The following is a 54,351-nucleotide window of genomic DNA, read 5'->3' as shown; positions in this document are numbered from 1 at the left end:
CTCGAGGGTCTGCGCGACGTAGGCGTCGACGTCGGACTCCTTCGAGACGTCGGCGATCACGGTCAGCGACTCGGTGCCCTCGGGCAGCGCCTCGACGGTCGCGGCGAGACCCTGCTCGGACACGTCGACGAGGGCGAGCTTCGCGCCCTCCGCGGCGAGGCGGACGGCGGCGGCGCGGCCGAGTCCGGAGCCTCCTCCGGTGATGAGGACGACGCGGTCGGTGAAGCGGGTGCTGCTGATATCCATAGCTCTACGATATACCTAGCGCTGCTCGGGAATCTGGGTGCCGCCTCCGTGGATCCCCGTGCCTGGCAACCGCCGCAGAGACCGTCCCGCGCGGCGGCCGCCTCGGGTAGACCGGAAGGACCGACACGACCGGACCGGGACGACCGGACCGGCCGACACGACCGGACCGACACGACCAGGGGGACTCGTGAAGACCGTGAGAAGAACGCTGACCACCGGTGCCGCGCTCGCGCTGAGCGGGCTGGCGCTCGCCGCCTGCACCGCCCCTGCCGAGAGCGGCGCCGAGGCGTCGCCGACCGTCTCGGAGGCGCCCGCCGCCTCGCCGACGGGTTCTGCGAGCCCGGGCGACCGTCCGATCGGCCCGGTGCGGCTGCCCGAGGGCGCGACCGCCGCCGTCGAGTGGATCGACGAGATCGGCGCCGTGGAGCCGCAGACCGTCCGCCTCACCGGCGAGCCGCTGCACGTGACGGTCTCGGTCGTCTGCGACACCGCCGACGCCGAGGTCACCGTCGAGGTCGAGGGCCTGATGACCACCGGCTCCAGCTGCGTCTACGACCCGGGAATCACCCGGACGACCGGCGACGGCGGCGGTAACGGCGGCACGATGCACATCGCCGTCGACCAGGACGCCCTCATCACCGTGACCACCGACCCCGCCGACGCCCACTGGTCGGGCGCCGTCTCGACGGGCCCGCGCACGGTCCCGCTCGGCTAGCGCCCGCCGCCCCCGTTCCGCGTCCACTCGCAGCCCGGACCCTCCACGAGTGGACACGAACAGGGCGCTGCGAGGGTCGCGGGCCCCGTTCAGCGTCCACTCGGCGCGCGCGTTTCACGAGCCGACGCGAACGGGGGCCTGCGAGCGCCGCAAGCCCCGTTCAGCGTCGACTTGCAGCGAGGGCGCTGCGTGAACGGACATGAACCGGGGTCTGCACAGGTCGCGGGCCCCGTTCAGTGTCCCGTCGGCGAGGGCGCTGCGTGAACGGACGCGAACCGGGGCCTGCGAGCGCCGCAAGCCCCGTCCAGCGTCCACTCGCAGCGAGGGCGCTGCGTGAACGGACGCGAGCCGGGGTGCGCGAGCGTCGTGGAGCCCGCTGGGCGTCCGCTCGCGGGGGTCAGCCCAGGGGGACGCCCAGCGCGGCCATGAACGGGACGGCGTCGACCGCCTCGCCGTCGACGCGGGTCTCGAAGTGCAGGTGGCAGCCGGTCGAGGCGCCGGTCGAGCCGCGGGTCGCGATGACCTCGCCCGCGGTGACGGAGTCCCCGACGTCGACGAGCAGATCGGTGTTGTGCGCGTAGCCGGTCTCGATGCCGCCGCCGTTGTCGAGCAGGATCCAGTTGCCGTAGCTGCCGGAGTAGGCCGCCTCCTCGACGGTGCCGCTCGCGGCCGCGAGGACCGGGGTGCCGCAGGCGCCGGCGAGGTCGGTGCCCTTGTGGAAGAGGTTCACGCCGGAGACGGGCTGGTCGGGGCGGGGCCCGTAGCTGCTGCTGATGCGGCCCGAGATCGGGAGCACCCAGGCGCCCGAGACGCCGGCGGCGGCGGCCGTCGACTCGCCGGCGCCCGCGGTGATCGCGTCGAGCGAGGCGGCGGGCACGAGGACCTCGGGCTTGGCCTCGGCGGCGAAGGCGTCGCGGGTGACGCTCTGCTGCACGACGCCCGCGGCCACGAAGCTCTGCGGACGGGCGGCGGCGACGGCGTTCGCGGTGTCGGTCGCGACGGCGGACTCCGGGGTGTCCCCGACCGCGAAGGCGGGCATCGTCGAGGTGACGGCCAGGCCGACCACGAAGGTCATCGCGGCGAAGGCGGACACGCGGCGCTTCGAGGGGCGGCGCGAGGCGGGCCGGGCGGCGGCGGCACTGCGGGGAGCGGTGCTGCGGCGCGGCGCGGTGCGCTCGGACTCGCGCTGCTCGCGCAGCTGCCGGCGGGTGGGGAGGGCCTGCGCGGTCGAGGCGGAGACGGGCGCCGGAGCGTGGTCGGAGTGGTGCATGCAGTCGTGTGTTTCCGGGTCGTTCGCCGCGGGGGAACGGGGGCGCGGCAGGGCGGGTCGGGGGAACGGGGTGCTCAGCAGAGCTCAGCAGGTGGTGCTCAGGGGGTTGACAGCCGGGGCTCAGGGGGCCACGCGGCGACCCTCCAGAGTACCCGGGGCGCTCCGGAACGCCACTGGGAAGATGCCGAGCGTCGCACGGTATCGGAGGGCGCGCGTCAGGACAGGGCGTCCGCGCAGGAGCGGAGCAGCGCGTGCAGCTCCCGGATCCGCACCCCGTCGAGGCCCGCCAGCATCCGCTGCTCGACCCCCCGGACCGCCGCGCTCGCCTCGCCCAGCAGCGCCTCGCCGGCCGCCGTGAGCCGGGTCGGCAGCGCCCGCCCGCTCGGCGCGGTCTCCGCGCGGATCAGGTGGCCGTCGCGCTCCATCGACTGCAGCAGCACGTGCATCGACTGCCGGGTGACGAACGCGCCGCGCGCCAGCTCGGAGCTGGAGAGCCCCGGCCGGTGCGCCAGCAGCTCGAGGCAGGAGTAGGCGGTGACCGTGATCCCGAGCGGCCGCAGCGCCGCCTCCATCGCGGTGCGCAGGGCGGTCGACGCCTCCTTGAGCACGTAGCCGACGGAGGTGTCCAGCTCGATGCCGGTTGCCGGGTCCGACTCTTGACTCATGTCAGTAGTCTGACATACAGTCCGTGTCAGGCAACTGACATCGTGTCCGAGGCCGACGATCCCCTCCGACCCGAAAGGCGCCACCCATGCCCATCACCGGCCCCGACTTCCTCTCCCTCCAGGTCCGCGACCTCGACCGCTCCGCCGAGTTCTACGAGTCCCGCCTCGGCCTCTCCCGCCGCCCCGGCCCGCCGCACGCCGTCGTCTTCGACACCGCGCCGATCCCCTTCGCCGTCCGGGACCTGATCCCCGGCACCGAGCTCCCCGCCGAGCCCGGCCGCGGAGTCGCCCTCTGGCTGCACGCCACCGAGGTCGCGGCCCTGCACGCCGACCTCGCCGCCGCCGGCGTCCCCATCGCGTCGCCGCCGGTCGAGGGCCCCTTCGGCCTCACCTTCACCTTCGCCGACCCCGACGGCTACCTGATCACCCTCCACGACCGCGCCTGACCCACCGGTCACTGCACGTCCGCTCTCGTGCGACTGGAGCGCCTAGATGTCCCACAGCCTGTGGGACTTCTGCATCGACGCCTCGCGCCGCCCTGCGTGACGGCGACCCCGTTCGCGGCATCCTCGAGAGATGCCTCCCCCCACCCCGTGCCTCGGTGCCGACGAGCAGTCCGTCCGATCCTCGACTGCTGACGTCGTGACGGCGTTGCGGGATGTGCTGGGCGCGAAGCTCGTGGCCTACCTCGGCTCGGTCGATGAGACCCGGGTCGTGCGTCAGTGGGCGGAGGGCGAGCGGGTGCCGTCGAGCGACATCGTCGCCCGCCTCAGGCTCGTGTACAAGGTGGCCGGCATGCTCTCGGAGCGCGAGCAGCCCCGATTGGTGCAGGCGTGGTTCCAGGGAATGAACTCGCAGCTCGACGACGTGTCGCCTGCCAGGCTCGTGCGTGAGGCGGTACTCGGTGAGGCGGGTCCGCGAATCCTGGCCGCCGCTCGCTCCTTCGTCGCCGAGTAGAGAAGCTGCGAAGCGCAGGTGGAAGCGCTCGCGACTAGGCGTCCGCGCCCGCCGGCTGCCAGAGCTGGAGGCGGTTGCCCTCGGGGTCGCGCAGGTCGGCGAAGCGGCCGTTCGGGTAGGTCTGTGGGTCGACCTCGACGGTGATGTCCGCGGCGCGGAGCTGGGCGACGAGCGCGTCGAGGGAGCGCACGCGGAGGTTCAGGGTCCAGCCCGCGGGACCGAGGTGCTCGGAGCCGGTCGGCATCGGAGCGAGGACCGTGCTGCCGGCGTCCTGGCGCCACGACGGGGCGCCGTACTCGGCCGGCACCTCGTCGATGCCGAGGTGCTCGGCGTACCAGCGCGCCAGCGACTCCGGGTCGCGCGCGGCGAAGAAGAAGCCGCCGATGCCCGTGACCCTCTCGCGGGACACGCTCAGTACCGCCCGGAGGTGAAGACGAGCAGGGCGATCAGGCCGCCGAGCGTCGCGGCGACCCCGGAGCCCAGGCGCCACCACATCCAGCGGTCGCGCTTGGGGCCGCGCATCGGGCGCCGCAGCGCCTTCCGGCCCTGGTAGCCGCCGGGGTTCGGAGTGAAGACCATGCCTCCAGCCTGCCTCACGCCGTGCGCGAGGTCACGGCCTCACGCGCTCCACTCGCTGTCGTCCCGCCAGGGCGCGAGGTCGACCTCGTTGCCCTCCGGGTCGGCGAGGGTCCACCAGTGCGGCGCGTTCTCGTCGGTCACGACGCGGCCGCCGGCGGCGAGGGCCGCGGCGAGGCGCGCGTCGACGACGTCGCGGGGGACGTAGAGGTCGACGTGGATCGAGTTGCGCTCGGGGCGCGGTGCGTCGATCCGCTGGATCCAGACGTTCGGGCCGAGGGCGCGCGGGTCGGCGAGATCGGCGTCCTCGACGGGGGAGTAGCCGAGCACGGCCCGCCAGAAGGCGCGGACCGCGGCGACGTCGACGGCGTCGATCGCGATCTGCAGGCTCTGCACCGCGGACGGCTCCGCGGTGAGGCCGAGCTCGCGGGCGGCGGCGGAGATCCCGCGGGCGAGATCCAGGTCGCGCTCGCTGATGTCGCCGACGTCGTGGCTGATCAGGCGCACGCCGACGCCGCCGTAGCGCAGATCGACGTCGGGGTGGTGGCCGGCCCGCTCGGCGAGGTCGGCGATCGCGGCGACCAGGGCGGCACCCGCCGCGAACGAGCCGGTGCGGAAGTACGCGCGGGCGCCGTCGCCGACGACCCGCCAGTCGGCGGTGCCGGGGGCGGCTCGGAAGTCACGCGGGGAGAGGGCGTCGCTCATGCCGCAGTTGTACTCCTCCGCGGCCCTCCTGCCCAGGGGCGCCGCCGGCCCTCTGCACGCCCGGGCCCCTCCGCAAGCCCGGGCCCCCTCGGTGCCCGCTCGCTACGGTGGACCCACGGCCGACCGGGCCGACGAGTGTGAGGAGCGACCGCATGGCGCAGCAGAAGAAGTCGGACGCGAAGAAGTCGTCGCAGAAGAGCGACGACAAGGCCGCGCAGAAGCGCGCGAAGAAGGCCCTGGCGAAGGCCGAGAAGTCGGTCCGTGCGGCGCACGACGCCGTGCGCGACTCCAGCAAGAAGCTGCGCAAGAAGGCCCGCAAGCTCGCCGAGCAGACCGAGAAGCTCAAGCGCCAGCAGGAGAAGGCGGCGAAGAAGGCGGCCCAGGCCGAGAAGCGCAGCACTCCCTCGGCCCCGAAGCACGTCGTCGAGCGCGAGCACGTCGCCGTCGGCGCGGCGGACCCCTCGGTCACCCCCGACTTCACGCTGCCGCTGCCGAGCGCGGCGCACGCGGAGCAGGACGCGGACCAGGAGCAGGCGCAGGACGCGGACCAGGACGAGACCCAGGACGAGACCCCGTCCGCACCCGACGCCGACCCCGAGCACGTGCCGGACCTCACGCCGCCGCTGCCGCACTCCGCAAGCTGAGCCGCGCCGCCGAGCGCAGCCGCGGAGCCCGTCCCGCAGCCCCTACCCTGAAAATCCACACAGGGTAGCCCGGCGCGCCGCTCGGGGAGGTGAACAGCCGGTGAACCTCTCGGCGAGCACCCCCCGAGCGGCCCGCGCGGGAGGGAGGATCTCCTCCGTGGATCCCTTCATCCTTCTCGCGCTCGTGGTCGTCACTGCCCTGGCGTTCGATTTCACCAACGGCTTCCACGACACGGCGAACGCGATGGCGACGTCCATCGCGACCGGCGCGTTGAAGCCGAAGGTGGCCGTCACCCTCTCCGCCGTCCTCAACCTGGTCGGCGCCTTCCTCAGCATCGAGGTGGCGCTCACCGTCACCAACGCGGTCGTGAAGATCCAGGACTCGACGGGGGCGCCCGACCCGGCGCTGCTCGAGGGCGGCGGATCGGCGCTCCTGCTGATCGTGCTCGCCGGCCTCATCGGCGGCATCATCTGGAACCTCCTCACCTGGCTCCTCGGCCTCCCCTCCAGCTCCTCGCACGCCCTCTTCGGCGGCCTGATCGGCTCGGCGCTCGCCGGCCTCGGCCTCAACGGCGTGAACTGGGCGGGCGACGGCTCGAAGCTCGACGGCGTCGTCGGCAAGGTGATCCTGCCCGCGCTGATGTCGCCGGTGCTCGCCGGCGCGGTCGCCGCCGTCGGCACCTGGCTGGTCTTCCGCGTGATCGGCAACCTCGCCGACCGCCGCATCCACCGCGGCTTCCGGATCGGCCAGATCGGCAGCGCCTCGCTCGTCTCGCTCGCGCACGGCACCAACGACGCGCAGAAGACGATGGGCGTCATCACGCTCGCGCTGATCGCGGCCGGCGGCTGGAGCGACACCGAGTCGGTGCCGTTCTGGGTGAAGCTCAGCTGCGCGCTCGCCATCTCGCTCGGCACCTACATCGGCGGCTGGCGCATCATCCGCACCGTCGGCAAGGGCCTCGTCGAGATCGACACCCCGCAGGGCATGGCCGCCGAGAGCGCATCCGCCGCGGTCATCCTCGCCTCCAGCCACCTCGGCTTCGCCCTCTCGACCACGCACGTCGCGACCGGCTCGATCCTCGGCTCCGGCGTCGGCCGGCCCGGCGCGCAGGTCCGCTGGCGCGTCGCGCTCCGGATGGTGATCGCCTGGGTGATCACGCTCCCTGCCGCCGCCCTGATGGGCGCCGTGATGTGGTGGATCGGCCACCTGGTCGGCGGGGCCGCGGGCGGGATCCTGATGGCCGCCGTCCTCGTCGCCGTCGCGACCTTCATCTACCTCCGCTCGCGCCGCGACAGCATCGGCGCGCACAACGTCAACGACGAGTGGTCCGACGCGGGCACCGCGCCGAAGCAGACCGCCGACGCCCTGCGCTGACCCGCGCGCCCACCGCACCTCTCCGACTCGAAAGGACCGAACCGTGCTCTCCCTCTTCCTCGGTGCCGCCGGCCAGGTGGCGATCGTCGCCCTGCTCCTCGGCGCCGGCCTGCCCGTGCTCTTCGCCGTCGGCGTCCGCTCGTTCGCCCTCGCCGGCGCCTCGCCCGACACCGGCGCCGACACTGCGCCGACCTCCGGGGGCCTCCCCGCTCCGCTGCTGCGCGCGCTCGGCGTGCTCTGCTTCGTCCTCGTGGTGGGCGCCGTTGCCGTCGGCCTCAGCGTCATCATCGCGACCGGCCTCGGCCAGGCCGTGAGCTTCGAGCACGTCGTCCCGACCTTCGTCCCCAAGGGCTGAGCATGGCGGCCACCGATCCGGTGCCGTCCGACCCCGGGCAGCCCGATCCGGTGCAGCCCGTTCCCTCGGACGGCGTCGTCGCGCGCGTCGTCGGCTGGCTGCGGGCGGGCTACCCCGCCGGCGTGCCCGAGACGGACTACCTGCCGCTGCTCGGCATCCTGCAGCGCAGCCTCACCCGCGACGAGCTCGAGGAGGTCGTCCGGCGGCTGCTCGCCGACGCCGTGCGCGCCGACGCGGCCGGCGAGGAGTTCTCGGCCGCGAGGATGCGCCAGCGGATCGAGGAGACGCTGCTCGGCCCCGCGCTGCCCGAGGACCTCGTGCGCGTCTCGGCCCGGCTCGCCACGGCCGGCTGGCCGCTCGCCCGCCCGGAGGAGCTCGACGAGCCGGTGCCCGCGATCTCGGAGCGCGCCGGACTCGTGACGCGCGTCGTCCGCTGGCTCCGCGCCGGCTACCCCGCGGGGCTGCCCGAGCAGGACTTCGTGCCGCTGCTCGCGCTGCTGCGCCGCCGGCTCTCGGACGAGGAGGTCGCCGAGGTGGCGTCGCGGCTGGCCGCGGAGGGCGGCCTGGCGACGAGCCGGGTGGACGTCGGCACCGCGATCGCCGGGGTCACCTCGGAGCTGCCCTCGGACGCGGACATCGAGCGGGTGCGCCTGTCGCTGGCCGAGCACGGCTGGCCGGAGGGCTTCGCGAGCTGAGCGCCCGGGCCGCACGCAGGCCGCGCGCCGCCGTCACTCCAGCAGCACGCGCTCCGGATACCGGTCGTGGCTGAAGCAGAGGGTCAGCCCGGCGGCCTCGAGGCGCTGCAGCTCGAGTGAGGTGCGGTGGTGCTCGGCCATGTCGTCGCTGATCAGGCGGGGGAGGGGCCGCAGCCGGTCCGACCAGGTGAGGAACTCCCGTCCCCAGGCCGCGTCGCCGGCGATCAGCACGCGGTCCTCGACCAGCGCGCCGAGGTGGCCGCGCGCGTGCCCCGGCAGCGGGACGACGACGAAGAGCCCGTCGCCGAAGAGGTCGAAGCCCGAGACGCCGCTCGGCGCCGTCGCGACCGGCTGGTCGTCGACGACCGTCGCCTCCGCGGTCCACGGCGGGATCAGCGCGGCGAAGACGCCGTCGGTGAGGCGGCTGCGCTCGATCGTCTCGAGCTGCCCGCGCGAGAGCACGAGCTGCGCGTCCGGGAACCAGCGCAGACCCCCGACGTGGTCGGGGTGCAGGTGCGAGAGCACGACCACGTCGATGTCGGCCGGGGAGAGCCCGATGCCCGCGAGCCGGCGGTCGATCGTGTCCTCGGGGCCCACGCGGGCCGGGAGGATCCTCCGGTACAGCGCGCCGACGGCGCCGGTGCCGCGCAGCGTCGGCGGGTAGCCGGTGTCGACGAGCACGCGCCGCCCGCTCGGGTGCGTGTAGAGGAAGACGGCGGAGGGGAAGGTGCGCCGCGGCAGGCGCCCGCCGCGGAAGACGCGCGACAGCGGGAAGCTCGTCTCCCCGCAGGCGAAGACCTGCAGCGTCGGTCCGCGCTCAGCCACGACTGCCCCGGTAGTGCTCGCCGACCGCCCGCAGGCCCTCCGCGAGCGGCACGCGCGGCGCGTAGCCGAGCTCGGCGCGCGCCCGCGAGATGTCGAGCGTCTGGGCGTAGGCGAGGGTCGCGACCGTGTAGCGGGTGAACGGCGGCTCCGCACGGCCCGGGAGCGCCGCGTACACGCGCTCGAGGACGACCGCGAGCGCGCTGAGCACCCGCAGGTCGACCGTGAGGTAGCGCGGCTCCTCGCCCATCGCCGCGAAGAACCGGTCGAGCAGGTCGCCGAGCGGGGCCGGCTCGCCGTTGGTGATGTTGTAGACGCCGCCGGTCGCGACCGGGGCGTCCGCGGCGAGCCGGAGCGCCAGCGCCGCGTTCTCGACGCAGGTGATGTCGACGGGGTTCCGGCCGCCGTCGAAGAGCGGGATGCCGCGGCGCCGGCTCGCGGCGACGAAGCGGGGGATCAGGCTCGGATCGCCGACGCCGATCAGGCCGCGCGGGCGCAGGATCACCAGCTCCGGGATCCGCCCCGCCGCGTGCGCCTCCTGCAGCAGCCGCTCGGCGGCGATCTTGCTCCGGATGTAGAGGCTCATCCGGCTGCTCGTGTCGACCTCCTCCTCGCGGATGCCGAGCCGGTGGCGCCGGGCCGAGTAGAGGCTGGGCGAGGAGACGAAGACGAACCGGCGGATCCCGCAGCGCTCGGCGAGGTCGATCATCGCCGCCGTGCCCGCGACGTTCGCCGCGTGGAACTCGCTCCAGCGGCCCCAGGGGCTCGAGAGGGCGGCGGAGTGCACGAGCACGTCGGCCCGGACGTCGCGCGCGGACAGCTCGGCGAGGTCGGCCTCGATCGTCTCGGCGCCGAGGGCCGCCAGTCGGGCGAGGGCGCCGACGTTCCGTCCGGTCGCGATCACCTCGTCGCCGGCCGCCAGGAACTCGGCGACCGCGTGGCCGCCGAGGAAGCCGGTCGCCCCGGTGATCAGGACGCGGCGGGCGGACGGGTGACGGGCGGACGGGTGGCGGGCCTCAGCGGACATCGACGACCTCCGCGACGCCCGCGCGGCCCCAGCGCTTCCGGCCCCAGTACCAGAGCAGGATGCCGAGGTAGCCGAGCGCCTTGCCCTTCCGGATCGACATCCGCACGATCGCCCTGCGGTCCAGCCGTGCCTGCCCGCGCGGGATCACGCGGCAGACCTTGAGGTGCAGCTCCAGGTCCTCGTCGGTGTCGTCGATGCTCGAGCGCGGGAACCCGTCGACCTCGAGGTAGAGGGCGGCGTCGATCGCGAGGTTCGAGCCGGCCGCCATGAACATCCGGTAGCGCTGGCCCGGCCGGCGGTAGACGACGCCGGGGGCGTGCTCGAGCAGGCGGATCATCGCGGTGCCGATCACGCCGTCCCACCAGCGGTAGACCGGCTCGTCGGTGCGCGGCACGAGGCGGCCGCCGATGAAGCGCGCGCCGTCGGCGACGTCCGCCTTCAGCCGGGCCACCCAGTCCGGGGCCGGCAGGCAGTCCGCGTCGGTGCGCGCGACGGTCGCGGCGCCGTGCGCGATCGCGTGGCGGAAGCCGGTGTCGGAGGCGGCGCCGGTGCCCTTCTGCGCCTCGTCGATCACGAGGACCGGCCGGTCGGGGCGCCGGGCCCGGAACGCGTCGATCACCGCGCGGGAGCCGTCGGTGCTGCCGTTGTCGACGAGCAGGAGGGTGAAGCCCGGGTCCGTCTGATCGGCGAGGGCCTCGAGGGCGCCGCCGAGCAGCTTCTCCTCGTCGTAGAAGGGCACGACCACCCAGAACGCGCTCGCGTCGGCACCGGTCATCGCGGACCCCCCTTCCGTCCCGCCGGAGCCTAGCGCGAGCACGGGGCGTCCCCGGAGCGCTATACAGGACCGTGGCCGATGCGCTCCCGTCCCTGCTGCCCGTCCGTGTCCTCGGCACCGGCGAGGCCCTGCCCGCGCGGATCGTCACGACCGCCGAGGTCGCCGCGCTCTGCGGGATCGACCCGGAGGAGGCGGCGCGCCGCTCCGGAGTGCTGACCCGGCACTGGCTCGCCGACGACGAGGACCCGCTCGAGCTCGGCCTGCTCGCCGCCCGGCGGGCGCTCGACGCGGCGGGGATCGACGCGGGCGACGTCGACGTCGTGCTGAACGCCTCCGGCACCCAGCTGCAGGCGATCCCCGACGGCGGTGCGCTGATCGCCGCAGGCCTCGGCCTCGAGGATGTCTCGGCCTACAGCCTCAACGCCACCTGCCTCTCCTTCCTGTTCGCCCTGCAGGAGGCCGGCTTCCTGCTCGCGACCGGCCGCGCCGAGCGGGTGCTCGTCGTCTCGACCGAGGGCGGCAGCCGCGGCATCGACGTCCGCCAGCCCGAGAGCGCGCTGCTCTTCGGCGACGCGGCGGCCGCCGTCGTCCTCGGCCGAGCCGAGCGCCCGGGCCAGGGCATCGTCGCCTCGCGCTTCGAGACCCGGCCGAGCGGGGTGCGGCACGCCGAGATCCGCGGCTTCGGCTCGCGCATCCGGATCGAGGAGGCGGCCGGCCGGCTCGACGACTTCCGCTTCGACATGCACGGCGGCGCGCTGCTCGTGGACGCGCTGCGGCACTTCCCGGCCTTCCTCGAGCGGGTCCGCCCCGGCCTCGGCACGGGCCTGCCCGGCATCGACCGGGTCGTCCCGCACCAGACCAGCAAGGCGGGCCTGGACGGCATGGCCCGGCTCTGGGGCCGCGAGCGGATGGTGCGCACCCTGCCCGAGGTCGGCAACACGATCGGCGCCGCGATCCCGCTCGCGCTGCACCGCGCCCGCGTGCAGGAGGGCGAGTCGGTGCTCCTCGTCGGCACCGGCGCGGGCACGCACTACGGCGCGGTGATCCTGCAGGCCTGAGGCCCAGGGATCGGGCTCGGGCTCGGGCTCGGCGCCGTCACCAGGTGGTGACGGTCGTGCGGGTGATCACCCACTCCTCGCCGACCGCCACCAGGCGGCTGGTCAGCTGCAGCCGCCAGGTCGCGTGCAGCGAGCCGATCGTCGCTTCCGTCAGCGTGCGCGAGACGAGCACCGGATGCGCGGCGCTGCCGGAGACCGCGCTCTCGACGTGGTCGATCGCGTGGTACTCCTTCGCGCCCTCGTCGATGTCGTCGATCCAGTCGAGCTTGGACTGCACGAGCCCGGTCGGGTGCTCGATCACGAAGCGGGGGTCGAGCAGCTCGTCGAGCACGGGCAGGTCGACCAGCACCATCGCGTCGAACAGGTCGTCGTGCACGGCGCGGAGCTCGGCAGCGCGCTCGCCCGCGCTCACGGCGTCCGCCGCATCGACGGCGGCGCGGTCGTCGCGCGGCGCACCAGCTGCGTCGGCAGCTGCACGTGCAGCGAGGGCGGGGTGCCGCCCGCCATCAGCGTGATCAGCATCTCGGCCGCCGTCGCGCCGAGCGTCTGCATCGGCTGGCGGATCGTCGTGAGCGGCGGATCGAAGCGCGCCGCCTCCGGCACGTCGTCGAAGCCGACGACGGAGAGGTCGCGCGGCACGGCGAGCCCGAGGTGCGCCGCCGTCTCGATGATCGCCAGGGCCGAGACGTCGTTCGCCGCGAAGACGGCCGTCGGCCGGTCGGGCAGCGAGAGCATCGTCGAGGCGGGCAGCCGCGCCGCGTCGTGGTGGTAGCTGCCCACCCGGAGCAGGCGCTCGTCGAAGGCGATGCCCGCCTCCGACAGCCCCGCGCGGTAGCCGGCCTCGCGCAGCCGGGCGGAGCGGAGATCGACGCGGCCCGCGACGAAGCCGATGCGCCGGTGGCCGAGGGTGATCAGGTGCCGCACGGCCTGGAGCGCGCCGCCGAAGCTGTCGGACTCGACGGTCGGCAGGTCGGCCCGGCCGGTGTGCGGGTCGACGGCGACGAGCGGGATGTCGGACGGGGCGCTGACCACCGACGGGGTGACCATGATCGCGCCGTCGATCAGCGTGCCGCTGAGCCGGCTGAGCGAGCGCCGCTCCCAGCCCTCCTGCTCGCCCTCGTGCGAGCCGCTGTAGGCGAGCAGGTCGAAGCGCGAGCGGCGGAGGACCGAGCCGACGCCCTTGAGGATCTCGGCGCTGAACGGCTCGAAGCCGGCCACGAGCACGCCGATCACCCCGGTGCGCCGCGAGCGCATGCTGCTCGCGACGAGGCTCGACTCGTAGCCGAGCTCGCGCACGATCTCGAGCACCCGGTTCGCCGTCGCGGGCGCGATGCCGTAGCGGCCGTTCACCGCCTTCGACACGGTCGCGACCGAGACGCCGGCGGCGGCGGCGACGTCGTGGATGGTCGGGCGGAGAGTCATGGGCTCGACCATAGACCCCGGCGGACCGCGGATGAGAGCGCGATCCCGCTCGCGGTGATCGACTTCGAAAATGGTTTCGAAAACGTTTGCCGTCGCGCGGCCGCCGTCTGACACTGATCCAGCCCGTCCCCGGACGGGTGCACCCTCGGCGCCGCTCTCCCTGGCGGCGCCTCTCAGCGAAGAGAACGGTTCGAACGATGAAGTTCAAGAGAATCGCAGTGGCCACTGTGGCCCTGCTCGGCGCGGCGGCGGCCCTCAGCGGCTGCTCCGCCCAGGACTCCGGATCCTCCGACGGCACCGTCGCGATGACCCTGTGGCAGAACTCCACCACCGGCCCCGGCCAGGAGTTCTGGGAGAAGACCATCGCCGACTTCGAGGCCGCCAACCCGGGCGTCACCATCGAGTCGCAGGCCATCCAGAACGAGGACCTGGACGGCAAGCTCCAGACCGCCCTCAACTCGGGCGACGCGCCCGACGTCTTCCTCCAGCGCGGCGGCGGCAAGCTCGCCGCGATGGTCGCCGGCGGTCTGGTCAAGGACCTCACCGACGGCATCTCCGACCAGGCCCGCAGCGAGATCCCCGAGGGCTCCTTCCTCGCGAACACGCTCGACGACAAGGTCTGGGCGATGCCCGTCGCCGTGCTCCCCGGCGGCCTCTTCTACAGCCAGGACCTCTTCGCCGAGGCCGGCATCACCGAGACGCCGAAGACCCTCGCCGACCTCGACTCCGCGGTCACCGCGCTCAAGGGCGCCGGCGCCCAGCCGATCGCGCTCGGCGCGAAGGACGCCTGGCCCGCCGCGCACTGGTTCTACTTCTTCGCCCTGCGCGAGTGCAGCGCCGACACCATGGCCGAGGCGGCCGACTCCAAGGACTTCTCGGACGACTGCTGGCTGAAGGCCGGCGAGGACCTGCAGTCCTTCGCCGACACCGAGCCGTTCAACGAGGGCTTCCTCACCACCGCCGCCCAGCAGGGCGCCGGATCCTCGGCCGGTCTCCTGGCCAACCACCAGGCCGGCATGGAGCTCATGGGCGCCTGGAACCCCGGCGTCATCGCCTCGCTCACCCCCGACGAGCAGCCCCTGCCCGACCTCGGCTGGTTCCCCTTCCCCGAGGTGGACGGCGGAGACGGCGCCCCCGGCTCGATCATGGGCGGCGTCGACGGCTACTCCTGCTCGGCCGGAGCGCCCGACGAGTGCGTCGACTTCCTGAACTACCTCGCCACCTCCGACGTGCAGAAGGAGTACTACGCCGCCTTCAACGCGCCGCCGGTGAACACCGTCGCGCAGGAGGCCGTCACCGAGCCCTACCTCCAGGAGATCCTCGCCGCCTACAACTCGGCGCCGTACGTCTCGCAGTGGCTCGACACCGTCTACGGCCAGAACGTCGGCAACGCGCTGAACGTCGCCGTCGTCGACCTGCTCGCCGGCAAGAGCGACCCGGAGCAGCTCGTCGAGGCCGTCAACGCCGCCGCGGCCAAGGCCTGAGCATGGCCCTCACTGCGCTCCGCGAGGACGCGCGCACCGAGGCCCCGACGGCGAAGCGCCGCCGCCGGGGCCTCGGCTGGTCCGGTCGCCTCGAGGTCGCGATCCTCGTCGGCCCGGCCCTGATCGTCTTCCTCGCCTTCGTCATCTTTCCCGTCGTCATGGCGGCGTACTACGGCTTCTTCAGCTGGCAGGGCTACGGGGTCCCCACCGACTTCGTCGGGTTCAAGAACTACCTGACGATCCTCCAGGACCCCACCTTCCACGAGGCGCTCAGCCACAACGGCGCGATCGTGGTGCTCTCGCTCGTCCTGCAGGGACCGGCCGCGATCCTGATCGCGCTGCTGCTCAACCGCAAGCTGCGCGGGCAGTCGATCATCCGCGTGCTGATCTTCGTGCCCTACGTCATCTCCGAGGTCGTCGTCGGCACCGGCTGGAGCCTGATGCTCCAGACCAGCGGCGCCGTGAACGGCTTCCTCGAGAAGGTCGGGCTCGGCGCCCTGAAGCAGGACTGGCTCTCGGACCCCTCGATCGCCATCTGGACCCTGATGCTGATCATCACGTGGAAGTACATCGGCTTCGCCGTGATCCTCTTCCTCGCCGGTCTCCAGGGCATCCCGGAGGAGCTGTCCGAGGCGGCCGCCATCGACGGCGCCTCCTACTGGCAGGTGCAGCGGCGGATCACCCTGCCGCTGCTCGCGCCGACGCTGCGGATCTGGGCGTTCCTGTCGATCATCGGCGCGCTGCAGCTGTTCGACCTCGTCTACATCATCTGGGGACAGTACGTGTCCTCCACCGCCGGCACCTCGACCATGGCGACGTACCTCGTCACCAACGGCCGCAACGCCGGCAACTTCGGCTACGGCAACGCGGTCGCCGTGGTCCTGTTCCTCGTCTCGCTGATCGTCGCGCTGCTCTACCAGCGCTTCGTGCTGCGGCGGGACACCGAAGGCGCCCTCACGGGCGACAAGCGAAAGGCCGGAGGCGAGCGATGAGCACCCTGACCGCCGTGCCCCCGGGTACGAAGCCCCCCACCGCGACCACGCCGCTCTCGCCGCGGCCGCCCAAGCCGCGCCGCCGTCCGCTGGGACGCGGCACGATCATCGCCTACGTCGTCGCGGTCGTCGTGATCGCCCTGATGCTCGCGCCGGTGGCGTACATCATCATCGGCGGGTTCCGCACGAACGCGCAGATCACCACCGACCCGTCGGGCTTCCCCTCGCCGTGGAACGTGCAGAACTACATCGACGTCATCACGGGCGGCATCTTCTGGCGCGAGGTCGGCAACTCGGCCCTCGCGGCCGGCGCCACCACCCTCGGCGTCGTCGTGCTGGGGCTGATGGCGAGCTACGTGCTCGCCCGCTACAGCTTCAGCGGCCGCGGCGTGTTCTACGCGCTCTTCGCGGCCGGCCTGATGTTCCCGATGACCGTCGCGATCACCCCGCTCTACCTGGTGATCAAGAGCCTCGGCCTGATGAACTCGCTCGCCGGAGTCGTGCTCCCGCAGATCGCCTTCGGCCTGCCGACGACGATCATCATCCTGGTGCCGTTCCTCCGGGCGATCCCGGACGAGATCCAGGAGGCCGCCTTCATCGACGGCTGCAGCCGGATCGGCTTCTTCTGGCGGATGGTCGTGCGCCTGGCGATGCCCGGCGTGATCACGACCGGCATCCTCGCGTTCATCGCGAGCTGGAACAGCTACCTGCTGCCGCTGTTCATCCTCAGCGACGAGTCGAGCTTCACCCTGCCGCTGGGCGTGCAGGCGTTCTCGTCGCAGTACTCCGTCGACACGGCGAAGGTGCTCGCCTTCGTGTCGCTGTCGATGATTCCGGCGCTGATCTTCTTCAGCGTCTTCGAGCGCCGCATCGTCGGCGGACTCACCGGTGCGGTGAAGGGATGACTGCCGTGGACGAGAACCCCACCACCGAGACGCCCGCTCCCTCCGCCCGCGTCGCCGACCTGATCGGCCGGATGACGCTGGAGGAGAAGCTGACCCAGCTGGTCGGCTACTGGGTCGACCAGGGCGGCGAGGTCGTCGCGCCGCTGGCCGGCGAGATGGCCACCTCCACCGGCTACGCCGACGCGACCCGCGAGGGCATCGGCCAGCTCACCCGCGTCTACGGCACGCGCCCGGTCGACCCGGTCGAGCGCGCGCAGTGGCTGTGGGCCGAGCAGCGCCGGCTCGTCGAGCAGACGCGCCTGGGCATCCCGGCGATCGTGCACGAGGAGTGCCTGACCGGGCTGGCCGCGTGGAAGGCGGCGACGTTCCCGACCCCGCTGGCCTGGGGCGCCTCGTTCGACCCGGAGCTCGTCGAGGAGATGGCCGCGGCCATCGGCGGCTCGATGCGCGAGCTGGGCATCCACCAGGGCCTCGCGCCCGTGCTCGACGTCATCCGCGACCCCCGCTGGGGCCGGGTGGACGAGTGCATCGCCGAGGACCCGTACGTGGTCGGCACGATCGGCACCGCCTACGTGCGCGGTCTGCAGTCGGCGGGCGTCGACGCGACGCTCAAGCACTTCATCGGCTACTCCGCCTCGCGCGGCGGCCGGAACCACGCCCCGGTGCACGCCGGACCGCGCGAGATCGCGGACGTGCTGCTCCCGCCGTTCGAGATGGCGATCCGCGACGGCGGCGCGCGCTCGGTGATGAACTCCTACGCCGAGATCGACGGCGACCCGGTCGGCGCGACGCCGGCCTACCTCACCGGCGTCCTGCGCGAGCGCTGGGGCTTCGACGGCGTCGTGGTGGCCGACTACTTCTCGGTCGCCTTCCTGCACCTCATGCACGCCGTCGCCGCCGACCTCGGCGAGGCCGCGCAGCTCGCCCTCGAGGCGGGCATCGACGTGGAGCTGCCGACCGGCGACGCGTTCCTCGCGCCGCTGGCGGAGCGCATCCGCTCCGGAGGCGCCGACGAGGCGATCGTCGACCGCGCGCTGCTGCGGGTGCTCGCGCAGAAGGAGCGGCTCGGCCTGCTCGACGCGCGCTTCGACGACGCTCCGGAGTCGATCGACCTCGACTCGCCCGCGCACCGGGACATCGCCCGGCGCCTCGCGGAGGAGTCGCTGGTGCTGCTCGCGAATGACGGCCTGCTGCCGCTCGGCGGGGCCGACGGGAGCGCGGCGCCGCGCCGGATCGCCCTGATCGGCCCGAACGCCGACAGCGCTCCGGCCCTGATGGGCTGCTACTCCTTCGCCAACCACGTGCTCGCGCACCACGAGGGCGTGCCGCTGGGCTTCGAGATCCGCACGGTCCTGGAGGCGCTGGTCGAGGAGTTCCCGGGCAGTGACCTCGTGACGGCCGAGGGCTGCTCGGTCGAGGGCGACGCCGCGCAGGGCGACGACACCGCCGGGATCGCCGAGGCCGTCGAGGCGGCCCGTGGCGCCGGGGTCGCGGTGGTCGTCGTCGGCGACCGAGCCGGGCTCTTCGGCCGCGGCACCGTCGGCGAGGGCAACGACGTCGAGAGCCTCGAGCTGCCCGGACGCCAGCGCGAGCTGGTCGAGGCGGTCGTCGCGACCGGCACGCCCGTCGCCCTGGTGCTGCTCACCGGCCGCCCCTACGCGATCGACTGGGCGATCCGCGGCGACTCCGCCCCCGCGGCGGTGCTGCAGGCGTTCTTCCCCGGGGAGGAGGGGGCCGGCGCGATCACCGGCGTCCTGTCGGGCCGCGTCTCGCCGTCCGGCCGGCTGCCGGTCTCGCTGCCGCGCTCGGCCGGTGCGCAGCCGTTCTCGTACCTGCACCCGATCCTCGGCGGGCCCTCCGACGTGACCAGCGCGGACAGCACCCCGGTGCTGCCGTTCGGGCACGGGCTGACCTTCACGGAGTTCACCCGGTCGGAGCTGCAGCTGGAGTCGGGCGAGCTGGAGTCCGGCGAGGCGCCCACCTCCGGTGCCTTCACGGCGACGGTGCGGGTGCGCAACACGGGGGAGCGGGACGGCGTCGACGTCGTGCAGCTCTACGCGCGAGACGTGGTCGCCTCGGTGACCCGCCCGGTGGCGCAGCTGCTCGGCTACGCGCGGGTCGAGCTCGCGGCGGGCGAGGAGGCGCTGGTGCGCTTCGACGTCCCCGCCGCGCGGCTCGCCTTCACCGACCGCCGCGGCGTGCGCTCGGTCGAGCCGGGGCTCGTCGAGCTCTGGGTGGGCGCGGACTGCGCCACGAAGGAGACGACCGCCTCGATCGTGCTGGTCGGCGACGCGTCGCCGGTCGGCGCCGAGAACCGTCGCACCGTCGGTGTCGAGGTCGTGCGCGAGGACGCCCGGGTGGCGGTGTCCTGACCCTCGGGCCAGTCTGGGGCGATGAGCGCTCCGACGGCCGAGGCCGAGCAGACCCAGATCCTCCTCCGCTACCTGCAGGAGGGCCGTGAGGCCCTCCTGCAGAAGCTCGACGGCCTGGGCGAGTACGACCTGCGCCGGCCGCTGGTGCCGACCGGCACCAACCTGCTCGGCCTGGTCAAGCACGTCGCGGGCACGGAGGCCGGCTACCTCGGCGCCGTCTTCGGCCGCCCCTTCCCCGAGCCGATGCCGTGGATGGAGGAGGACGCCGAGCCGAACGCCGACATGTGGGCGACGGCCGAGGAGTCGAGCGAGCAGATCGTGGCGCAGTACCGCCGCGTCTGGGCGCACTCCGACGCCACGGTGGCCGCGCTCTCCCTCGACGCCCCCGGTCACGTGCCGTGGTGGACGAACCGCGACGTGACGCTGCAGCGGATCCTCGTGCACATCACCGTCGAGACCCACCGGCACGCGGGCCACGCCGACCTCGTCCGCGAGCTGATCGACGGCCGCGTCGGCCTGCGCACTCCCGGCGACAACCTGCCGCCGGTCCCCGCCGAGTGGTGGCCGGAGCACGTCGCCCGGCTCGAGGCGGTCGCTCGCGCGGCGGAGCAGGGCTAGCTCCCCCGTCCGGGTGGCACCCGTGCGGAGGGGCTCCTCGCGTGCGGGTTTGACCACCAGTTGTCGGTTAGCGTGGCGCGGTGTCCCCACGAGTAGGACACCACCGCCGACGTCTGGAGACGACATGACCACCGCCCCCTCCCGCCGCACCGCCCCGTCCTTCGCCGCCCCGTCCCGCCGCACCGTCGCGACCGCCGCCGCCTGGAGCGTCCCGATCGTCGCGGTCGCCGCCTCCGCGCCGCTCGCCGCCGCGTCGACCACTCCGCCGCCCGCGCCGTCGGTCCGCTCCGTCGAGTACACCTCCTTCACGGCGCAGAGCTTCCGCGAGGAGCAGGTCAACGTGAACCGCCCCCTCGCGATCGCGATCGACGGGCAGCTCTCCGCCGGCGAGCTGATCACCCTGACCGTCGCACCGCGCATGGCGCGCTCGGACACGAGCACCGGGGCGGGCGACTCGCGCCCCACTCCGCTGCGCATCTCCGCCGCCGACGGCCCGAACTTCTCGGTCGCGTCCTCGAGCGTCGGCGCCGACGGCTCGCAGACCCTCCTGCTGCGCGCCAACCGCGACCTCGCCGACGGCGCGTACCGCAAGACGATCACCTGGGTCCCGGTCGACGGCCGCACCTCCGAGCAGACCGTCGACCTGCTGCTGACCTGGCCGCTGGGCACCTACACGGCCCCGATCACGGTGAGCGTCGCGGGCGTCGCCGGCAGCGAGCAGGCGTACACGCTCAACCGCACCCCGGTCGGCGGCGCGGACGAATAGCAGGCGCGCTCGTCAAGGGGTTGGGGGTGCTCTTCGCCGCGTTCTAGCGTCGGAGGTCCGGACGGATCGCGTGCGCGCGAGGGAGGACCACGATGCAGAAGCTGTACTACGCGAGCGGGTTCGTGCTGCTGGGGGACGAGGTGTGCACCGCGGTCGTCGAGTACGCCCAGGCCCTGGCGAACGTCGGGAAGTCCGACCTCGTCGTCGTGCCCGGGCTGTCCGACGAGGGGATGCGCGGCGAGACGCGCCTGCTGATCGGGCCCGCCAGCCAGCTCTTCACCAGCCCGGCGCTCGATCGCGGCATCGACCTCGACGACGACGAGGCGGTCGAGTCCATGCGCGAGAAGACGCGGCGGCTGCTGCCGGCCCGCCCCACCCCCGAGGCGCGCGCGAGCGACGACCACGACGGCGGGGACTTCTTCTAGCCTGCGAGTCGTCCCGCTCAGGTGTCGAGCGTCGTGCTCGGGAGCTCGCCGAAGCGGTGCGCGTAGGAGGCCGAGAAGCGGCCCAGGTGCGCGAAGCCCCAGCGGCGCGCCACCTCGGTGACGCTCGCCTCGCCCGGCGCCCTCGCGCGCAGCTCCTTGCGGACCGCGTCGAGCCGGATCCGGCGGAGGTAGTCGACGGCCGTGAAGCCGAACTCGCGGCGGAACTCGGCCTGGAGCGTCCGCAGCCCGACGCCGCAGGCCTCCGCGATCGTCTCGGTGCGGATCGGCTCGTGCGCGTGCGCGTACATGAACTCGATCGCGGTGCGCAGGCGGCCGCTGCGGGGCACGGCGAGGTCGCTCGGCGCGGCCAGCGACTCGTGCGGGAAGGTCTCGAGCAGCGCCACCGCGACGGCGCGGTCGGCCTCGTGGCGCAGCAGCGGAGAGCTGTCCGCGTCGTAGATCACGCGGGCGACCGCGGCGACCGTGGCCGACCAGCGCCGCAGCACCTCGCCCTCGGGTCGCGCCGTGGTGTCGAACAGCAGCGGTCCGCCCGCGCTGCCCTCGACCTCCTGCGCGACGCCCTCGAGGTAGGCACCGTCGAAGTGGATGAGGTTCTGCCGGTAGTCGTGGAACGCGAAGGCGTTCGGCCGTCCGGTGACGAAGATCGCGGGCCGGCCGTAGAGCTGCTGCATCGGCGCGCCCTCGAGGTCGGTGACGCCCTCGCCGGCCGTCAGCCAGGAGACGACGTACTCGCCGTCGGTCTGGATGCGGCCCTCGATCGAGCCGGCGAACTGGCTGCCGCGGAGGGTGACGTCGCCGTCGCCGACGGAGGTGTAGCGGTAGGAGAAGTCCTCGCCCGGCTCGACCGAGAACCGGTGGCCGTTGTACACCGATTCCAGGAGCGCACGCGCCTGCTCGAAGTCCCGCCCGCCGATGTCGGAGCGGATGACCTCGTCGTTCGGATCGTCCATCGAGCCCAGCGTCGCATGCGCGCGCATCGAGCGCGAGACGGGCGGAGGTCGAGTTCGCTAGGCGGATACGGCGCTGCGGCGCCGGCGCGGCCCGAAGGCCTGCGTCATCGCGTGCACGGTGGCGCTGCGGAACTGCGACAGCAGCACGATCGAGTGCCGCGCTCCGGATTCGACCGCGAGCGAGAACGTGCCGTCTGTCGGGGTGTCCCACCAGGAGCGGATGTCGAGCGCCCGCAGCTGCACGGTGGGGCGCGAGCCGGCCAGGACGAGCACCCCCTCCGTGACGCAGAGCGAGCCCGTGACGCCGCGGAGGGTCGTCGAGCACTCGAAGCTCGTGCCCTCGGGGACCGGCCCGGACAGCTGCAGGAAGTCCGGAGCCCAGCGATCGCTGCTCTGCGTCATGGCGCTCCTCCGTCCCTGCTCCGTCGTCCCGGTCCCGTGCCGCGGATCAGGCTGCGGCGGTGGCGAGGGCCGATTCCGGCTGCTGCGCCGGCTCGGGGACGATGCGCAGGCCGCGGCCGCTGTTGGCCTCCTCCATCAGCGCGCGCACCCAGGCGGCGTTGATCGAGGGGACGCGGCTGCCGTGGAAGGAGAACTGCAGCGGGATGGTCGGGTGCAGCCAGATCGTCTGGCGGCCGGTGCCGTGCGCGCTCGACGCGTCGAGCTGGAAGGCGAAGGCCTCGTTGCGGCGGAACTTGTTGATCATCACGATCTGCAGGTGCGCCAGGGCGCGGTCGTCGATCTCGTGGGAGGTGGCAGGAGTGCCGTAGAGGAGAGCGCCCATGTGCGGAGCCGCCGTTCTGTGTGGGTGCCGCGGTGTCGACCGCGACGGGGACGTGAGGGGAACCGGCCGAGCCGGGGACGTCGTGCGGATCGGAGGGGAGCCGACCCAGTGCCTGGCCGCGTGCCGGGCGGCGGGGAGACGTGCTGACGGTCGCAGGAACGACCGTTCTCCGACGCTACGCGGACGCACTCTGGAACGGGGGGCGCTATCCGCTTTGCGAAGCAGCGCGCGGGCGCCGCGGGCGGACTCCCAGGAATCCGATGCCGGGCGTTCAGCGGCGGGATCAGAACGCGTAGCGGACGCGGCAGTAGGGCAGCCGCTCGGCGAGCAGCGCGAGGAAGCGGTCGAGGGCGGCGCGCTTGAGATCGCGGCGGTAGCGGATGTTGACGGCGCCGTTCTCGGAGACCTTCGACTCCTGCATCCGCGGGGCCCAGAGCAGGTCCTCCGCCTTCGGGTGCCAGCCGAGATTGACCTCGTGCAGGCCCGCGTTGTGGGTGAGCAGGATCACCTCGGCGGCCAGCTGCGCCTTCGCCCGCGGGTGCAGGGCCGCGTCGAGCTGCTCGAAGAGCTCGGTCCAGTCCCGCTGCCAGGTCTCGGTGAGGATCACGGGCGAGAAGTTGACGTGCACCTCGTAGCCGGCGTCGACGAAGTCGTTGATCGCGGCGATCCGCTCGGCCATCGGCGAGGTGCGGACGTCGGTGACCTTCGCCGTCTCGGCGGGCATCAGCGAGAAGCGGATGCGCGTGCGGCCGAGCGGGTCCCACTCGAGCAGCTCGCGGTTGACGTACTTCGTGGCGAAGGAGGCCTTGGCGGTCGGCGACATCCGGAAGAGGTCGCAGAGATCGCGGACGTTGTCGCTCAGCATCGCGTCGACGGAGCAGTCGCTGTTCTCGCCGATGTCGTAGACCCACGCCTCGGGGTCGCACTGGTTCGCCTCGGTCTTCACGCCCTGCTTCGCGATGTGGCGGGCCAGGTGGCGCTGGATCTGCTCGATGTTCGCGAAGACGGTGATCGGGTTGCTGTAGCCCTTCCGCCGCGGCACATAGCAGTAGACGCAGGCCATCGCGCAGCCGTTCGCGGAGGAGGGCGCGATGAAGTCGGCCGAGCGCCCGTTGGGCCGCGTGACCAGCGACTTCTTGACGCCGACGACGAGCGCCTCCGTCTTGATCCGCACCCAGCGCGCGACGTTCGCCTCGTCGCCGTGCACCTCGGGGATGTTCCAGTGCGAGTCGACCGGAACGATCTCGGCCGCCGGCCAGCGCTCGACGATCTCGCGCCCGCGCGGCAGCTCGAGCGCGGCCGGCTCGGCGTAGATGCGGCGGACGTCGAGGAGGGTGCGCTGACGGGTGCCGGACATGCGTCCGTTCTACCGGCGACCACCGACAGTGCGCGGGCAGCGCGGGACCGGGAATCGCGCAGGATGGAGGCATGGAGCCGACCGCCGACCGCTACCGCCGCGCCACCGTCGAGCTGGCGCAGACCTCCGAGCTGCAGGTCGAGTGGGCGCTCGCCGTCGCCGCCGACGACGCGCTGCTCGCCCTGATCGACGAGCTGCCGCCCGCGCACCGGCAGCCGTCGCTGCTGTTCTCGGTGGCGCGGCTGCTCGGGGCGCCGCCGTTCGACGGCCGGGGCTTCGCGGAGTGGCTGCGTCGGGAGTGGCCGCGGGTCGCGCCCGTCGCGGCGGATCGGCTCACCCAGACGAACGAGGCGCTGCGCTGCGCCCCGCTGGTCGCGGCGCTGGAGCGGATCACCGAGCCCGGAGAGCCGGTCGCGCTGGTCGAGATCGGCGCGTCGGCGGGGCTGTGCCTGGCGCCGGAGCGGTACTCGTACGCCTTCGCGGGGGCGGAGGGGACGTCGCGGCTGGGGCGCGGTGAGCCGGTGCTGGAGTGCGCGGTGACCGGGGGAGCGGCGCCGTCGAGGCTCCCGGTCGTCGCCTGGCGCCGCGGGCTGGACCTGCGGCCGCTCGACGTGCGCTCGGCCGAGGACCGCGCCTGGCTGGAGGCGCTGCTGCCGCCGGACCGGCCGGAGCGCACCGCGCGGCTCAGGGCCGCCGTCGCGACGCTGCGGGAGGACCGGCCCGAGATCGTCGCGGGCGACGCGGCCGAGGCGCTGCCGGGCGTGCTCGCCGCGGTGCCGCGCGGACTGCGGACGGTCGTGGTGTCGCTCGGGACGCTGGTGTACCTGCCGTGGGCCGCCCGCGAGCGCGTGCTGGCCGCGGTCGACGCGGCGGGCGCGAGCCTGGTGACCCTCGAGGCGGAGGCACTGCTGCCCGACCTGCGCGCACGGGCCGCCGCGCTGACGGCTCCGGAGCGCACGCCCTTCCTGCTCGCGGCCGACGGCGTGCCGCTCGCGTCCGCAGCGCCGCACGGCGGCCGCCTCTCCTGGCTCTCCTGAGATCCACCGTCGTCAGAACGGTGCGGGCACGTCGACGAAGCGGGGCCGCGGCAGCGGGTCGGGCGGTCGGCCCGGCAGCGGCGGCGGTCGGCTGCCGACGCGCCGGCCGGTCGGGGTCGTCCACACGATCGTCCCGTCGCCCTCCGTGACGTAGGTCCAGCGGTCGCCGTGCCGGAGGTGGTGGTGGCCGGTGCACAGCGACACGAGGTTCTCGAGCGAGGTCTCGCCGCCGTTGCGCCACTCGAGCGTGTGGTCGGCCTCGCTGGTCGCGGCGGGCCGCACGCAGCCGGCGAAGCGGCAGGTCTGATCGCGCAGCTGCAGGTGCAGGCGCATCCGAGCCGGGGGGACGCGCCGGGTGCGGCCGACGCAGACCACGGCACCGGTGTCCGGGTCCGTGAGGACGCGGGTGAAGGAGGCCGCAGTGCGGATCAGCTCGCGGGCGAGGGGCGCGGGGACGGGTCCGTAGCCGTCGAGGTCCGCGGGCGCGTCGTCGAGCCCGGCGGCCGTGGACGCGGCGAGGGTGAGCCGGACCTCGGCGCGGATGCCGGGCACGAACGTCGGATCGGGCCGGTCCTCGGGGTCGGGAGTGGTCCCGGCGATGTCGCCGTCGCAGAGCAGGTCGACCGCCGCGTCGGCGCTCAGCTGCCGCAGGGTGCGCGGATCGCCGTCGTCGCGGAGGCTGCGGGCGATGCGGCGCAGCCGGTCGTACGCGCCGGAGACGACGGGAGCCGCGGCGTGCAGGCACAGCGTCGCCATCCCGTCCACGTCGGGCGTCACCCAGACGGCGCGGTCCTCGCGGGCGCGGGCGTGCCGCTCGGCGAGAGGCTGCTCGTGCAGCTCCTCCCGCCAGCGGCGCAGGGCTCGGCGCAGCTGGGTGGTGCTCATCGAGGGCGCCGCCTCGGCGGCACGCTGGTCGAGCGCCGCGCGGGAGGCTTCAGGAAGGCTGCTCGCCGTTCTGCAGATCGCCTCGCCGACCTCCCAGAGGATCCGCGCGTCGCGGAGCAGTGCGCGGGTGAGGGGGAGGTGCTCCAGGAGCATCTGCGCGGTCTCGAGCCGGCGGGAGACCTCCTGCTCGGACACGCGGATGGAGGTCGCGAGCTCGGCGCGGAGGGAGCGCTCGACGAGGTCCCGGGTCTCGCTCCGCGAGGTGCCGCGGGCGAACGCCTCCGGAACCGTGAGTGCGATCCGGTAGCCGCGATGCAGCCCCTCCGCGACTCGGAGGCGCATCGGCGAGACGGCGCGCTCGGCGGCTGCCGCGCCCTCGAAGCAGTCGCGCACCTCCGCGAGTGCCGCCGCCGTCTCGTCCTCTGTCATACGCGTATTCAAGCAGGGACCACCGACAGCGGGGCGGGATCGCGGGCGGTCCGGGGAGAACGCCGTCGGGGCGGGGGCTGGGGAGGAGACGTGCTCCCGGATGTGCGGCGGTGGGGGGCCTCGATACGCCCCTCCGGGGCTACTCGACCAGCATGGTTCGGCGGCGTGCCTGCTTCATGCTGATCGAGTAGCGCGCGGAGCGCGCGTATCGAGATCCGACGCTTGCAGGCGTGGGTCTCGATACGCGCTGCCCGCTACTCGACCAGCATGGTGCGGCTGCGCGCTGCTCGACCAGCAAGGTGCGGCTGCGCGCTGCTCGACCGGCATGATGTGGCTGCGCGCTACTCGACCTGCAGAGGGCGCCGCTACAGGGCGTCGACGAAGAGCTGCGTCGCCTGCGGGACGTAGGAGGTGTTCGTCGCCGGGTCCCAGCCGACGAGGGCGACGACGTCGCCGCCGACGCGCGTCGTGATGCCGACGAGGGTGAACGGGGCGCCGCCGACGTCGCCGGTGACGGTCCAGCCGACGGCCTCGTCGGTGCCGGTGACGTCGGGCTCGGTCTGCTCGACGGTCGTCTGCACGGGGGTGCCCTGCAGGGCGAACAGCTCCGAGCCGTCGGCGCAGCGCTCGAGCGCGTCCTCGGCGGAGGCGACGAGCGCGGAGGCGGTGTCCGCGTCGCCGGTGCTCGTGACGACGGAGGTCATCGAGCGGTCGGCGCTGGTGCCGTAGGCGAGGCCCGCGTCGGCGAGCGTCTCGTCCGAGTCCCAGCCGACGCCGAACGGCGCGAGGCAGGTGGCGTCCGTCGCGGTCAGCCCCGGGTAGACCGAGCCGAGCATCTCCTCGGTGCTGGTGAACTCCGCGGGGACGAACTGGATGTCGTCGAAGATCGTCGCGAGCTCGGCGTCGGTGTGCTGCGGCAGCGCCTCGGCGGTGGGCTCGGGCTCGGCGGCGGCGGTGCAGCCGGCCAGGGCGAGCAGCAGGGCGCCCGCGAGGACGGCTCCGGCTCGGGTCGCGGTGGTGCGCGTCATGGTGGTTCCCCCTCTGCTCCGCCGCTGACTGGGCGGAGGCGGCCCGAGGCTAGCAGAGGCCTCGGACACCGCCGCCGCGCCCCTAGATCTCCGTGTGCCCGAGGTCCGCGTGCGCGAGCAGCCGGATCTCCGGCTCGGCGATCGACTCGAACTCGAGCACGACCACCTCGTTCCGCCCGACCCTCGTGACCGGCGACGGCACGATCAGCGTGCGCTGCGGCCCGCGCCGCCAGTAGCGCCCGAGCAGGAACCCGTTCACCCAGACCAGGCCCTTGCCCCAGTGCAGCGTGTCGAGGTGCAGGTCGGCCTGCGCGTCGAGCTCGAAGGCTCCGGAGGCGAGACCCGGCCCGGCCGCGAACGCGCCGGTCCCCGGCACCCGCCCGCACTCCGGCAGGCACTCGAGCGCCAACGGCCGCGCCACCCAGCCGCGCAGCTCCACGCCGTCCAGCCGCACTCCGCCGATGAGCCCCTTGTGCTCGCCGATCCGCTCGCCGTAGTTCACGCGCCCCTGGTCCTCGACCAGGATCGCCAGCTCGCCGGTGCCGCGCGGGAGCGTGATCGCCCGCTCGTGGTCGTCGCGCGCCAGCACGCCCACCGGGACGCCGTCGAGCAGCACCCAGGCGCGGTCGCGCACCTCCTCGCCGACCACGAGCCGGGCGGGAGCGGAGCCCGCCCGGAGCGTCGTCGAGAACAGCGCGAATCCGCTGGCCTGCCCGAGGTCGTCGAACGACGCCATCGACTCCAGCCGCACCGCCGGCCCGAAGACCGCGTCGAGCCCGAGCAGCGCCGGCCCCGGCACGAGCGGCGCGGTGAGCACCGGCGCCGGCGGCGAGACCGCGGGCACCTCCTCCGGCACCGGCGCGTAGCGCGCGATGACCTCGCGGAAGGCCCAGTACTTCTCGGTCGGGTCGCCGCTCTCGTTCAGCGGGGCGTCGTAGTCGTAGCTCGTGGTGATCGCGGCGTAGCGGCCCTTGTCGTTCGCGCCGCTGGTCAGGCCGAAGTTGGTGCCGCCGTGGAACATGTAGATGTTGACCGAGCCGCCGACCGCGAGCAGCGCGTCGAGCTCGCGCGCGGACGCCGCCGCGTCGGTGGTGTGGTGCTGGGTGCCCCAGTCGTCGAACCAGCCGCACCAGAACTCCATGCACATCAGCGGGCCGGTCGGCTGGAACTCGCGCAGCGTCGCGAGGCGCTCGGCCGTCCGCGAGCCGAACGAGCCGGTCAGGTGCAGGCCCGGGAGGCTGCCGTCGGCGAGCATCTGCGGCGTCGGCTGGTCGATCGTGGTGAGCGGCACCGTGATGCCGCTGTCGCGGGTCACGCGCACCAGCTCGGCCAGGTACTCCTTGTCGGAGCCGTACGCGCCGTACTCGTTCTCGATCTGCACGAGCACGACCGGCCCGCCCGCATCGATCTGGCGGGGCGCCACGATCGCGGAGATCCGGCGCAGGTAGTCGCTGACCGCCGCGAGGTAGTGGGGCTCGGAGCGGCGGACGCCCACCTCGGGGTCGCGGAGCAGCCAGGAGGGCAGGCCGCCGTTGTCCCACTCCGCGCAGATGTAGGGGCCGGGGCGCACGATCGCGTGCAGGCCCTCGGCGGCGATCAGGTCGAGGAAGCGGCCGAGGTCGAGCCCGGCGTCCTCGCGCCAGGCTCCGCGCTGCGGCTCGTGCGCGTTCCAGGCGACGTAGGTCTCGATGGTGTTCAGGCCCATCAGCCGGGCCTTGCGGATCCGGTCGGCCCAGAGGTCCGGGTGGATCCGGAAGTAGTGCAGCGCCCCCGACAGGATGCGGTGCGGCCTGCCGTCGAGCTCGAAGTCGGTCGCGCCGATGGCGAAGCGGCTCTCGCGCGCGATGGTCGACGCGGCGCTCGACGCGGCGCTCGACGCGGCCTGCGGAGCGGTGCTCTCGGGAGCGGTGGTCATGCGGGATCCCCCTCAGGATCGGTGGGACGGGTCGAGGCCGGCCGGAGTGGTTCCGACCGGCCTCGAACGCCGCGCGTGCTACTCGGAGACCGTGAAGCCCTGAGCGTTGCCGTACTCGACGAGCTTGTCCTGCCAGGCGGCGATGCCGTCGTCGAGGCTGGTCTGGTTGGCGTACGCCTGGCCGACCGTGTCGCCGAAGACGCTGTTCGCGTAGACCTGGAAGGGCAGGTACGACCAGCCCGGACGGACGTCCGTCGAGGCCTGCGTCAGCACCTCGTTGATCTTCTGGCCGCCGAAGTACTCCGACTCGGCGCCGGTGAAGTCCGGGCTGCTGAGGTCGGCCGAGGTCGACGGGAATCCGCCGCTCTCGAGGAAGACGTCGACCGAGGCCTCGTCGCTGTTCAGCCAGCGCAGGAACGCGGCGGCCAGCGCCGGGTTCTCGCTCTGCTTGGTGACCGACTGGCCGCCGCCGCCGTTCTCGGCGCTGACGGCGGTGCCGTCATAGGTCGGGATGGGCGCGACGGCCCAGTCACCGGAGGCGTCGGGGACGCTGGACTCGAGCACGCCGGGCATCCACGCACCGGTGATCAGCGACGCGATCGAGCCGTCGCCGAGGCCCTTGTACCACTCGTCGCCCCACGCGGGGGTGTCGGAGAGGAGGCCGCCCTCGACGAGCTGGTTCCAGACGCCGGTCCACTTCTCGGTGCCCTCGTCCTTCAGGTTCACGGTGACGTCCGTGCCGTCGGTCGTGAAGGGCTCGCCGCCCGCCTGCCAGATCATGCTGGTGGCGAAGCCGGCGTCGCCGGTGTCGGCGGTGATGAACTTCGACGGGTCGGCCGCCTGGAGCGCCTTCGCCGCGGCGATGTACTCGTCCCAGGTGGTGGGGACGGAGATGCCGTACTGGTCGAAGACCGTCTTGTTGTAGAACATCGCCATGGGGCCCGAGTCCTGCGGGAGGCCGACGAGCTTGCCGTCGATGTTCACGCTGCCCCAGGTGGACGCCGAGAACTTGTCCTCGAGGTCGTCCATCCCGTACTGCGAGAGGTCGAGCAGCGAGTCCGACAGCGCGAACTGCGGCATGGCGTAGTACTCGATCTGGACGACGTCGGGGGCGCCCGAGCCGGCCTTGATCGCGTTCTCGAGCTTGGTGTACTCGTCCTTGTTCGTGCCGGCGTTGACCAGCTCGACGTCGACCTTGGGGTACGCCTCCTCGAACGCGGCGACCTGCGCCTCGGCGCTCGGGGTCCAGCTCCAGTAGGTGATCTTTCCGCCGGCCTCGAGGGCCGCGTCGAGGTCGGCCGCGGTGCCGGAGGCGCTCGTGCCGCCGCCGGTGGTGCCGCCGGACGAGCAGGCGGCGAGCGAGCCCGCGGCGAGTGCCGCTGCCGCGACGACCGTCAGGGTCCGCCGGAGGGCGGAGTGGGCGATCTTCATGGTGGTTCCCTTCACTTCTTCGTGCTGTGGGGTGGTGGTGGTGCGGGGCAGGACGCTCCGACCGAGGGGTGGGTTCGTGGGGGCGTCAGCCCTTGACGCTGCCGGCGCTGAGGCCGGACTGCCAGAAGCGCTGCAGGCCGAGGAAGGCGACGACGATCGGGATGATCGTCAGCAGCGAGCCGGTGATGACCAGGTTGTAGATCGGTTGCGCGCTGACGCCGGTGGCCTGCGCGTTCCACTGGTTGAGGCCGACCGTGAGCGGGTACCACTGCGGGTCGCTCAGCATGATCAGGGGGAGGAAGTAGTTGTTCCAGGTCGCGACGACCGAGAACAGCAGCACGGTCACGATGCCGGGGGCGAGCAGGCGGATCGAGATGGTGAAGAAGGTGCGGAACTCGCCCGCGCCGTCCATCCGGGCCGCCTCGAGCAGCTCGGTGGGCACCGACTCGACCGCGTAGACCCAGACCAGGTAGAGGCCGAAGGGGCTGATCAGCGAGGGGATGATGATCGCCCACGGGGTGTTGGTGAGGCCGAGCTGGCTGAACATCAGGAAGGTCGGGACGGCGAGCGCGGTGCCGGGGACGGCGATCGCGCCGAGGACGACCGCGAAGACCGCCTTGCGCCCGGCGAAGCGGAACTTCGCGAGGCCGTAGCCGGCGAGGGTCGCGAGCAGCGTCGCGCCGCCCGCTCCGACGACCACGTAGAGCAGCGTGTTGCCGAGCCAGCGGAGGAAGATGCCGTCGCGGTAGGTGAGCGTCTCGGCGATGTTCTGGAAGAGGACGAAGTCGCCGTCGAACCAGAGGCCGAAGCTCGAGAACAGGCCGGCCTGGGTCTTGGTCGCGTTGATCACGAGCCAGGCGAGCGGCACGAGGCTGTAGAGGATGAACGCCGACATCAGGAGCGTGAAGGCGATCGACTTCTTCGGGGCGACCGAGGAGCCGCGGCGGGCCGGGCGCACGGCCCGGGCGGGCTTCGTGGGGCGGGGAGCGGTTGCGATGGCCATCAGTTCTCCTTGCGCGCGCCGCGGAGCTGCACGACGTAGGCGATCACCGCGGTGATCACGCCCATGACGATGGCGACCGTGGCCGACGCGTTGTACTGCTGACCCGCGAAGGACAGGTTGTAGGCGTACATGTTCGGCGTGAAGTAGGTGGTGATGATGTTCGGCGCGAGCGTCCGGAGGATGTTCGGCTCGTTGAACAGCTGGAAGCTGCCGATGATCGAGAAGATCGAGGCGATCACGATGGCGCCGCGCAGGGCGGGCAGCTTGATCGAGCGGATGACGCGCAGCGGGCCGGCGCCGTCGATCTCGGCGGCCTCGTAGAGCTCGCCCGGGATGGTCTTCAGCGCGGAGTAGAAGATCAGCATGTTGTAGCCGACGAACTCCCACGTGACGATGTTGCCGATCGAGACCAGGATCCAGTCGCGCGAGAACGGCGCGATCAGGTCGGAGCCGAGCAGGTCGTTGACGTTGGCGGTGAGGCCGAAGTTGTCGCCGTAGATGAAGCCCCACATCAGCACCGCGACGACGGCGGGGACCGCGTAGGGGAGGAAGACCACGATGCGGAAGAAGCCGGTGCCGTGCAGGCGGCCGCTGTCGATCGCGAGGGCCGCGACGAGCGCGAGCACCAGCATCACGGGGACCTGCACGACGAGGAACAGCAGGACGCGGCCGAAGCCCTCCCAGAAGTTCGGGTCGCGGAAGATCGCGAGGTAGTTGTCGAAGCCGACGAACGCGTTGCCGCCGATGAGCTGCTCGCGGAAGAGGCTGAGCCAGATCGAGTAGATCACCGGTGCGATGAAGACGAGCAGGAAGACCACGAGGAAGGGGGCCACGAAGGCCAGGCCCTTCCACTCGCTCTTAGCCCGGCTGCGCGGCACGGCCAGCGGTGCGGCCGGCGGAGTGACCTCGCGCAGAGGTACAGGGGGAGACGTCGTCGTCATCGGCGGGATTCCGTTCGGGGTCGGTTCCGCCATGTTCACGTCAACATGGCAGAACGCCACCGTAGCATGGCGACGTCAACACGCGCACGGTCCGTTAGGTTTCGGTGGAGAAACGATGTTCCGCCGCCGGCGCGGGACTCGTGGAGGGACGTCATGGCGATCGAGACGAACGCGGTGTCCGCCGTTCCGCGACGGCGGGGCGTGTCGATGGCCGACGTCGCGCGTCGAGCGAACGTGTCCGGGCAGACCGTGTCGCGGGTGTCGAACGGCAAGCAGAACGTCGACACCGAGACGCGGGAGCGCGTCCTCGAGGCGATGCGCGAGCTGGGCTACCGGCCCAACAGCGCCGCCCGGGCGCTGCGCACCGGCCGCTTCCACAGCATCGGCGTGATCATGTTCACGCTGTCCTCCTTCGGCAACATGCGCACCCTCGACGCCATCGCGATCGCGGCGGCCGACGCCGGCTACTCGATCACCCTCATCCCCGTGCCGCACCCGACCCAGGGCGAGGTCTCGGTCGCGTTCCACCGGCTGAGCGAGGAGGCGGTGGACGGCGTGATCATCGTCGTCGAGGCGCACCTGCTCGACGAGGCCGACATCGTCCTGCCGCCGGACCTGCCCGTCGTGGTCGTCGACTCCGCGGGTGGCGACCGCTACCCCGTCGTCGACACCGACCAGGTGTCCGGCGCGCGCCAGGCCGTCGAGCACCTGCTCGAGCTCGGCCACCGCACCGTGCACCACATCGCCGGGCCCGAGCGCTCGTACTCGGCGGAGCGGCGCCGCGAGACCTGGGAGTCGACGCTGCGCGCGCAGGGCGCCCCGGTGCCCGAGGTGCTCGTCGGCGACTGGTCGAGCGCCTCCGGCCACCGGATCGGGCGGATGCTGGCCGCCGATCCGTCCGTGACCGCGATCTTCGCCGCCAACGACCAGATGGCGCTCGGCGTGCTGCGCGCCCTGCACGACGCCGGTCGCGCCGTGCCGGGCGAGGTCAGCGTGGTCGGCTTCGACGACATGGAGGAGTCGGCGAGCTTCTGGCCGCCGCTCACCACCGTGCACCAGTCCTTCGGCGACACCGGGCGGCGCTCGGTCGACATCCTGCTGCGCGAGCTCGAGTCGGGCGAGCGCTCCGGCGTGACGCTGACGCCGACGGAGCTCGTCGTGCGCGAGAGCACGGGGCCGGCGCCGCGCTGAGGCGTGCCGCGGGCGATGCCGAGGCCCGCCGCGGGCGATACTGTGAGGCTTCTCACCCGTCCCCGCTAAGGAGCTCCCATGTCGGTCGGCCTGCTCGCCGTCGTCGATGACATCCTCACCGCCGCCCTGAAGGCGAGCGCGAAGACCGCCGGTGTCGTCATCGACGACGCGGCCGTCACTCCGCAGTACGTCCAGGGGCTGACCCCGGCGCGCGAGCTGCCCGTGGTCGGGCGGATCGCGCTCGGCAGCCTCGTCAACAAGTTCGTCATCATCATCCCGATCGCGCTGCTGCTGTCGTCGTTCGCGCCCTGGGTGCTGCCGTACCTGCTGATCGTCGGCGGCGCGTTCCTCTGCTTCGAGGGCGCGGAGAAGGTGCTCGAGTGGTTCGGCGTGCACCACGCGGCGGGCGAGACGGAGGCGCGCGACGAGAAGAAGCTCGTCTTCGGCGCCGTCCGCACCGACCTCATCCTCAGCACCGAGATCATGCTGATCGCCCTCGACGGTCTGGACGCCGACCTCGGCTTCGGCGGGACGCTCGGGGCGCTCGCCGTGGTCGGCCTGGGCATGACGCTGCTCGTCTACGGCGCGGTCGCCCTGCTGGTCAAGATCGACGACGTCGGCCTGCGGCTGATGAAGAACGCGGCGCGCGGCGTCCGGCGCTTCGGCGTGCGCATCGTCGCGTCGATGCCGGCCGTCTTCCGCACGATCAGCATCATCGGCACGCTCGCGATGCTCTGGGTCGGCGGCCACCTCGTCACGGCGAACCTGGCCGAGACCTTCTGGCACGGACCCTACGACCTCGTGCACGTCGTCACCCACGCGGTGGAGGGCGCCGGCCCCGTCGTCGTCTGGATCGCCGACACCTTCGTCTCGATGATCTTCGGCCTCGTCCTCGGCCTCGTCGTCGTCGCCGCCGTGACCGGCGTCCGCCGCCTCCTCCACCGCGGCGAGCCGGCCGCGTCCCACTGACCCGCCCGCGGTCGCTCGCCCCCCCATGCTGGTCGAGTAGCGCGCGAAGCGCGCGTATCGAGACCCACGTGTGCAGACGCCGGGTCTCGATACGCCGCTCCGCGGCTACTCGACCAGCATGAGCAGGCCCCACTCCGCGTCCGCTCGCGCGACGCCCCGCCCCCGACTGGACGCGCGCGGGGCCCTGCGGGGGCCGCAGGCCCCACTCCGCGTCCGTTCGCGTGAAGCCCCACCTGCGACTGGACGCGCGCGGGCCTCTGCGAGGGACGCAGCCCCCATTCCGCGTCCGTTCGCGCCCCCCCCATGCTGGTCGAGTAGCGCGCAGAGCGCGCGTATCGAGACCCACGTATGCAGGCGGGTTGGTCTCGATACGCCGCTCCGCGGCTACTCGACCAGCATGTGCCGGCCGCAGACCCCACTCCGCGTCCGTTCGCGTGAAGCCTCGCCCACGACCGGACGCGCGCAGGCCTCTGCGAGGGCCGCAGGCCCCGCTCCGCGTCCGTTCGCATGAAGCCGCGCCCGCCACTGGACGCGTGCGGGGCTTTGTGAAGAGGTCAGGCCCCGCCACGCGTCCGCTCGCGGCCCCCCATGCTGGTCGAGTAGCGCGCAGAGCGCGCGTATCGAGACCCACGTGTGCAGGCGGGTGGGTCTCGATACGCCGCTCCGCGGCTGCTCGACCAGCATGGATCGGCCCGCGCCCGCGGCGGACCGTGCCGATCGAGCAGCCCTGCAGGGGCGTATCGAGATCCGGCGCCCTCAGCGCTCCAGGTGCGCGTACTCCGGCAGCTCGATCGCATCGGCCGGCGGCGTGAAGAACCGGCCCATCGTCCGCCCGATCACCGGGGTCGCCGCGACCTTCACCGCGAGCCCGAACGCCGCGACGCCGAGCCGCGACACCGGGTTCGCCACGCGCGGCACCCCCGGCGGCAGCTGCTGCGCCTGCGTCACGTACGGCCGCATGAGCCGCTCGTAGCCCGAGAAGCCGTCGCGCGGATCCACGTGCGCCGCGAGCTCGCCGGCGAGGACGTACGCGCCCGCGAGCGACAGGCTCGTCCCCATCCCGCTGACCGGCGAGGCGCAGTAGGCGGCGTCGCCGACCAGGCCGACCCGTCCGCTCGACCAGCGCGGGGCGTGCACCTGTCCGATCTGCTCGTAGTAGAGGTCGTCGGCCTCGTCGAGTCCGCGGAGGACGCGCTGCGCCTCCCAGCCGGCGTCGCCGAAGACGGCGCGCAGGTGCGCGCGCTGCTCGTCGATCGAGCGGCGCTCGGTGCTCGCGCGGTCGAGCCGGCGGTCGATGACCTGCGAGAGCGCGACGCGGAGCGTGCCGTGCGGATCCGGGCGGAGGGTGATGCTGCGTCCGCCGGCCGCGCTGTACCAGCGCCACCAGTCGTCGTCCGCGGCGGTGCGAGGGATCGTGGCGTAGGAGGTCTCGAGGCCGAGCGAGCGGATCTCCGGCTCGTCGCCGAAGACCAGCCGACGGGTGCTCGAGCCGATGCCGTCGGCGGCGACGACGAGGTCGAAGCGCTCCTCGGAGGCGTTCTCGAAGGAGACCGTGACGCCCGCGCCGCCGTGGTCGTCGAGCCTGGTGATGCGGTCGCCGAAGCGGTATTCGGTGTGCTCGGCGGTGCGCTCGACCAGGAGTCTCGCGAGGTCGCCGCGGAGGATCTCGAGCTCGGCGGTGGCGCCGCCGCTGTCGGAGGTGCCGGCCGGGAACTCGGCGAGCGTGCGTCCGTCGCGGCCGACGAAGCGGGTGCCGACCTCGCCGGTGGTCGCGGCGCGGACGTCGTCCTCGAGGCCCATCCGGCGCGCGACCTCGCGGCCGGCGCCGCGGACGTCGACGTTCTGCCCGCCGAGCCGCAGCGCGGGGGCGCGCTCGACGATCGTGGTCTCGACGCCGTAGCGGTGCAGCCAGAACGCGAGGGCGGGCCCGGCGATGCTGGCACCGGAGATCAGGACACGGGTCATGGTTGCCGCCTTCGTTGATAATCAATGAGATTGGCAATGTACACGAGTACCCTGGGGTGATGACCTCCGAAGCACCCGATCTCGGCATCCGCACCCGCGTGCGCCAGGTGACGGAGCGGCAGAAGCTCTTCGAGCAGTCGCTGACCCGCGCGCTCGCGGTCGACGCCGTCGGGCTCGACGCGATGACGCACCTGATGTCCGCCGGTCCGCTGACGCCGACCGAGCTGGCCGGCCGCCTCGGCGTCTCGACCGCGGCGACGACCCTCGTGCTGAACCGCCTCGAGGCGGCCGGACACGTCCGCCGCGAACGCCACCCGACCGACGGCCGCAAGCTGATCGTGACCGCCGCGGACGAGTCCGTCCGGCGCGCGCAGGAGCGGGTCGCCCCGCTGATCGCGGGTGTCGAGGCGGCGGTCGCCGACCTCGACGCGGCCGAGCGCGCGACGGTGCAGGCCTTCCTCGACCGCCTGCTCGCGGTCTACGACGACGCGACGCGCTGACGCGCGTCCGCTCGCGCGCCCCCTGCTGATCGAGTAGCGCGCGGAGCGCGCGTATCGAGATCCGACGTCTGCAGACGTGGGTCTCGATACGCCGCCGGAGGCGGCTACTCGACCAGCATGGACGGGGTGCGGGCCCCGTTCCGCGTCCGCTCGCGTGGAGCGGCGCCTGCGACTGGACACGCGCGCGGGGCCCGGCGAGGGGCGCAGCGCCCGCCACGCGTCCGCTCGCGCGCCCCATGCTGGTCGAGTAGGCCGCGGAGCGGGCGTATCGAGACCCACGTGTGCGGGCGGGTAGGTCTCGATACGCCGCCGGAGGTGGCTACTCGACCAGCGTGGACGGGCTGCGGCCCCACCCCGCGTCCGTTCGCGGGTCCCATGCTGATCGAGTAGCGCGCGGAGCGCGCGTATCGAGATCCGACGTCTGCAGACGTGGGTCTCGATACGCCGCCGGAGGCGGCTACTCGACCAGCATGAACGGGGCGCGGGCCCATTCCGCGTCCGCTCGCGCGACCCATGCTGGTCGAGTAGGCCGCGGAGCGGGCGTATCGAGACCCGCGTGTGCAGGCGGGTGGGTCTCGGTACGCCGCCGGAGGCGGCTGCTCGACCAGCAGGGACGGGCCGCGGCGTCAGCAGGTGCGGGCGCCGTAGGCGGCCGGGATCACCGTGGTGACGGGGGCGCCGTCGACGGTGGCCGTCGCCGTGACGGTGGCCTGGCCGGCGGGCACCGAGGCGGCGCGCGTCGAGAAGGCGGCGGAGGCGTTCTTGCCGGGCAGGACGCCGGTGAACTCCTTCGAGCCCCAGGCCGAGGCGACGGTCATCGAGACGGGGACCGACGCGTTGTTCTGCGCCGTGACCGTCAGGACGACCTTGCCGGCGATGCAGCGGGTCGACGCCGTCACCGCGACGGCGAGGGCGGCGGGCGCCTTCAGCGTCGCGGTCACCGTCGTCGTCCGCGTGAGCGTGCCGTCGGCCGAGGTGACCGCGATCGTGCCGACTCCGCCGTTCGCGGTGGTCGGCTGCGTCACGCGCACCCGGGCCGCCGAGTCGGTGGCCACCGCGGTGAGCACCGGCATCGTCGTGCCCTCGACGGTCACCGCGTACGAGGTGCGGGCCGCGTCGAAGCCGGCGACGCCCACTCCGTTCACGCGCAGGGCACCGAGGGTGGCGACCGCGGCGGGCGACGCGACGGCCTCGTACAGCTTCGTCTCGGAGACGATGAGGTGCGTGTTCGCGTAGGCGTTCATCACGACGCGGAACGCCGTGGCGGTCACCGGCGCGAAGGTCGCGGACAGCGTCGGCGCGGTGCCGTCGGCCGGCGAGGCCAGCGGGACGGCCGTCTCGTAGCCGGGGACCGAGGTCCACGCTCCGCCCGTGCCGCCCTGGTACTGCAGCTGGTAGGTCTGCGCCCAGCTGGTGCCGCCGTCGCGCTGGAACTGCACCGACACCTGCTGCACCTGGCGCGCGGCGGGGAAGGTGTAGGTCAGGCTGCTCTGCGCGGCCTTGGTGCCGCTGGTCCAGTTCGACCAGCCCTTGTCGCCGTCGACGCCGTTGCGGGTGCGCTCCGGTCCGAAGCCCGACTCGGACGAGCTCGCCGTCGCGACGATGCCCGCGTCCGGATTGAAGTTCCGCAGCGTGCCCGAGGTGACGAGCACCGTCAGCACGGCCGGCAGCGACTGGCCGTCCGCGGTCGCCGTGCCCGTGATCGTCACCGATCCGGGCGCGGCGAGCGATGCGGTGGTCAGCGGCGTCCAGTCCCAGGCGACCGGCACCGCGAAGGTGCTGGTGGAGGCGCCGACGCGGGCCGGCACGGTCGCGGGGGCCGCTGCCTTCACAGCGGCGACGGAGGCTCCCGACGCGACGGTGATCGACGCCGGGTCCGCGGCGGTGAGGCCGCCGACGTCGACGAGCGCGGTGACGGGGATCGACTGGCCGAACAGGTCGGTCGCGGTGCCGGTCACCTCGACGCGGCCGGCGGTGCCGTAGGCCGAGTCGGCCGGGCGCTGCCAGGTGACGGCGATCGGAGCCCCGGTGCCCCAGGCGTACTGCGGGGCGATCGAGGCGGGCAGGGTCGGAGCGACGCCCACGGCGGTGCGGACGGCGACCGTCTGCGTCGCGGTCGGCGCGAGGTCGCGCAGGGTCCAGGACTGGTTCGCTCCGCCGTTCGAGCCGTAGACGCCGACGGTGGTGTTCTCGGCGCTGGACTGGCCGTTGACGTCGAGCGAGAGGCCGATCGACTCGTTGACCAGCGTGTACGCGGTGCCGTCGGTGGTGCTGACGATCCAGCGGGTCGCGGCGCTCGCCTTCGCGGCGTCGACGGAGAGCGTGCGCAGGTCGGTGCCGGCGCTCGTCGCTCCGAGCACGCGGCCGTCGACGTTCTGCAGCACGACGCGGCGGGTGGCCTCGCGCTCGCCCGGGGCGACCTCGTGCACGGTCCAGGTCTGCTTCGCGGCGGTGGCGGAGTCGGTGGCGAGGGTGCTGATCGTGGTCGCGGCGCCGGTGGGGTTGCCGGTCAGCGCCTTGCCGCTCTGCGTGCCGACCAGCTGGTAGCGGTGGCCGTCGCGGAGCGCGGGAGCGGAGTCGGCGACGCCGGAGACGCCGTCGATCGAGAAGGAGGTGACCGACTTGGCGGGCACCGTGACGGTCGCGGTGCGCGACTCCCGGTCGATCGCGACCGCGGGCTTCGCGACGAGCGCGTTGCCGGTGGGTGCGGCGGCCGAGGCGGCCTGGGTGGTGACGTAGGGGGTGACGGTGGCGCCGTCGGCGATCGCGCCGAAGCGGGAGAGGTCGATCACGACGGTCTTCGCCGTCGCACCGGCGTTGGTGTGCACGAGGGTCGCGCCCGAGCCGTCGCCGCGGACGGCGGCGGTGGAGGACGTGTCGTTCGTGGGCATCAGGTGGTCGCCCTCGTGGACGAACTTGGTGAAGTTGCGGATCGTGTTGAACTTCGAGTTCGTCTCGACGCCGCAGACCGGGGCCTTCGTCGAGTCTCCGCCGGCGTCCGCGACGCGACGGGCCGACTTCCAGACCTCGGCTCCGCCCTCCTGGTACGGCGTGCAGTCGAGGTCGATGAAGATCGAGCCCCAGTTGAGGTTCTCGCCCTTCGGGCTCATGTTGTAGAGGTCCTCGACCGGCTGCCAGAGCACCCAGGCCTTCGGCTCGAGCTCGCGCAGGTCGTCGTTGATGCGGCCGGCGATGCCGAGGCCGTTCTCGATGTTCACCGGGTCGTAGCCCGCGACCCAGTTGCCCTCGATCTCGCTCATCCAGAGGTCCTTGTCGGCCTGCTTGGCGAGGTCGCGCACCGCGAGGCGGTCCGAGGTGCCGTAGGTGTGCACGTTCATCCGGTCGACCTCGGCGCGGACGGCGGCGGAATAGGCGGCCCAGTTGGTCTTGAAGATGCTGGGGTTGGTCTCGTCCATCGCCGCGATGCCGGCGTCGCTCGTCGAGGCCTCGAGGGCCGCGGCGACGTCGGGGATCAGGTCGGCCTGGCGGGTCGGGCCCATGTGCATGCCCTCCTGCCGTCCGCCCGTCGGGACGCCGTTGGTGAGCTGCGTGCCCCAGTAGTTCGTGTTCGGCTCGTTGAAGGGGTCGAGGGTGTCGAACTCGATGCCGTACTCGTCCTCCATGTGCGCGGTGACGGTCGCTAGGTACTCGGCGAACTGCGCCTCCGCAGCGGGCTTCAGCTGCTCGCTCGAGGCGTTGAAGCCGCCGGAGACGTAGCCGCTCTCGGTCATGAAGTAGGGGGCGGAGTTGGCGAACGCCTCCCAGTGCGAGATCTGCTGCTCCTCGGCGAGCTTCTCCACCCACCAGCGCTGCGTCTCGTCGCTGGTCCAGTCGTAGGAGGAGGCGTCGCCGGCGTCCCACTTCGCCAGCAGGGCGTCGCGGTCGGCGTAGTTCGTGCTGGTGCCGCCGTAGGTCGCGGCGTCGCCGGTCGGGTTCTGCTTCCACCAGCCCTCGACGGCGCCGCCGGGGCGGAGGTAGTCCTTCACGTCGGAGGCGTTGCCGCCGCCGACGTTGTAGCGGGCGATGTTCAGGTCGAGGCCCTCGTCGCCGAAGACCTTCTGGTAGAGCTCCTCGCGCAGCGCCTCGGGGTAGTTCCCGGTGGCGTTGGCGAACCAGACGAGGCTCGTGCCCCAGCCCTCGAAGGACTCGCCGGCGGCGGCGGGGTTGGGGGTGATGCGGAAGGCGTCCGCGGCCTGCGCAGGGGCGGCGGCCGCGGGGAGGGCGAGCAGCGCTCCGGCGGCGAGGGCGGCGCTGGTGGCGACCGCGGCGAGCCGGGCGGCCCGGCGCTTCGAGCGCCGGTGATCGCGGCTGTCAGTGGACATCGACATTGATGCTGTCTCTCTTTCGCCAGTGAAAGGGGGAGGTGTTCACGTGAACACGACCGTGGCCTCCCAACCTACATGTTGACGTCAACAGGCGGAAGCGCCGAACGTGCCGCCACTGCGCAGAAGTTGTCGCAGTCGCGCGCCGAGTACGACGACTTTCGCGGAGGCGCGCTGTCAGACCGCGTTCGGGCGCTCCGGGAACTCCTCGGGCTCGCACTGGATGGTGGCGTGGTCGATGCCGTGGTCGTCGTGCAGGACGGCGAGCACTCCGGCCAGGGCGTCGCGGTAGTCGGCCTCCGGGGCGACCACGATGTGGCCGGTCGCGCTCTCCATGCCGGAGGTGATCGTCCAGACGTGCAGGTCGTGCAGCGCGAGCACCCCGGGGACCGCGCAGACGTCGCGCTCGACCGCCGCGAGGTCGACGTGCGCCGGCGCCGACTCCATCAGGATCCCGAGCGCCTGGCGGGTGAGGGAGAAGGTCCGCGGCAGGATCAGCAGCCCGATCAGGACGCCGACGATCGGATCGATCCAGGCCCAGTCGGTGGTCAGCAGCACGATCGCCGCGACGATCACGCCGACCGAGCCGAGTGCGTCGCCGAGCACCTCGAGCGAGGCGCCGCGCAGGGTGATGCTCTCCTTCGCGCCGGCCGAGAGCAGGCGCAGGCTGACCAGGTTGACGGCCAGGCCGAGGATCGCGGTGATCAGCAGCGGCGCCCCGGGGACGGCGGGCGGCTCGGCGAAGCGGCGGACCGCCTCCACGATCACGAAGCCGGCGACGCCGAAGAGCAGGACGCCGTTGGCGAGCGCGGCGAGCACCTCGAGGCGGTAGGAGCCGTAGGTGCGGGCCTTGGCGGCGGGCCGCGCGGCGAGCGAGATCGCGGCGATCGACATCCCGAGCGCGATCACGTCGGTGCCCATGTGTGCGGCGTCCGAGATCAGCGCGAGCGAGCCGGTGGCGAGGCCGACCACGAACTCGACGACCGCGAACGCGGCGGTGAGGACGAAGGCGATGACGAGCGGGCGCCGGTGGCGCGCGGCGGCGGAGCCCGAGTGCCCCGCGTGCCCGGCGATGCCGTGGTCGTGCCCCATGCGCCCTCCCGGCCCATCCGCGTGCGTCCGCCCGCCGTGCCGGCCGCGGACGTATTGTCGTATGCACACTCTTGCACATATCGGCCCGGATGCGAAGGGCGCGGGTCGCATCCCCCTGCGACACTGGAGAGATGTCGTCCTCCCGCTCGCTGCGCACCCTCCGCGGTGTCGTGGCGGCGACGGTGGCGACCCTCACCGCCCTGTTCTCGCACGTCGCGGGCGGCGGGGAGCTGCCGGGGGCGCTCGGAGTCGCGGCGCCGCTCGTGCTCGCGGTGCCGGTCTGCGTCGCCCTCGCCGGACGGCGGCTCTCGCTCGCGCGCCTGGGGGCGTCGGTCGGGCTGAGCCAGCTGCTGTTCCACGCGCTGTTCGGGATCGGCGGGGCGGCGGGGAGCGCGGCCGGTCCGGCCGGTGCCGCGCACCTCCACGGGGGTCCGATCGACCTCGGCGCCGCGGCCCACCCGGCCCTGCACGACTCCTCGATGGGGATCGCGCACGTGCTCGCGGCGGTCGTCACGATCGCGGCCCTGCACCGCGGCGAGGCGCTGCTGATCGCCGTCGCCGCGACGACGGCCCACCTGGTGACGGTCCTGGTGCGGGTGCCGGCGACGCCCGTCCGCGCCCCGCGGCCCGCGCGCCGCTCGTCGTTCGCGCCGCACGGGATCCTCCCCGTCGCCGCCGGAGTCTTCCCGCCCGCCGTGCCCCGGCGCGGACCGCCGGCACTCCCCGCCTCCTGATCCCGACGCGCCCTGCGCGTCCTCATCGACCCCCGCGCGGCAGCACCGTGCCGCGGGGTCTCCGCGCGGTCCCCGGTCTCCCGGCGGCCGCCGAAGGGAGCCGCCACCGTGGCGCACGGACCATCCTCGACCGACCACCTCGACGACCAGCACGACGACCAGCACGACCGCGACCGGCACGACCGCGACCAGCACGACCGCGACTCCGACCCCGACGCGGACCTCCGCCGTCCCGAGCGGCCGGCCGCCGCGCCGATCCGCGCGCCGGAGGCCGTGCTGCTCCTGGCCGTCCCCGCGGCGGTCGCGGTCGCCCTCGCCGGGCTCACCTGGACCGGCGCGTTCGAGACGCGCCTGATCGACCCGGGCGAGCTCGTGACCCGGGGCCTGCCCGTCGCGCGGGTCGTGCACGACACCGCCGCGTCGCTCACGATCGGCCTGCTCACGGCCGCGACGTTCCTCCTGCCCGGGCAGCGCATCGCCCCCGGGATCGTCTCGTACTCGCAGAACCGCGCCCTGCGCTGGGCGACCTGGTCGTCCGCGGTCTGGGTGGCGTCGGCGCTCGCCGTGCTCGTCTTCACAGCGGCGAACGCGATCGGACAGCCGCTGGACGCGCCGGGCTTCCGGACCCAGCTCCTCTTCTACGCGACGCAGCTCGAGCTGGGGCAGACCCTCGTGGCGTCGACCGCGTGCGCGGCGGCGGTGCTCCTGCTCACCCTCTTCTCGCGGCGGCTCGGCTGGGTGGCGGCGGCGACCGCGATCGCGGTGCTGGCGCTCCTGCCGCTCTCGCTCTCGGGGCACGCGGCCGGTGCCGACGAGCACGCGAACGCGGTCAACAGCCTCGCGGTGCACCTGATCGGAGTGACGGCGTGGGCGGGCGGGCTCGTCGCGGTGATCCTGCTGCGGCGGGCGGTCGGCGGCGAGATCGGCGTGGTCGTCGCGCGCTACTCGGCGCTGGCGGGTTGGGCCTTCGGGGCCGTCGCCTTCTCCGGCCTGGTCAACGCGTCGCTCCGGATCGAGGGGCTCGAGGACCTGGGCACGCCCTACGGGCAGCTGCTGATCGTGAAGGCCGTCGCGCTGCTCGCGCTCGGCGGCGCGGGGGCCTGGCACCGGCTGCGGCTGATCCCGCGGCTGCGCGCGGATCCTGCCGATCGCCGCGCCTTCGTCGCGATCGCGGTCGGCGAGGTGGTGGTGATGGCGCTGACCATCGGCGTCTCGGTGGCGCTCTCGAACAGCGCGCCGCCGGTGTCGCAGGACCCGGTCAGCGGCGACGCGCGGCGCAGCCTGCTCGGCTTTCACTACCCGCCGGAGGTCACGCCCGAGCGGATGCTCGATCAGTGGCACCTGGACGCCGTGTGGCTCGGCATCGCGGTCGTCGGCGCGGCCCTCTACGTCCGGGCGGTCCTGCGGCTGCGGCGCCGCGGCGACGCCTGGCCGATCGGCCGGACGCTCGCCTGGGTCGCCGGCTGCGCCGCCCTGGCGTACACGACCAGCGGCGGGCCGGGCGTCTACGGGCAGGTGCACTTCAGCACGCACATGATCCAGCACATGCTGCTGATGATGGTCGTGCCGCCGCTGCTGGTGCTCGGCGGGCCGGTGCTGCTCGCGCTGCGGGTGCTGCCGGTGCGCCGCGACGGCGGGCGGGGGCTGCGCGAGTGGATCCTCGCCGTCGTGCACTCGCGCTATCTCGCCGTGCTGTCGAAGGCGCCCGTCGCCGCCGTGCTCTTCGCCGGCAGCCTGGTCGCCTTCTACTACACGGGCTGGTTCGAGTGGGCGATGTTCAGCCACCAGGGCCACGTGCTGATGACCCTGCACTTCCTCGCGACGGGCTACCTCTTCTTCTGGGTCCTGATCGGGGTCGACCCGGGGCCGAACCGGCCGGGCCACGTGCTGCGGCTGCTGGTGATGCTGGCGACGCTGGCGTTCCACGCCTTCTTCGGCCTGCCGATCATGTCGCAGACCACGGTGCTCGCCGCGCCCTGGTGGACGGCGCTCGGCTACACCGACACGGAGGCGCTGCTGGCGGATCAGGGCGTCGGCGGCGGCATCGCCTGGTCGGCGGGGGAGATCCCGATGGTGCTGATCGCGCTGGTCGTGGTCGCGCAGTGGGTGCGCTCGGAGGAGCGGACGGCGAAGCGCTACGACCGCCGGGCCGACCGCGACGGCGAGGCCGAGCTCGCGGCGTACAACGAGCGGCTGGACCGGCTGGACCGCCGGGGGTCCTGAGCGTGCCGGGGCTGGGAGAGGAGGAGGTCCTGGGAGGAGGAGGGTGCCGGGTCGCTCAGAGCCGCGAGGCGGCGTCCGCGTCCCAGAGGACCTCGAGCGGGTCGTCCGGGTCCTCGCCGGCGAGCAGCTCGGCGTTCCGGCGCTCGGCCTCCTCGACCGAGATCTCGCCGAGGTCGACCGAGGCGCGCAGGGCCGCGGCGCGGCCGCCGTCGCGAGTGAGGAAGGGGTCGGCGGGAGTCGCGTGGCGGACGCCGTCGCGGGCGTCGAACGCGTGCGCGGTGATGCCCGTCACGGCGGGGGAGGAGGCGAGGAGCGCCATCGCGACGCGGTCGGCGGCCTGCCAGGCGGCGGCCGAGGGGCTGCGCTCGGCGATGATCGGGCCGTCGGGGGTGCCGATGGTGAGCCGCTCGAGGTCGGGGAGCAGGCGGAGGATGCGGGCGGCGGCGTCGAGCGCCTCGGCCGGCACGGAGTCGACGGGGCCGGAGAAGAGGGGTGTCCAGTCCTCCGTGGGAAGACGGTGCCGCCAGGTGTCCATCCGCGCTCCTTCCGCCGTGCGTCCGCGGCCGTGATCGTTCACGGCAGCGCCTCGGCGTCGTCACGCCGTGCAGGTGTGAGAAGGCTACGAGCGCGCCCCGGTGCCCGTCGACCCCCGAACCGGGTGAGTGCGCTTTCGGGACGACTCGAGTAGCTCGCGACAGGCGATCGGCCCGCCGCCGCGCCGTCCGGCCCGCGGAGCCGCCCCTCCGGGCGACCTGTCGAGCTGTGCGGGCCCAGTGCCGCGCGGAGCGCGGGTGGGTGCCTGCGGCGTGATGCCTGGTCGATCCACGTGCCCCGGGGTGACCCCGGGGAGGAGGGGGCAGCGCGTGCCCCGTCCGCCTCGCCCGGAGGGGCGGTGCCGCCCAGCCTAGGCTGGAGCGGTCGGCGGCGGGGGGGGCATCGTGCACGGACGGGACGCGGTCGTCGAGGCGCTCGCGCACGCGTTCCTCGGCGCCGAGTGGACGCCGGACGGCCTGCGCGCCGCGGCCGCCGACTCCCTCGGGGCGCGGCGGCGCTGGATCGGCCCGCTGGTCACCAGGGTGCTCGTCGCCTTCCCGCACCCGCCGCTCGACGCTCCGCGCGAGCTCGCGCAGGTCGTCGCGGGGCTGCTCCCGGAGCGGGCGCAGCGGGTCGTCGCGCACCTCGCGCCGGTCGCCGCGCGGGCGCTGCCCTCCTCTTCCCCGGTGCCCGCGATCGACGGCCGGGACGACCTCGCCCGGCTGCTCGGCCTATCGCCCGGGCAGCTCGACGGCTTCGCCGACCTCGGGCAGTGGCACCGCCGCCCGCCGGCCGGTGCGCCGCGTCCCGGTGCCGTGCAGAACTACGACCACGTCTGGCGGCCGCGCCCCGGCCGGACCCCGCGGCTGCTCGAGGTCCCCCGCTCGCGGCTGCGCGCGGTGCAGCGGAGCGTCCTCGACGAGATCGTCGGCCTCGCGCCCGTGCACGCCGCCGCGCACGGCTTCGTCCCGGGGCGCAGCGCGATCACCGGCGCGGCCGTGCACGCGGGCTCGGCGATGCTGGTCACCCTCGATCTGCAGCGCTTCTTCGCGCAGGTGAGCGCCGCGCGGGTGTTCCGGCTGCTGCGCGGCGAGGGGCTGCCCGAGGCGGTGGCATACGCGCTGACCGGGCTCTGCACGCACGCCGTGCCGGTCAGGGTGATCCGTGCGATGCCCGCGGGCGGCGACCCGGAGGAGCGGGCCGCGCTCCGCCGCTCCCTCGCGCTCGCGCACCTGCCCCAGGGCGCGCCGACCTCGCCCGCGCTGGCGAACCTGGCGCTGCGCCGCCTCGACGCGCGCCTGACCGGCTACGCCGAGGCGGCGGGCGCCCGCTACACCCGCTACGCCGACGATCTCGCCTTCAGCGGCGGCCCGCGCTTCGCCCGGCGGGCCGAGGCGTTCGCCCGCGGCGCCGCGCGGATCGTCGAGGACGCGGGCTACGCGGTGAACCCGCGGAAGACCCGGCTGCGCCCCGCGTCGACGCGGCAGAGCGTGACCGGGATCGTCGTCAATGCGCGGCCGAGCGTCCGGCGGGCCGACGTCGACCGGCTGCACGCGATCGTGCACAACTGCGTCGTGCACGGCCCGGAGGGGCAGAACCGGGCGGGCGTGCCGGACCTGCGCGCGCACCTGCTCGGCCGGATCGCCTGGGTGAGCGCGGTGCACCCCGACCGCGGGGCGCGCCTGCGCGGCCTGTTCGAGCGCGTCCGGTGGCCGGAGTCCCTCGATGGCGCGCGGGCGCAGCCGTAGGATTCAGCGGTGCCCGTCACCCTCCCCGCCCCGCGAACGATCGACCCCGCCTCCGTCCCCGCCCTGCGCTGGGGCGTGATCGGCACGGGCATCGCCGACGCGTTCGTCGCGGCGATCCACTCGCGCTCGGTCCAGCGCGCCGTCGCCGTCACCGCCCGCGATCCGGAGAAGACGCGGGCCTTCGCCGAGAAGCACGGCATCGCGACGGTGCACGCCACGGTCGAGGAGCTGGTCGCCGACTCCGGGATCGACGCCGTCTACGTCGCGACCCCGCACCCGCTGCACCGGGCCCAGGCGCTCGCCGCGATCGCGGCCGGCAAGCACGTGCTGATCGAGAAGCCGATCGCGATGTCGGCGGAGGAGGCGCGCGAGATCACCGACGCGGGCCGCGCCGCGGGCGTGCTGGTGATGGAGGCGATGTGGGCGCGCTACCTGCCCCAGGCCGACGTGATCCGCCAGGTCGTCGAGAGCGGCGTGCTCGGCGAGCTCCGCCTGGTCACCGCGGACTTCGGCTTCTCCATTCCCGTCGACCCGAGTGGGCGGCTCTGGGCGAAGGAGCTCGGCGGCGGAGCGCTGCTGGACGCCGGCGTGTACCCGATCTCGTTCGCGTCCTCCGTGCTCGGCGCGCCCGTCGCGATCGCCGCCTCCGGCACCACCGACCCGGGCACCGGCGTCGACGCGAGCGTCGACCTGCTGCTCACCACCGGCTCCGGCGCCCGCGCCCTGCTGTCCACCTCGCTCGAGACGTCGCTGCCGGTCGAGGCGATGGTGCTCGGCTCCGAGGGCCGGCTCGCGGTGCACAGCCCGTTCTTCGGGCCCAGCGGCGTGACGCTGACCCTGGGCAGCATGAGCTCGGGGCAGGACTCGGAGGTCTGGACCGACGAGGGGCCGTGGCCGTACGGGGCGCTGTCCTTCCAGGCGACGGCGTTCGCCTCCTACGTCGCCGCGGGCCTGGTGGAGTCGCCGGTGCACCCGCACCACGAGGTCGTCTCGGTGATGGCGACGATCGACGAGGCCCGCCGCCAGGTCGCGGCGCAGGCCGGGTCGCGCTCCACCCCGGCCGCCTGATGCGCGTCCTCACCTGCCTGCACACCCTCGAGGTCGGCGGCAGCCAGATCAACGGCATCGAGCTGGCCGGGCGGATGGCCGCGCTCGGCCACGAGTCGATCGTCTACGGGCCGGACGGCGATCTGCGCCCGCTCGTCGAGGAGCTCGGGCTCGAGTGGGTGGAGGCGCCCGAGAAGGGGCCGCGTCTCTCCTTCCGCAGCATGGCTCGGCTGCGCCGCCTCGTGCGCGAGCGGCGGATCGACCTCATCCACGCCTACGAGTGGGCGCCGACGATGGACGCGGCCTTCGGGCCGCACCTGCTCGACGGCGTGCCGGTGGTGACGACCGTGCTCTCGCCCGAGGTGCCCGACTTCGTGCCTGCCGCTTTCCCGATGATCGTCGGCGTCGTGGAGCTGCTCGAGGAGGAGTCGAGCCGCCGGCCGGTCCTGCATCTGATCGAGCCGCCGGTGGACACCGAGCTGAACGCGCCGGCGGAGCTCTCGGCGGCGGAGACCGCGGCGCTGCGGGCGCGCTTCGACATCGCGGAGGACGAGATCGCGGTCGTCACGGTCGCGCGCCTCGTCGTCGACCTCAAGCGCGAGGGGATCCTCGCGGCGATCGAGGCGGTGGGGGCGATCGCGGACGGGCGGGGCGGCGACGGTGCGGGCGGCGACGGTGCGGGTGGCGACGTGCCGCGCCTCCGGTTGATCGTCGTCGGCGACGGGCCGGTCCGCGCCGAGCTGCAGGCCGCGGCCGACCGGGTGAACGCCGGGCGCGACCGCGACCTGGTGACCCTCACCGGGCAGATGCTCGACCCGCGCGACGCCTACGCGGTCGCGGACATCGTGCTCGGCATGGGCAGCAGCGCGCTGCGGGGGATGGCGTTCGCGAAGCCGCTGGTCGTGCAGGGCGAGCGCGCCTTCTGGCGGCTGCTGACTCCGGAGTCGCTGCCGTTCTTCCTCGACGGCGGCTGGTACTCGCTCGGCGACGGCGTGGACGGGCCCGGGCGGCTGGCCGGCATCCTGGTGCCGCTCGCGCGCGACGCGGAGCTGCGCCGGCGGCTCGGCGAGCTCGGGCGGGAGGTGGTCGTCGAGCGGTTCAGCCTCGCGGCGGCGGCGCGCACGCAGGCCGCGATCCACGCCGAGGCGGCGGCGGTGCGGACCACGCTGCCGGCGCGCCTGCGCGCGCTCGCGCACCCGGCCGTGCGCTACGCGGCGTACCGGCTGCATCCCCTCAAGCGCCGCGTCCTCGCGGCCGTCGGGCGCTGATCCCGTCGTTCATCGACAGCTGTTGCCGACAGCGGCGAAAAGGTCAAGGCCCTCCTCCTGGTCACCCAGCGCGTTCTAGGGTCCTCTCATCCGGCCGCATCCGGAGACACGACTCCTCGGGAGTCGCCTTCAGGGCGGCCATCGAGCACGGGGGAGGACGAGATGTCGAGAGACGACGTGATGCCGGGGCGGTTCGCGCGGTTCGTGAAGTGGGTGCACCGGGCCGACGGCTGGGAGCCGCAGTACCTGCGCGGACGCGTGCTGCGGAAGACGGACGGCGCGTGGATCGTCGCCGTCGACGGCGAGGAGACCCGGGTGATGAAGCAGGAGTGGAGCGTGTACCGCTGAGACTCCCGGATCGCCGCACGGCCGAGATCCGCGAGACCGGTCCCGGCGTGTTCGTGCTCGAGCTGCGCCGCACCCGCCGCCGCCCCGCCGAGGAGCTCGGCCTGGTGCTGCGCGACCGCGGCCGCTGGATCGCCATCGGCCCCGAGGGCGTGCTCGCCGCCGCCACGAGCTTCGACGAGGCCCTCGCGACGCTGCAGCCCCGCCTCTCCGACGCGTAGGCCCGCGGTCGGCGCCCCCCTCTCGGCGCAGCCTCGCCCGACCGTGACTCGCCCATGCTGAGCGAGCAGCCCGCTGCACGGGCACCATGCTGAGCGAGCAGCCCGCTGCACGGGCACCATGCTGATCGAGTAGCCCGCTGCGCGGGCGTATCGAGATCCACCGTCGTCCGGACGCGGGTCTGCAGTGCCGCCGTTCTGCACAGGGTGAGTCTCGATACGCCCCTGCGGGCTACTCGACCAGCATGCAGTCCGGCGCGCTTTCATGCTGATCGAGCAGCCTGCGCGGGCGTATCGAGATCCACCGACGGAACTCCGCACAACGTCAGCTGAGACGAGGGGGCCTCCCTCTACAGCGGAGGCCGTGCCTTCTCAGCTGACGTTGTGCGGAGCGCGACGCGTTCATGCTGATCGAGTAGCCCGCTGCGCGGGCGTATCGAGATCCACCGACGTTCGAACTCGGGTCTGCAGTGCCGCCGTTCTGCACGGGGTGGGTCTCGACACGCCCCTGCGGGGCTACTCGACCAGCATGCGGCTCATGCTGATCGAGCAGCCCGCGGAGCGGGCGTATCGAGATCCGCCGACGTCCGGACGCGGGTCTGCAGTGCCGCCGTTCTGCACGGGGTGGGTCTCGATACGCCCCTGCGGGGCTACTCGACCAGCATGCGGCTCATGCTGATCGAGTGGCCCGCGGAGCGGGCGCATCGAGATCCGCCGGCGTCCGGCGGGTCAGCGGTGCTTGCCGGGGGCCTGCACGCCGAGGACCGCGACGGTCAGCGTGCCGGAGGTGCTCTGCGCGGCCGACGGCGACGACTCCGGCAGCCGCAGGGTGAGGCGCAGGTGATCGGTCGCGCCGACCGCGAAGGCGGGCGAGGCGGGCAGGTCGATCCTGGCCGCGGCCGGGCGGTCGGCGGCGACGGTGGTCGTCGTCCCGGGGCAGGTCGCGGCGTCCGTCGACCAGGCCACCGAGCAGCGCTCGAGCGCGAGCTGCAGGCCGTCCGAGGCGCTCGCGCCGACCGTCGTCGCAGCGGACTCGAGCTGCAGGGCGCCCATCGACACGGTGCCGGCGTTGGTGAGGTCGAGCAGGCGCCGCTCGGTGCCGCCGGGCACGAGACCGGTCACGGGGACCTGCACGGTGGTGACCCCCGTGGCGTCGAACTCTGCGATGACGGTGCCCGCGCCCACGCCGGCGCCGGCGGTCGCGCGGTCGAGGAAGAGGGCGGACGCGGAGGCGCCGGCGCCGAGGACCAGCGCGATCGCGGCGGCGACGGCGAGCGGCGCGCGCGAGCGGCGACGGCGCGGAACCGCCCGGCGTCGCCCGTGCACGGGGGCCGCGCTCGCGCCGCTCACGATCGAGCCTCCACCGGTCGGCGCCAGATCACGACGAGCACCGCGCCGACGACGAGCGCGCCGCCGATCGCGAAGAAGGCGAAGCGCGCCTGGGGCTGCGCGAGCAGGATGCTCGGCCAGCCCAGCAGCGGCACGACCGACTCCTCGCGCCAGATCCGGTCGTCCGCGATCGTGACGATCCACGGATCCGCCTGCGGGTTGTTGTCGCCCTTGGTGGTCAGCGCGAGCAGTCCCGGGGTCCAGCCGCGCAGCTCGGCGGCGTCGGCCTCGGAGTAGACGGAGGTCACGCGGTGGATCACCCGCCGCTCGGGCACGTCCGGGTCGGTGAAGACGATGACGTCGCCGGCGCGGACGGCGGCCTGGTCGACGGGCAGGGTCACGGCGAGCGAGCCGACGGGCATCCCGGGCGCCATGGAGTTCGAGAGGACGGGCACGAGGCGGACCAGGCCGAGCGCCGACGCGACGAAGACGGCGACGCCCGCGATCGCGACGAGCGCGACGATGACGCCGAGCAGCCGGCGGGCGCCCGTGGCGACGGTGCCCCTCACGGCGGCGCTCTTCGCAACGGCGCCCTTCGCGGCGGCGCCCTTCGCTTCGGGGCCGCTCGCGACCGCGCCCTTCGCGACCGCGCCGCTCACGACTGCTCCTCCCGTCGACGTCGACTCCCCGCAGCGAGCAGCAGGCCGGCCCCGAGGGCGACCAGCCCGCCGAGCAGCGCGGCGCCGATGTCGCGGCCGGTGACGGCCAGGCCGCTCTCCGGGCTGCCACTGCCCGCGCCGCCGTTCGAGGGGCCGCCGTTCCCGGAGGCCCCGGGGCCGCCGATCGCGCCGGGATCGCCGGAGTCGTCGATCGCCCCGGTCTCGCGCACGAGCACGCGGAGCGCAGCGGCGGTGTTCTCGAGGCCATTGCCCGAGCCCGCCGGGAAGCTCACCCGGACCCGCACGCCGACGGTCTCGCCGCGATCGAGGGCGCGGGTGCCGTCGAGCCGGCCGAGCGAGGCGGCCGGTCCGGTGCCCAGCGGGACGACGCCCTCCGGGCAGAGGTAGCGCTCGATCGAGCGGCCGCCGGCGACGAGCCGGTCGTCGATCGTGAAGGCCGAGGGGCAGAGGTCCACGACCAGCTGCAGCCCCGAGCGCGGGTCGGTGGCGAGCGCGTCGCCGCCGTCGACCGCGAAGGCGACCGAGACCTGGTGCGCGGACGAGCCGACGTTGGTGACCTCGGCGGCCCACTCCGTCGTGTCGCCGGGGGCGAGCCCGGTCAACGCCGCGGGAGCCGTGAGCTCGCGCACGTCGAGCAGGGCGGCGGGCGGGGTGACGGACGCCGCGGACGCCGCGGGCGCGAGGAGGACCGCCGCGAGGACGGCGCCGATCGCGCGCAGGGGTGGCATGGGGCTCCGAGGGGAAGAAGGGGAGGGGGTGCTCCCGCCCCGCCTCCCGCGCGGGCGGGCGCGGGCGGCGGGGCGGGAGCGGCTGGCTACTTCTGGATGCCGGCGCGCTGGATGGCGGCGGCGGTGAAGGTGATCTGCGCGGACGCGTTCTCGTAGTCGTTGTCGGCCACGGTGGGCAGCACGAGCTCGATCAGCGTGTTGAGGGCGACGTCGCCCGCGTCCGACGGGAAGGTACCGGTCGCGGTGGGGGTGATGCCGAAGTTCGCCGGCGTGAAGTCCACCGCGTTGGCGACTCCGCCGATGGTCGACAGCTTGCCGCTGCCGGTCGGCGTCGTGGTGCCGGCGCAGGTGTACGGGCCGTTCGTCGCGGGGGCGGTCGCGGCGGTGGTCCACGGCACGGTGCAGGTCAGCAGGCGGTAGTTGAGGCCGTCGGTGCCGGTGACGAGCGACTCGCCGGGGCCGGTGAGCAGCGGGTCGTCGGTGCCGGCGGTCTCGGCCGTGACGTCCTGGTAGAAGCGCACGGTCGAGACGAGGTCGCCGTCGTTGGTCGCGTTGGGCAGCACGAGGGTCAGCGGACGCTGGATCGTGTCGCCGGGCGCGATGTCGGTGACGGTGAAGCCGCCCGTGACGTTGATGTCGGTCTGGCCGGCGTCGACGTTGCCGACCGCGGTGCCGGAGTCGGTGAAGACGGCGAAGGCGCCGGCGCCGGCGAGCGCGCCCGCGGCGAGCAGGACGCCGCCGGTGAGGGCGATCTTCTTCCAGGGTGCACCCTTGCGGGCGCTGTTCTCGGTGGAGGCTGTGGCGGTCA

General features: G+C 73.6%; 55 protein-coding genes (2 of these 55 only partly in view). 26 read left to right on the top strand and 29 right to left on the bottom strand.

What is annotated here, in order from left to right; translation table 11 throughout:
- Positions 1 to 246 carry the 5' end (the start) of a glucose 1-dehydrogenase gene (locus HQQ82_RS12785; RefSeq protein ID WP_173233741.1) on the bottom strand. It extends 540 nt beyond the left edge of the window, so the window shows 246 of its 786 coding nt (coding positions 1-246); it begins with the start codon at positions 244 to 246; its stop codon lies off the left edge, out of view.
- Positions 247 to 433: 187 nt separating this feature from the next.
- On the opposite strand from HQQ82_RS12785, the gene HQQ82_RS12780 reads away from it, so the two are divergent.
- On the top strand, positions 434 to 961 hold the full coding sequence (locus tag HQQ82_RS12780) for a hypothetical protein (protein WP_173233739.1): 528 nt from the start codon (positions 434 to 436) through the stop codon (positions 959 to 961).
- A gap of 397 nt (positions 962 to 1,358) precedes the next feature.
- Here the strand turns inward: HQQ82_RS12780 and HQQ82_RS12775 are convergent, their stop codons facing one another.
- Positions 1,359 to 2,231 (bottom strand): M23 family metallopeptidase, encoded by an 873-nt coding sequence (locus HQQ82_RS12775; RefSeq protein ID WP_173233737.1) that lies wholly within the window; start codon positions 2,229 to 2,231, stop codon positions 1,359 to 1,361.
- 215 nt (positions 2,232 to 2,446) lie between these two features.
- Positions 2,447 to 2,896: a MarR family winged helix-turn-helix transcriptional regulator gene (locus HQQ82_RS12770; protein WP_173233735.1), complete on the bottom strand. Its 450-nt coding sequence runs from the start codon at positions 2,894 to 2,896 to the stop codon at positions 2,447 to 2,449.
- An 86-nt stretch (positions 2,897 to 2,982) separates the two neighbouring features.
- Here HQQ82_RS12770 and HQQ82_RS12765 point away from each other — a divergent pair, with 86 nt between their 5' ends.
- Both HQQ82_RS12765 and HQQ82_RS12760 read left to right on the top strand, forming a co-directional pair.
- A complete protein-coding gene (locus tag HQQ82_RS12765) occupies positions 2,983 to 3,342 on the top strand; it encodes a VOC family protein (RefSeq protein ID WP_173233733.1) in 360 nt (119 codons plus the stop codon).
- 130 nt (positions 3,343 to 3,472) lie between these two features.
- Positions 3,473 to 3,853: a hypothetical protein gene (locus HQQ82_RS12760; RefSeq protein ID WP_173233731.1), complete on the top strand. Its 381-nt coding sequence runs from the start codon at positions 3,473 to 3,475 to the stop codon at positions 3,851 to 3,853.
- A gap of 34 nt (positions 3,854 to 3,887) precedes the next feature.
- On the opposite strand, the gene HQQ82_RS12755 is transcribed toward HQQ82_RS12760, so the two are convergent.
- Genes HQQ82_RS12755 through HQQ82_RS12745 form a run of 3 tightly spaced genes read right to left on the bottom strand, consistent with a single transcriptional unit; the run spans position 3,888 to position 5,134 of the window.
- Positions 3,888 to 4,262 (bottom strand): VOC family protein, encoded by a 375-nt coding sequence (locus HQQ82_RS12755; protein WP_173233729.1) that lies wholly within the window; start codon positions 4,260 to 4,262, stop codon positions 3,888 to 3,890.
- A 2-nt stretch (positions 4,263 to 4,264) separates the two neighbouring features.
- Positions 4,265 to 4,432: a hypothetical protein gene (locus HQQ82_RS12750; RefSeq protein WP_173233727.1), complete on the bottom strand. Its 168-nt coding sequence runs from the start codon at positions 4,430 to 4,432 to the stop codon at positions 4,265 to 4,267.
- 39 nt (positions 4,433 to 4,471) lie between these two features.
- Positions 4,472 to 5,134 (bottom strand): VOC family protein, encoded by a 663-nt coding sequence (locus HQQ82_RS12745; RefSeq protein ID WP_173233725.1) that lies wholly within the window; start codon positions 5,132 to 5,134, stop codon positions 4,472 to 4,474.
- Positions 5,135 to 5,286: 152 nt separating this feature from the next.
- On the opposite strand from HQQ82_RS12745, the gene HQQ82_RS12740 reads away from it, so the two are divergent.
- The 4 genes from HQQ82_RS12740 (at position 5,287) to HQQ82_RS12725 (ending at position 8,203) form a co-directional block, all read left to right on the top strand.
- Positions 5,287 to 5,778 (top strand): hypothetical protein, encoded by a 492-nt coding sequence (locus HQQ82_RS12740; protein WP_173233723.1) that lies wholly within the window; start codon positions 5,287 to 5,289, stop codon positions 5,776 to 5,778.
- 157 nt (positions 5,779 to 5,935) lie between these two features.
- Positions 5,936 to 7,153 (top strand): inorganic phosphate transporter, encoded by a 1,218-nt coding sequence (locus HQQ82_RS12735; RefSeq protein ID WP_173233722.1) that lies wholly within the window; start codon positions 5,936 to 5,938, stop codon positions 7,151 to 7,153.
- Between the two features lie 43 nt (positions 7,154 to 7,196).
- Positions 7,197 to 7,508, top strand: coding sequence for a hypothetical protein (locus HQQ82_RS12730; protein ID WP_173233720.1), 312 nt, complete (start codon positions 7,197 to 7,199; stop codon positions 7,506 to 7,508).
- 2 nt (positions 7,509 to 7,510) lie between these two features.
- Complete coding sequence (locus tag HQQ82_RS12725; RefSeq protein ID WP_173233718.1) at positions 7,511 to 8,203, top strand: DUF3349 domain-containing protein; 693 nt, start codon at positions 7,511 to 7,513, stop codon at positions 8,201 to 8,203.
- Between the two features lie 33 nt (positions 8,204 to 8,236).
- On the opposite strand, the gene HQQ82_RS12720 is transcribed toward HQQ82_RS12725, so the two are convergent.
- From HQQ82_RS12720 to HQQ82_RS12710, 3 genes are read right to left on the bottom strand one after another with little or no spacing between them, the layout of a single operon-like run.
- On the bottom strand, positions 8,237 to 9,028 hold the full coding sequence (locus HQQ82_RS12720; RefSeq protein WP_173233716.1) for an MBL fold metallo-hydrolase: 792 nt from the start codon (positions 9,026 to 9,028) through the stop codon (positions 8,237 to 8,239).
- Positions 9,021 to 10,052 (bottom strand): NAD(P)-dependent oxidoreductase, encoded by a 1,032-nt coding sequence (locus HQQ82_RS12715; protein ID WP_173233714.1) that lies wholly within the window; start codon positions 10,050 to 10,052, stop codon positions 9,021 to 9,023. The genes HQQ82_RS12720 and HQQ82_RS12715 overlap by 8 nt, the downstream gene beginning before the upstream one ends.
- On the bottom strand, positions 10,042 to 10,827 hold the full coding sequence (locus HQQ82_RS12710) for a glycosyltransferase family 2 protein (protein ID WP_173233712.1): 786 nt from the start codon (positions 10,825 to 10,827) through the stop codon (positions 10,042 to 10,044). The genes HQQ82_RS12715 and HQQ82_RS12710 overlap by 11 nt, the downstream gene beginning before the upstream one ends.
- 71 nt (positions 10,828 to 10,898) lie before the next feature.
- Here HQQ82_RS12710 and HQQ82_RS20045 point away from each other — a divergent pair, with 71 nt between their 5' ends.
- The gene (locus HQQ82_RS20045; protein ID WP_173233710.1) at positions 10,899 to 11,885 is read left to right on the top strand and encodes a ketoacyl-ACP synthase III; all 987 of its coding nucleotides are present in this window, start codon (positions 10,899 to 10,901) and stop codon (positions 11,883 to 11,885) included.
- Between the two features lie 37 nt (positions 11,886 to 11,922).
- Here the strand turns inward: HQQ82_RS20045 and HQQ82_RS12700 are convergent, their stop codons facing one another.
- The gene (locus HQQ82_RS12700; protein WP_173233708.1) at positions 11,923 to 12,297 is read right to left on the bottom strand and encodes a nuclear transport factor 2 family protein; all 375 of its coding nucleotides are present in this window, start codon (positions 12,295 to 12,297) and stop codon (positions 11,923 to 11,925) included.
- The gene (locus tag HQQ82_RS12695; protein WP_173233706.1) at positions 12,294 to 13,307 is read right to left on the bottom strand and encodes a LacI family DNA-binding transcriptional regulator; all 1,014 of its coding nucleotides are present in this window, start codon (positions 13,305 to 13,307) and stop codon (positions 12,294 to 12,296) included. Before HQQ82_RS12695 ends, HQQ82_RS12700 begins: the two co-directional genes overlap by 4 nt.
- A 197-nt stretch (positions 13,308 to 13,504) precedes the next feature.
- On the opposite strand from HQQ82_RS12695, the gene HQQ82_RS12690 reads away from it, so the two are divergent.
- The 7 genes from HQQ82_RS12690 (at position 13,505) to HQQ82_RS12660 (ending at position 20,869) form a co-directional block, all read left to right on the top strand.
- Complete coding sequence (locus tag HQQ82_RS12690; protein WP_173233704.1) at positions 13,505 to 14,791, top strand: extracellular solute-binding protein; 1,287 nt, start codon at positions 13,505 to 13,507, stop codon at positions 14,789 to 14,791.
- 2 nt (positions 14,792 to 14,793) lie between these two features.
- Positions 14,794 to 15,783: a carbohydrate ABC transporter permease gene (locus tag HQQ82_RS12685; protein WP_173233702.1), complete on the top strand. Its 990-nt coding sequence runs from the start codon at positions 14,794 to 14,796 to the stop codon at positions 15,781 to 15,783.
- Positions 15,780 to 16,688 carry a carbohydrate ABC transporter permease gene (locus HQQ82_RS12680; protein WP_173233700.1) on the top strand — a complete coding sequence of 303 codons (909 nt, stop codon included), beginning with the start codon at positions 15,780 to 15,782 and terminating at the stop codon, positions 16,686 to 16,688. The genes HQQ82_RS12685 and HQQ82_RS12680 overlap by 4 nt, the downstream gene beginning before the upstream one ends.
- Complete coding sequence (locus HQQ82_RS12675; RefSeq protein WP_173233698.1) at positions 16,685 to 19,060, top strand: glycoside hydrolase family 3 N-terminal domain-containing protein; 2,376 nt, start codon at positions 16,685 to 16,687, stop codon at positions 19,058 to 19,060. The genes HQQ82_RS12680 and HQQ82_RS12675 overlap by 4 nt, the downstream gene beginning before the upstream one ends.
- A 21-nt stretch (positions 19,061 to 19,081) precedes the next feature.
- Complete coding sequence (locus HQQ82_RS12670) at positions 19,082 to 19,678, top strand: DinB family protein (protein ID WP_173233696.1); 597 nt, start codon at positions 19,082 to 19,084, stop codon at positions 19,676 to 19,678.
- Positions 19,679 to 19,802: 124 nt separating this feature from the next.
- Complete coding sequence (locus HQQ82_RS12665; RefSeq protein WP_173233694.1) at positions 19,803 to 20,444, top strand: hypothetical protein; 642 nt, start codon at positions 19,803 to 19,805, stop codon at positions 20,442 to 20,444.
- A 92-nt stretch (positions 20,445 to 20,536) separates the two neighbouring features.
- Positions 20,537 to 20,869 (top strand): hypothetical protein, encoded by a 333-nt coding sequence (locus HQQ82_RS12660; RefSeq protein WP_173233692.1) that lies wholly within the window; start codon positions 20,537 to 20,539, stop codon positions 20,867 to 20,869.
- A gap of 17 nt (positions 20,870 to 20,886) precedes the next feature.
- Here the strand turns inward: HQQ82_RS12660 and HQQ82_RS12655 are convergent, their stop codons facing one another.
- From HQQ82_RS12655 to HQQ82_RS12640, 4 genes are all read right to left on the bottom strand, one after another.
- On the bottom strand, positions 20,887 to 21,840 hold the full coding sequence (locus tag HQQ82_RS12655) for a helix-turn-helix transcriptional regulator (RefSeq protein ID WP_173233690.1): 954 nt from the start codon (positions 21,838 to 21,840) through the stop codon (positions 20,887 to 20,889).
- Between the two features lie 57 nt (positions 21,841 to 21,897).
- Entirely contained in the window at positions 21,898 to 22,242 is a 345-nt protein-coding gene (locus tag HQQ82_RS12650) for a hypothetical protein (protein WP_173233688.1), read from the bottom strand.
- A gap of 46 nt (positions 22,243 to 22,288) precedes the next feature.
- The gene (locus HQQ82_RS12645; protein WP_173233686.1) at positions 22,289 to 22,624 is read right to left on the bottom strand and encodes an ATP-dependent DNA ligase; all 336 of its coding nucleotides are present in this window, start codon (positions 22,622 to 22,624) and stop codon (positions 22,289 to 22,291) included.
- Between the two features lie 283 nt (positions 22,625 to 22,907).
- On the bottom strand, positions 22,908 to 23,981 hold the full coding sequence (locus HQQ82_RS12640; RefSeq protein ID WP_173233685.1) for a spore photoproduct lyase family protein: 1,074 nt from the start codon (positions 23,979 to 23,981) through the stop codon (positions 22,908 to 22,910).
- 71 nt (positions 23,982 to 24,052) lie between these two features.
- On the opposite strand from HQQ82_RS12640, the gene HQQ82_RS12635 reads away from it, so the two are divergent.
- Positions 24,053 to 25,018, top strand: a complete 966-nt coding sequence (locus HQQ82_RS12635; protein ID WP_173233683.1) for a DUF2332 domain-containing protein — start codon at positions 24,053 to 24,055, stop codon at positions 25,016 to 25,018.
- Between the two features lie 12 nt (positions 25,019 to 25,030).
- On the opposite strand, the gene HQQ82_RS12630 is transcribed toward HQQ82_RS12635, so the two are convergent.
- The 6 genes from HQQ82_RS12630 to HQQ82_RS12605 form a co-directional block, all read right to left on the bottom strand.
- Positions 25,031 to 26,332 carry an HNH endonuclease signature motif containing protein gene (locus HQQ82_RS12630; protein WP_173233681.1) on the bottom strand — a complete coding sequence of 434 codons (1,302 nt, stop codon included), beginning with the start codon at positions 26,330 to 26,332 and terminating at the stop codon, positions 25,031 to 25,033.
- A gap of 365 nt (positions 26,333 to 26,697) precedes the next feature.
- Positions 26,698 to 27,360: a hypothetical protein gene (locus HQQ82_RS12625; protein WP_173233679.1), complete on the bottom strand. Its 663-nt coding sequence runs from the start codon at positions 27,358 to 27,360 to the stop codon at positions 26,698 to 26,700.
- Between the two features lie 82 nt (positions 27,361 to 27,442).
- Complete coding sequence (locus HQQ82_RS12620) at positions 27,443 to 29,275, bottom strand: beta-galactosidase family protein (protein ID WP_173233677.1); 1,833 nt, start codon at positions 29,273 to 29,275, stop codon at positions 27,443 to 27,445.
- Positions 29,276 to 29,353: 78 nt separating this feature from the next.
- The gene (locus HQQ82_RS12615) at positions 29,354 to 30,706 is read right to left on the bottom strand and encodes a sugar ABC transporter substrate-binding protein (RefSeq protein ID WP_173233675.1); all 1,353 of its coding nucleotides are present in this window, start codon (positions 30,704 to 30,706) and stop codon (positions 29,354 to 29,356) included.
- A gap of 85 nt (positions 30,707 to 30,791) precedes the next feature.
- Entirely contained in the window at positions 30,792 to 31,601 is an 810-nt protein-coding gene (locus HQQ82_RS12610) for a carbohydrate ABC transporter permease (protein WP_159423737.1), read from the bottom strand.
- Positions 31,602 to 31,708: 107 nt separating this feature from the next.
- Positions 31,709 to 32,650, bottom strand: coding sequence for a carbohydrate ABC transporter permease (locus HQQ82_RS12605; RefSeq protein ID WP_173233671.1), 942 nt, complete (start codon positions 32,648 to 32,650; stop codon positions 31,709 to 31,711).
- A gap of 153 nt (positions 32,651 to 32,803) precedes the next feature.
- On the opposite strand from HQQ82_RS12605, the gene HQQ82_RS12600 reads away from it, so the two are divergent.
- Positions 32,804 to 33,841 carry a LacI family DNA-binding transcriptional regulator gene (locus HQQ82_RS12600; protein WP_173233669.1) on the top strand — a complete coding sequence of 346 codons (1,038 nt, stop codon included), beginning with the start codon at positions 32,804 to 32,806 and terminating at the stop codon, positions 33,839 to 33,841.
- A 78-nt stretch (positions 33,842 to 33,919) separates the two neighbouring features.
- Positions 33,920 to 34,810 carry a DUF808 domain-containing protein gene (locus HQQ82_RS12595; RefSeq protein WP_173233667.1) on the top strand — a complete coding sequence of 297 codons (891 nt, stop codon included), beginning with the start codon at positions 33,920 to 33,922 and terminating at the stop codon, positions 34,808 to 34,810.
- Between the two features lie 756 nt (positions 34,811 to 35,566).
- Here the strand turns inward: HQQ82_RS12595 and HQQ82_RS12590 are convergent.
- Positions 35,567 to 36,775, bottom strand: coding sequence for an FAD-dependent monooxygenase (locus HQQ82_RS12590; protein WP_173233665.1), 1,209 nt, complete (start codon positions 36,773 to 36,775; stop codon positions 35,567 to 35,569).
- 59 nt (positions 36,776 to 36,834) lie between these two features.
- Between HQQ82_RS12590 and HQQ82_RS12585 the strand changes: the two genes are divergently transcribed.
- Complete coding sequence (locus tag HQQ82_RS12585) at positions 36,835 to 37,275, top strand: MarR family winged helix-turn-helix transcriptional regulator (RefSeq protein ID WP_173233663.1); 441 nt, start codon at positions 36,835 to 36,837, stop codon at positions 37,273 to 37,275.
- Positions 37,276 to 37,901: 626 nt separating this feature from the next.
- On the opposite strand, the gene HQQ82_RS12580 is transcribed toward HQQ82_RS12585, so the two are convergent.
- Entirely contained in the window at positions 37,902 to 41,597 is a 3,696-nt protein-coding gene (locus tag HQQ82_RS12580) for a glycoside hydrolase (protein WP_216848538.1), read from the bottom strand.
- A gap of 177 nt (positions 41,598 to 41,774) precedes the next feature.
- Entirely contained in the window at positions 41,775 to 42,689 is a 915-nt protein-coding gene (locus HQQ82_RS12575) for a cation diffusion facilitator family transporter (RefSeq protein WP_173233659.1), read from the bottom strand.
- A 131-nt stretch (positions 42,690 to 42,820) separates the two neighbouring features.
- Between HQQ82_RS12575 and HQQ82_RS12570 the strand changes: the two genes are divergently transcribed.
- Together HQQ82_RS12570 and HQQ82_RS20630 are read left to right on the top strand one after the other, a co-directional pair.
- Positions 42,821 to 43,423 (top strand): hypothetical protein, encoded by a 603-nt coding sequence (locus HQQ82_RS12570; protein ID WP_173233657.1) that lies wholly within the window; start codon positions 42,821 to 42,823, stop codon positions 43,421 to 43,423.
- A gap of 108 nt (positions 43,424 to 43,531) precedes the next feature.
- Positions 43,532 to 45,646, top strand: a complete 2,115-nt coding sequence (locus HQQ82_RS20630; RefSeq protein ID WP_173233655.1) for a bifunctional copper resistance protein CopD/cytochrome c oxidase assembly protein — start codon at positions 43,532 to 43,534, stop codon at positions 45,644 to 45,646.
- 55 nt (positions 45,647 to 45,701) lie between these two features.
- Here the strand turns inward: HQQ82_RS20630 and HQQ82_RS12560 are convergent, their stop codons facing one another.
- On the bottom strand, positions 45,702 to 46,181 hold the full coding sequence (locus HQQ82_RS12560; RefSeq protein ID WP_173233653.1) for a hypothetical protein: 480 nt from the start codon (positions 46,179 to 46,181) through the stop codon (positions 45,702 to 45,704).
- A gap of 403 nt (positions 46,182 to 46,584) precedes the next feature.
- Between HQQ82_RS12560 and HQQ82_RS20035 the strand changes: the two genes are divergently transcribed.
- From HQQ82_RS20035 to HQQ82_RS12535, 5 genes are all read left to right on the top strand, one after another.
- Positions 46,585 to 47,928: a reverse transcriptase family protein gene (locus tag HQQ82_RS20035; RefSeq protein WP_173233651.1), complete on the top strand. Its 1,344-nt coding sequence runs from the start codon at positions 46,585 to 46,587 to the stop codon at positions 47,926 to 47,928.
- A gap of 9 nt (positions 47,929 to 47,937) precedes the next feature.
- Positions 47,938 to 48,996, top strand: a complete 1,059-nt coding sequence (locus HQQ82_RS12550; RefSeq protein WP_173233649.1) for a Gfo/Idh/MocA family protein — start codon at positions 47,938 to 47,940, stop codon at positions 48,994 to 48,996.
- A complete protein-coding gene (locus HQQ82_RS12545; RefSeq protein ID WP_173233647.1) occupies positions 48,996 to 50,243 on the top strand; it encodes a glycosyltransferase in 1,248 nt (415 codons plus the stop codon). The genes HQQ82_RS12550 and HQQ82_RS12545 overlap by 1 nt, the downstream gene beginning before the upstream one ends.
- Positions 50,244 to 50,405: 162 nt before the next feature.
- A complete protein-coding gene (locus HQQ82_RS12540) occupies positions 50,406 to 50,591 on the top strand; it encodes a hypothetical protein (RefSeq protein WP_173233646.1) in 186 nt (61 codons plus the stop codon).
- Entirely contained in the window at positions 50,573 to 50,809 is a 237-nt protein-coding gene (locus HQQ82_RS12535; RefSeq protein ID WP_173233644.1) for a hypothetical protein, read from the top strand. The genes HQQ82_RS12540 and HQQ82_RS12535 overlap by 19 nt, the downstream gene beginning before the upstream one ends.
- A 726-nt stretch (positions 50,810 to 51,535) precedes the next feature.
- Here the strand turns inward: HQQ82_RS12535 and HQQ82_RS12530 are convergent.
- The 4 genes from HQQ82_RS12530 to HQQ82_RS12515 form a co-directional block, all read right to left on the bottom strand.
- A complete protein-coding gene (locus HQQ82_RS12530) occupies positions 51,536 to 52,156 on the bottom strand; it encodes a peptidase (protein ID WP_173233642.1) in 621 nt (206 codons plus the stop codon).
- Positions 52,153 to 52,794: a signal peptidase I gene (locus HQQ82_RS12525; protein ID WP_173233640.1), complete on the bottom strand. Its 642-nt coding sequence runs from the start codon at positions 52,792 to 52,794 to the stop codon at positions 52,153 to 52,155. Before HQQ82_RS12525 ends, HQQ82_RS12530 begins: the two co-directional genes overlap by 4 nt.
- Positions 52,791 to 53,543: a sortase gene (locus HQQ82_RS12520; RefSeq protein ID WP_173233638.1), complete on the bottom strand. Its 753-nt coding sequence runs from the start codon at positions 53,541 to 53,543 to the stop codon at positions 52,791 to 52,793. The genes HQQ82_RS12525 and HQQ82_RS12520 overlap by 4 nt, the downstream gene beginning before the upstream one ends.
- A gap of 86 nt (positions 53,544 to 53,629) precedes the next feature.
- Positions 53,630 to 54,351: the 3' portion of a TasA family protein gene (locus tag HQQ82_RS12515; protein ID WP_173233636.1), read on the bottom strand. Its footprint extends 1 nt past the window's final position; only the last 722 of its 723 coding nucleotides appear in the window; its start codon straddles the right edge of the window (only 2 of its three bases are visible, at positions 54,350 to 54,351); its stop codon occupies positions 53,630 to 53,632.

The organism is Rathayibacter sp. VKM Ac-2856 (assembly GCF_013205055.1).
Classification (GTDB): domain Bacteria; phylum Actinomycetota; class Actinomycetes; order Actinomycetales; family Microbacteriaceae; genus Rathayibacter.
Note: the sequence above shows the minus strand (reverse complement) of the source record. Positions and strands in the feature narration are given on the sequence as shown.

Bases quoted from the DNA above. Each gene is read 5' to 3' on its own strand.
- HQQ82_RS12775 (WP_173233737.1), bottom strand. From the start codon at position 2,231: ATGCACCACTCCGACCACGCTCCGGCGCCCGTCTCCGCCTCGACCGCG.
- HQQ82_RS12770 (WP_173233735.1), bottom strand. From the start codon at position 2,896: ATGAGTCAAGAGTCGGACCCGGCAACCGGCATCGAGCTGGACACCTCC.
- HQQ82_RS12765 (WP_173233733.1), top strand. From the start codon at position 2,983: ATGCCCATCACCGGCCCCGACTTCCTCTCCCTCCAGGTCCGCGACCTC.
- HQQ82_RS12760 (WP_173233731.1), top strand. From the start codon at position 3,473: ATGCCTCCCCCCACCCCGTGCCTCGGTGCCGACGAGCAGTCCGTCCGA.
- HQQ82_RS12750 (WP_173233727.1), bottom strand. From the start codon at position 4,432: ATGGTCTTCACTCCGAACCCCGGCGGCTACCAGGGCCGGAAGGCGCTG.
- HQQ82_RS12745 (WP_173233725.1), bottom strand. From the start codon at position 5,134: ATGAGCGACGCCCTCTCCCCGCGTGACTTCCGAGCCGCCCCCGGCACC.
- HQQ82_RS12740 (WP_173233723.1), top strand. From the start codon at position 5,287: ATGGCGCAGCAGAAGAAGTCGGACGCGAAGAAGTCGTCGCAGAAGAGC.
- HQQ82_RS12725 (WP_173233718.1), top strand. From the start codon at position 7,511: ATGGCGGCCACCGATCCGGTGCCGTCCGACCCCGGGCAGCCCGATCCG.
- HQQ82_RS12715 (WP_173233714.1), bottom strand. From the start codon at position 10,052: ATGTCCGCTGAGGCCCGCCACCCGTCCGCCCGTCACCCGTCCGCCCGC.
- HQQ82_RS12710 (WP_173233712.1), bottom strand. From the start codon at position 10,827: ATGACCGGTGCCGACGCGAGCGCGTTCTGGGTGGTCGTGCCCTTCTAC.
- HQQ82_RS12695 (WP_173233706.1), bottom strand. From the start codon at position 13,307: ATGACTCTCCGCCCGACCATCCACGACGTCGCCGCCGCCGCCGGCGTC.
- HQQ82_RS12690 (WP_173233704.1), top strand. From the start codon at position 13,505: ATGAAGTTCAAGAGAATCGCAGTGGCCACTGTGGCCCTGCTCGGCGCG.
- HQQ82_RS12685 (WP_173233702.1), top strand. From the start codon at position 14,794: ATGGCCCTCACTGCGCTCCGCGAGGACGCGCGCACCGAGGCCCCGACG.
- HQQ82_RS12680 (WP_173233700.1), top strand. From the start codon at position 15,780: ATGAGCACCCTGACCGCCGTGCCCCCGGGTACGAAGCCCCCCACCGCG.
- HQQ82_RS12675 (WP_173233698.1), top strand. From the start codon at position 16,685: ATGACTGCCGTGGACGAGAACCCCACCACCGAGACGCCCGCTCCCTCC.
- HQQ82_RS12670 (WP_173233696.1), top strand. From the start codon at position 19,082: ATGAGCGCTCCGACGGCCGAGGCCGAGCAGACCCAGATCCTCCTCCGC.
- HQQ82_RS12665 (WP_173233694.1), top strand. From the start codon at position 19,803: ATGACCACCGCCCCCTCCCGCCGCACCGCCCCGTCCTTCGCCGCCCCG.
- HQQ82_RS12660 (WP_173233692.1), top strand. From the start codon at position 20,537: ATGCAGAAGCTGTACTACGCGAGCGGGTTCGTGCTGCTGGGGGACGAG.
- HQQ82_RS12655 (WP_173233690.1), bottom strand. From the start codon at position 21,840: ATGGACGATCCGAACGACGAGGTCATCCGCTCCGACATCGGCGGGCGG.
- HQQ82_RS12650 (WP_173233688.1), bottom strand. From the start codon at position 22,242: ATGACGCAGAGCAGCGATCGCTGGGCTCCGGACTTCCTGCAGCTGTCC.
- HQQ82_RS12645 (WP_173233686.1), bottom strand. From the start codon at position 22,624: ATGGGCGCTCTCCTCTACGGCACTCCTGCCACCTCCCACGAGATCGAC.
- HQQ82_RS12640 (WP_173233685.1), bottom strand. From the start codon at position 23,981: ATGTCCGGCACCCGTCAGCGCACCCTCCTCGACGTCCGCCGCATCTAC.
- HQQ82_RS12635 (WP_173233683.1), top strand. From the start codon at position 24,053: ATGGAGCCGACCGCCGACCGCTACCGCCGCGCCACCGTCGAGCTGGCG.
- HQQ82_RS12630 (WP_173233681.1), bottom strand. From the start codon at position 26,332: ATGACAGAGGACGAGACGGCGGCGGCACTCGCGGAGGTGCGCGACTGC.
- HQQ82_RS12625 (WP_173233679.1), bottom strand. From the start codon at position 27,360: ATGACGCGCACCACCGCGACCCGAGCCGGAGCCGTCCTCGCGGGCGCC.
- HQQ82_RS12620 (WP_173233677.1), bottom strand. From the start codon at position 29,275: ATGACCACCGCTCCCGAGAGCACCGCTCCGCAGGCCGCGTCGAGCGCC.
- HQQ82_RS12615 (WP_173233675.1), bottom strand. From the start codon at position 30,706: ATGAAGATCGCCCACTCCGCCCTCCGGCGGACCCTGACGGTCGTCGCG.
- HQQ82_RS12610 (WP_159423737.1), bottom strand. From the start codon at position 31,601: ATGTCGGCGTTCATCCTCTACAGCCTCGTGCCGCTCGCCTGGCTCGTG.
- HQQ82_RS12605 (WP_173233671.1), bottom strand. From the start codon at position 32,650: ATGACGACGACGTCTCCCCCTGTACCTCTGCGCGAGGTCACTCCGCCG.
- HQQ82_RS12600 (WP_173233669.1), top strand. From the start codon at position 32,804: ATGGCGATCGAGACGAACGCGGTGTCCGCCGTTCCGCGACGGCGGGGC.
- HQQ82_RS12595 (WP_173233667.1), top strand. From the start codon at position 33,920: ATGTCGGTCGGCCTGCTCGCCGTCGTCGATGACATCCTCACCGCCGCC.
- HQQ82_RS12590 (WP_173233665.1), bottom strand. From the start codon at position 36,775: ATGACCCGTGTCCTGATCTCCGGTGCCAGCATCGCCGGGCCCGCCCTC.
- HQQ82_RS12585 (WP_173233663.1), top strand. From the start codon at position 36,835: ATGACCTCCGAAGCACCCGATCTCGGCATCCGCACCCGCGTGCGCCAG.
- HQQ82_RS12580 (WP_216848538.1), bottom strand. From the start codon at position 41,597: ATGTCCACTGACAGCCGCGATCACCGGCGCTCGAAGCGCCGGGCCGCC.
- HQQ82_RS12575 (WP_173233659.1), bottom strand. From the start codon at position 42,689: ATGGGGCACGACCACGGCATCGCCGGGCACGCGGGGCACTCGGGCTCC.
- HQQ82_RS12570 (WP_173233657.1), top strand. From the start codon at position 42,821: ATGTCGTCCTCCCGCTCGCTGCGCACCCTCCGCGGTGTCGTGGCGGCG.
- HQQ82_RS12560 (WP_173233653.1), bottom strand. From the start codon at position 46,181: ATGGACACCTGGCGGCACCGTCTTCCCACGGAGGACTGGACACCCCTC.
- HQQ82_RS12545 (WP_173233647.1), top strand. From the start codon at position 48,996: ATGCGCGTCCTCACCTGCCTGCACACCCTCGAGGTCGGCGGCAGCCAG.
- HQQ82_RS12540 (WP_173233646.1), top strand. From the start codon at position 50,406: ATGTCGAGAGACGACGTGATGCCGGGGCGGTTCGCGCGGTTCGTGAAG.
- HQQ82_RS12520 (WP_173233638.1), bottom strand. From the start codon at position 53,543: ATGCCACCCCTGCGCGCGATCGGCGCCGTCCTCGCGGCGGTCCTCCTC.